Here is a 57671-nt window from a genome sequence, read left to right as displayed (position 1 = left end):
ACTATACTACCGCTAACGGCACGGCGATTAACTTAAATGGTACGGGAGCTACTAATCCGCGTAATGCTGCTAGAGGGATCAATAGTGCGACGGGAGAGCATGAATTTAGTAGTAATTATGGTGACTTTAAGGGAATCGATACTTGGACATATTTCCCCAGTCAAGCAATCCTTACTCCCTTGGTCATTACTACTAACACTCAAGCAAATGTTATAGGAACTAAATCTGTTCGCTTCCTCGCAGACAATGATACTAGTGGAACAGTGACTGTAGGCGATCGCATCGAATATACCATCACTTATTCCAACCTAAATCCAGGTAATAGCAATGCAATTAACTTTGTCATTAACGACTTATTACCCTCACAATTAACCTTTGTGAGTGCAGCAATTACTGCTGCAACTTCAGGGAATAACATTACACTCAATCCCAGTTACAACGGTGCTAGTGTTGTTGCTGTGACAAATTCTGGAATTCTCCGTGTAAATGATACGATTACCATTAAAATTACTGCCACAATTAATAATGCCAATGGCGGTAATCCAATTAGTAACCAAGCAAATGCTACTTTTAACACACCTGATAATCCTACAGGAACTGTTGGTACAGTGTTCACAGATGCAGACTCTGCTGGTGCTACCAATAATCCACCTACTCTTGGTAATTCGTTCTTACAAATTACTGATAATGGTGTAAATATCGGTAATAATCCTGCCAGTACGGCAGATGATGACCCCACTTTATTTACAGTATTAAATACTGTTAGTTCTAATCCTAAATTGCTGTTAATTAAACGCATTACCCGCCTCAATAACCAAGATTTCACTAATATTGTGGATGGTCGCAGTGACGTTGCTACTAATGCCAGTAACTATGTACCAGAACCTTATGCTACTGATGATAGCGATCCTAAATGGCCTGCTGGCTACTTGCGAGGATTAATTAATGCTGGCACTGTCAAACCGGGAGATGAATTGGAATACACTATATATTTCCTTTCCAATGGTCTTGGTAATGCAACTAATGTGAAATTCTGTGACTTAGTTCCGACTAATGTTAATTTTATTCCTACTGCTTTTAATGGTATGACTCCTAGTGATGGTGGCTTACCAGGAGCAGATCGAGGAATTGCCCTAGCTATTGGTTCTACTACACCTACCCTTTATCTCACTAATGTAGGAGATAGCGATCGCGGACATTTTTATACAGTTAATGAAGCAGGTACACCATCATACTGTGGTACTAACACCAATGGGGCAGTAGTGGTCAATATTACAGTCCCAAGTTTTCCCAATCTACCCGCAGCTACTGGATCTGGCACACCAGCGAATTCTTATGGTTTTGTTCGCTTCCGCGCTAAGGTGAAATAGTTTTAACCACGGTTAACTAGTGGAATTAAGGCCATTAGGAGAGTTTTGGCTGTACGGTAACAAAGCGATCGCAGTTTTGTAAAAATATCTTTTGAATAATCCGAAAAGCAATAACTTCAGTTTGGAGATTCAGCATATACCTACAAATAAGTCATGGTAAATATGAATCTAAAACTGAGATTTAAACCAGTTTCTCACAGTTGGGTTGCTCTACATCCAAAGCCTAAAGGGGTAATTCAATTTATTGCTGGGGCTTTCTTTGGTACATTTGGCCCTATGCTTTTTTATCGTTATCTGCTTCAATCTCTATTTGAGCAGGGATATACAATTATTCTTTTGCCATTTAATTTTACTTTTAACCATTATCTAGAAGCTGGTTTTCTCATGAGAGAACAGTATGAAATTCTGCCAGAGCTTGTGAAAATGGCAAGTGTTGCAGAATATGATTATGAAGCTTATCTAGATGATAAAAACTTTTCTTGGATTGGACATAGCCTTGGCTGTAAATATATCTCGCTGTTAGAAGGATTTACTGCTCTACCTCCAGAGCCTCAAGATAGAGAACAGTTTATTCGGAAGCTACTATTTAAAACTTCCGATGAGTTACAGATAGAAAGTGTGATTGCAGATATTAACATTCTCTTTGATGAACTAACGCGAAAAAGGGATGAAGTTGAAAAATTAATTTGTACTTATGTATGTCGAAAAATCAAAATTAATAGTGTTTTCATTAAAGGACAGGTTTCTATCCTCTTAGCACCTGCCATTGCTGACACAGGAAGCGCAATTCGTCCTCAATTTTTAGCGGATATCATCGACAATCTTGGTTGGGGTGTGAAACCAACTGTTGAAGAAACTCATTATTTAATCAAGGATAGTGGGCTATTTAATATCATGGGTTTAGTCTGTTTCAAATCAGACAATATTGCTAAATCAACCTGTGAATGGTTTACTAATATTCTGCAAAAGCCACCGCAAGATTTTCGCAACACTGTAGCAGGTGGACATTTAAGACCTTTAGGTATTCAGCTAACTAAATATGTCGTTAATCTTTTTGATAAACCGTTAATTGAATCAGTGCAAGAGCGAAACAAAGCATTTGAGCATAATGTAATTCAATTGCTTGAAGAACTGAAAGAAAAATCAAGATAATGGGCATTGGGCATTGGGCATGGGGCATTGGGCACAGAGAAAAAACTTACTGTAACTTCTCCTCTGCTCCCCTGCTCCCCTGCTCCCCTGCTCTCCTGCTCCCCACTCCCCACCCTTAACCCTTTTTCATGACAATCCCAACTCTTCTGGAAAACCGAGCATGATATTTAGGTTTTGGACTGCGGCTCCTGATGCGCCTTTACCCAGGTTGTCAAGACGAGCAACTAGCAACACTTCTTTGGTGGTGTCATTGGCAAATACAAAAACCTGAACAATATTAGTCCCGTTCAGTGCGTAGGCGTAGCCCGTCGTAGACATCGCATCTAGAAATGTTCCGTCTCTGAGCAGTGTAGAATCTTGGAATGGAGCAACCTGCACGAACTTTTCACTTTGGTAGTAGTCAGCGATCGCTTGATGAATAATCTTACCTGATGGTGGATTATCCAAAGTTCCCAGTGGTAAAGGTACTTGTACTAACATCCCCTGCTCAAAATCTCCCACGGCTGGTACGAACAGCGGTGGTGATGCTAACCCTGAATACTGATGCATTTCTTTGACGTGCTTATGCCCAAACTGCAAACCGTAGATTCCATAAGGATAGAGTGATTCTGCTCCGGCTTGCTGCTCGTGGAAGCTATGATACTGTTTAATCAGATTCTTTCCGCCACCAGAGTAACCTGACACTGCATTAACGGTGATGGGAAAGTTACTGTTCAGGAGTTCTTTAGCAATTAACGGACGGATACAAGCTAAAAATCCTGTGGGATAACAGCCCGGATTGCTGACAAACTGCGCGCTGGCGATTTTCTCTCGCTGTCCTGGATTTAGTTCAGGGAAACCATATACCCAGTCTTTAGCTGTGCGATGGGCACTACTAGCATCAAGGATCTTAACCCTATTATTACTGACTAAGCTAACAGCTTCACGAGCCGCATCATCAGGCAGGCAGAGAATGATAACATCAACAGCATTGATTAGTTTGGTTCGCTCATTTGCATCTTTACGTTTAGATGCTTCAATGCTAACTAACTCGATATCATCCCGTTGGTTCAGGCGTGAGTATATTTGTAAGCCTGTGGTTCCTGATTCCCCATCAATGAAAATCTTCGGTTTAGTAGTCATGCGCTTTTTATTATGTGAGAGTGATATTTTGACAAAGTAAGAGTTATTTTAACGATTGATTTTTGAATGAAATTAACCTGCTTTCACCATCCACACCAAAAAGCTCAGAATTGATTCGATGGGAGGAAGAGAATAATCCATTAAATCAATTGTGACTGTTTGACCCTCTAGTTTCAGAAATCGCCATTGGGTTCCACTGCTTACAGTACCGTAAACTGCTGTTAAGGGTTGTTCTCTTGCTTGGTTGAATCGCTGTGCAGCTACCATTTCTGCAATGCATTGTCCCAATCCAGATTTTAAATCTGATTTTTTCGCTTCAACAATGACAATTGCAGGTGCTTCTACCGTTAATTGTTCAGGTGAACGGCAAAGTAGGAAGTCACATACATCATTGAGTCCAATACTCGCATCAACGTTAAACTCTTCACCTGAAAATACGCTAATTGTCGAATTAAAGATGCGTCGCACTTCCAGCAAGATAGGATTAATTATCGCCTCTGAACGAGCTTTTTCTGTATCTACTGCGATCGCCCACGGTAGATCCTCTAAAATACCTTGCAGTCTCAAACTTGGAGTAATGGGTTCAATCGAGTCTGGAAAAAAGCGGACTCCTTCTACAGTATTTAGATGAAAATCTTGTTTCACTCGGTCAATGTTGAATTGACTGTAGGGCATGATAAATCAATACTCCATCCATTTGCTTGATTGTAATAGTATTTGTTGCTTCGCCTTCTCCCTTTTACGATCTTAATTTTCGCTTTAACTCGTTTTTGGCTCGGCTACTCCTCCCAAGCTAGAGTACGTTTCACTGCTTTTTGCCAAGTACCAAATTTGGATAAGGGGAAATCACTCTTCGGCTCAAACACACGCTCAATTTGCCGTTGTTCCACTAGTGTTTCATAGCTCTGCCAAAATCCTACAGCTAAACCTGCCGCAAATGCTGCACCCTGAACGGTCGTATCGCGCATTATTGGACGTTCAACTGGAATACCTAGCACATCAGCCTGGAACTGCATCAAAAAATTATTCTCGCAAGCACCACCATCTACGGTTAATTGCCCAACTGGAGTACTACTAGATGCATTTATCGCCTGCACCACCTCCAGAACTTGATAAGCGATCGCTTCCAACACGGCGCGAACTAGATGCTCTGGTTGTACACTGGCGGTAATGCCGAAAAAAGCTCCCCTGGCGCTCATATCCCAATAAGGTGCGCCTAGTCCACTAAATGCTGGCACAAAATAGACTCCGCCATTATCTTTTACCTGATTGGCCATCGCTTCAGTTTCAGCAGCAGTTTTAATCAACTTCAGGCGATCGCGCAACCATTGGATACAAGCACCACTAGTAAACATACTACCTTCTAGAGCATAGCCTACATTTAAAGTATCGCTGGTATTTGCTTGTGTCCATGCCACCGTAGAAATAAGTTGATGATGCGTAGGCGTAGCCCCTCGTAGAGAACGCACAATTTTTGATCCTGTGTGACCAACCAAAAAGCTACCAGTACCGTAAGTACATTTTACTAAACTGGGGCGATCGCAGCCATGACCAAATAGAGCCGCTTGCTGATCTCCCAAAATGGCCGCGATCGGAATTTCCGCACCCAACAAAGTCGCATCAGTGACTCCAAATACTCCTAAACTCGGCTGAATCTGGGGCAAAATATGCGCTGGAATTTGAAACAGATCCAGTAAAATCTCATCCCACTCACAGGTTTTGAGATTCATCAACATTGTACGACTGGCGTTGCTGTGGTCAGTGGCGTGGACTTTTCCACCTGTGAGGTTCCACAACACCCAGCTATCAATAGTACCTGCTAAGACATTGTTTATATCGATATCAGTAACATTATCTAATAGCCATCTGAGCTTGGTAGCAGAAAAGTAAGCATCAATGATTAATCCCGTGCGATCGTAAATTTCATCAGCGTAGCCTTGCTCTTGTAACTGGTGGCAAAGGGGAGCAGTGCGGCGATCTTGCCAGACGATCGCTTTATGGAGTGGTTTCCCAGTAGTTTTGTCCCAAATCAAACAGGTTTCGCGCTGTACAGTTAGTCCCAAGGCTGCGATCGCTGATGGTACAATCTGGGCATTTGCAATTGCGGTTTGCATTACCCAACAGGTATCTTCCCAGATTTGTTGAGGGTCATGTTCTAACCATCCTGGCTGAGGATAATACTGAGTTAATTCTTTATATGCCTGCCCAACAAGCTTGCCGTCTGCGTCAAATACAAAGGCGCGGTTGCCTGTCGTACCTAAATCCAGTGCTAAGATATAGCCCGATGATAGAGTTTTTTTGCCAAGTGTGTGCATAACCGCTTTTAATGTTGCGTAGGCGTAGCCCAACCTAGACATCGCGATTTTAGCAATACGCCTTCAATCACATATACATTATTTTGGGTACATTTTGAATTTCCTGTTTGGATAGCGTTACGTCTCTGTAAGTTTAAAAAACTACAGGTTTATGCCAATTTATACTTAGCACAATGGGTATTGATGTCCGTCTCAAATCCCAGACCTTCACAACATTACAAGACGCTGTGCATTTGAATTATGTCTAAGTAAGTATATTGGCACAGTAAATAATTATCAAAATGCTGCTTTCAAAGGAATATTACACACAAATTCATAGAAGTTTTAGAATTAAATTTATGTGGCAATATACAAAGTGTCACCTTATTCAAGTCTGATTATGATACTCATGTTTTATATTTTGCATATAAAAATTAATAATAAACCAATACGGTTCACCAAGATGTGAAAAATCATCATAAAAATACAAATCGCCATCTTCACAAAAGACTAATTATTAGACCTATTACAAAAATCCTTTAATCACCTCTCCTCTTATGAAGGAGAGGGGGCAAGATTTTAAGTTTCCCCCTAATATATCGGGGGATTAAGGGAGGTCTATTCGACTTATGCAAGAGGTCTATTGTAACGACGGCGATTAATCGCGTCTCTTGCCTTAACCAATAGTATTGATAGTAAACCTGGTGAATATAGATTTTATTACAATTAATTATCCTAACTCGCTCTAAAAACTATGGATTTAAAAGTTAAAACCATCAAAATATAACAAAGTCTCCCCATGTTAAAAGCTAACCAAAATCAAAATGCACTACTAGCTCTGTTGTTACTTGTGCCAGTTCCAAGCATTGGTATTGCAACTCAGCTATATATACTCCCTGGCTTCCAAGGACATTTAGTAGCTTTATTAGCTAAAATCTGGTTATTGCTAATACCCATTATTTGGTTGTTATTTGTTGATAAAGAGAATTTAAAATTTGAATATCCTAAAAGACGCGATTTATTCGCTGGAGTCGGATTAGGGCTATTAATGCTAGGCATCATTTTGATTGTTTATTGGCTGCTGGGCGCCAAATGGATAGATGTTGAATATGTTCGCGATCGCGCAACACAAGTTGGATTGAACAGTTTTGTAATTTACTTAGTAGGTGCAGTGTATTGGATATTTGTTAACTCTTTACTTGAGGAATTTGTCTGGCGTTGGTTTGTTTATCGTAAATGTGAAATTTTGGTATCAAGTCCTTTAGCTGTAGTACTGTCTGCACTATTTTTTACGATTCATCATGTTGTTGGTTTAGCAGCTTACTTTGACTGGCGTGCGACAACATTATGCTCATTGGGAGTGTTTATAGCAGGGGCGGTTTGGTCATGGTGCTACTTAAATTATTGCTCGATTTGGCCTGGATACATCAGCCATATTTTTGCAGATATAGCAATTTTCCTGATTGGCTGGCAACTGATCTTTACTTAAGAAAAATGTAATCAATCAACATCTCTCAAGATAATATGTTTTTTTAAGTCGAAACTGATTCTACCTTCTTCTTGTAATTTCCCCATCAATCGTGTAATTGTTACTCTAGTGGTACAGCAGGCGCTAGCAATATCTTCGTGAGTAAAGCGAACATTTAGGCGAGTTCCCTCTGGTATAGTTTCACCCACTTCTCGTTTCAAAAGTTGTAATAGATGCTGTAAGCGATCTTGTACTCGCCGTCTACCAGAAATAGCTAAAAAAGATTCTGTTTGCTGTAATCGCTGCTTAATTTTTGGTAGAAGTGTATGACTCAGTGTTGCAGAAGCTGATACTTCTGCTGCATAAACTGACACTAACTCAACATCAGCAAGCGCTGTTGCTTGGTAAATGTCTAAAGATGTCAAACTAGAACCAAAAACCATTCCTGGTGTTGCCAATCCAATCAGCACTTCTTCACCCGTTTCACAGTAGGTACTGAGTTTAACCAAACCCTGAGAAACATACCAAATTGCTAATGGGTTGAGGGGAATAGTTTCTCCTTTATCATATTTATGTAGGGGGCGATTGTTGAAAATGTCATTCTTGTCTTTAACTTTTACTGATTCTAATTGCTGACGCTGGGTTATATTACGCACCATCCAGCGCAGAGAAATTGCCTTACCCTGCTGATTGCGGACAACTGTTACTGTCAAAGCTGCATAAAATAACTCGCCATAACGTTGTTGCAAACGTACCAATAACTCTTGAACTTTGTCTGATTGCGATAGCTGTATCAGTTCGTTGCGAACTTGCTGACGTTCTTCTAGAAGGACAAAGTTAACTATTGGTTTTCCCAGTAAAAAATGCTTGGAAACATTCAACAACTTAGCTGCGGTGAGGTTAGCTTCTTGGATGATTCCTTCTGTATTAGTCACTAAATAGCCGTCTGGCGCTAACTCGAATAAATCTTGGTAGTAATGGCGCTCTGCTTCTAACCAATTCCGTGTTTTTATTAGTTCCTCGTTTTGCTGATAAAGTTCATCTGCCGCTAACTGTGCTACCTTTGAGGTATTATGGAGTTCCTTAAAAGCTTCCGGCAACAAATCAGGGGAAATCCAAGGTAATAAACTAGCAGTTTGGTATAAATCTGCTAAACGCTTGTGCAATATTTCTGTACGTTGGACAAATTTTTCTATGTTCACTTTAAATTCCCGCTATTTGCTTGCAAAAGTTAAGCAAAAAAACCTAGTAAGTAAATCTTTGAGAAAATTGCAGTATACTTAATTTTATTGAGTTATAAATTTAATAGGTTGTAAATTGCAATTTTCACGTAATTGAAGTAATAAAGTTAGATTTATTTTGGGTTTTTGACAATTTTTATCATATAGTCGCTACAAATGAGCCAGTTTTTAAATGACACATATACCATTCAACCTAAATGCTTAAAGTAAATTGAATCTAGCAAATTACAAAGCATCGACTTATATATTTATTTAGCCAAAATTTTACTGACTTTTGTTAAGTATTACTTCTACCATTGGTGGTAAAATTCTGTTACCTCAGCTAAATACGAGTACCAAATCTGCCATCTAAGATTATGCTAATTTTTGACTAAACTGATAAGTAAGTCAAAATAATGACTAGCAAAGAGCAGATACTACACTCGGAAAACCCTACATTTCAACTTTAATTTTTGACTATTATTGTTGAATCCGCTTTGTCATTCCCCCAATAAATGATTTAGTGGTAATAATAATTGTTTCCATTTATTACTAAGAGGATGTTTGGAAAGCTATGTTTGTTATCCAAAGTATCTAATATCACCCCTAACCCCCCGATGTATTGGGGGGGGAAATAGTCTCTTAAAGCCTCCTTTTATAAGGGGGGTTGGGGGGTAATGTCAAAATTTAATATGCTATACGACACTTTTCAAACATCCTCTAAGAATAACTGATAAGACTTTCCCCAACTTCCATCACAAGAATTAAGCAACTACTACCAAAGATATAGAATCTAAGTTAAGTTTGTGGGTGATTCTGAATACTTTGCCTATTAATAAAATTCATAACAAGATTCCCAACTTCTTTAAGAGGATGTTTTAAAAGTATTATTGCTAACACCAAAAGCTTAGAAATCTAAACCTTACTCCTTTGTAGGGGTTAGATTTCATGTCTACGCTAGGTACTTCTCCTTTAGCGAAGACCTTCCAATTTCTTTAAAAAGTTGGGAATCCAAGCCTTTCTATCTTCAAATTCATTATAAAACTATCTGACACGGGTAAGAGGATGTTTGAAAAGTATTTTTAGTAACTTATAGACCTCGGAAACCTAACCCCCCTAGCCCCCCTTCCCTACAAGGGAATGGGGGTTTTAAAGCCTCTCTCCGTTTCGGGGAGAGGAATGGAAGTGGGGTCTCTGGTATACTTTACGACTTTTCAAACAACCTCTAAAAGTAAAACTATTGAGAACAAGCAATGGTTGAACTTCTATATCTAGAATTGCAAAGATAAATATTAATAAGTTAAAAAAGTTTGTATAGCCAATCACATCTGAACTTAATAATTATCCGTCTCTTTAGTTAGAGGATAAATGAAGTAGTAAGCTGGTGTAATTTAACAATGCGTAACAGCTAATCAACGCGCAAGTTACAAGGAGTGATGAGTGAGGTGTCAATGCAATAAAATCTCATCACTCCTTTTTACTTACATCAGTTTATGAGCCAATAGGCTTGGGTTAGCCCCAAAAACCTTAAACTATGTAGTAGCGCTAGTAGGTTGGGTGGAGGCTTTGCCAAAGCCAACATTCTGATATATATTGGGTTGCGCTTTGCTCCACCCAACCTACCTTTAATGCACAATTTTTTTGCTTGCCACGCCACTACAATTTTTCTTAACTGAACGTATTGGTTTATGAGCTACTAACGAATACCATCATTATCAATGGCGCTGTAACTGTCGCTAGGGAAAAGCCCCAACCAAGGGTCAGAACTAGGAGTTAAAAATAGTTGTCCGTATACTTGTTCATTGAGCGCTTCCACACTCCTTGTTTGCTTACCCTGCATAAACCATTGATGAATTTGGCTGTGCAGCATATATTCATTTCTGACTGTATCTAAAGCCATTGTGGCTTCAAAATTTTTCACTATTATCGGCAAATTATCTGCTTGAGTGTTGGCAGATTGAGATTTTTTAGCTCTAATTAGAGAGATGCTGTTTCGATCTAGCTTGACATCGGCGGCATAGAGTTGAGCAATTTTGTCCCAAACTTTCTGGTCAGTAATTTCAGCTAAGGCGTTTTGATTCCGTTCAGCATCAGACTGGAGAGCAGTTAACATTGGCGTTTCAACTCTCATTTTAGAAACTGCTAGAGAGCTTGCTATTTCTGCTGTCGGTGGTTGAGTGGGATTGCTCGGAATTTCTACCAACTTAGGGGGAGACTGGATACCCAGGCGGGATAAATCTGCAACCCATTGGCCTTGGATAGAATTTAAGCGATCGCTGTGGTATTTTCTTAAATAAGACTCGCGATCGCTTGGTGTAAGTTTACTATAATTTTTTACTGCTAATTCAGCCTGCTCTAGCTGATGCAAAAATGCTTTGGGACTATACAACCCTGGAATAGCATCGATTGGACGACCTGATGCATCCAATACATAATGAATGCTATTGCCTGTAATCGTTCGCTCCAACTTGCGTCCGTCGCCAAAATCAATAGTTACTTTGGGTACAGGACGCACTGATTGCCAATGCAAAATGAAACGGTCTTGAAGCAGTTTAGAAATTTCCACATTCGGATACAATGCTACCCTGAAGAACCTACTATTAGCACAACTCAAATCTTGATCCAGCCTACCCAATAACCGCAGAGATAGAATAGGTTTACCACTGGTTCTAGCAGCAGCTTTGGCTTGTTCTATATCAGTGTACCAATACAAACGAGAGGCGTAACAGTCCCGTTGTTGACAAAGTTCATCTAAAGCTAGCCGAAGTGCAGGGGAAGGTAGAACTGCTCCTGAAGAAGCGGTATTTAACGTATTAGCATGGGATTTAAGAAATACTTCTAACCCTTTTGGGCCCTGTTTCCGAAGTACAGAAACTTCTTGAGATAGCTTGGAGGTTTCAGCTACAGGAGTTTGAGCATCAGCTATCTGCACAAAACCGAAGCTGACTAGGATGAGTGCGAAAGGATATTTGCAGGCTCTAAATTTCATATATTTTCAGATATTTTCAAGAAAAATAGGGGGTGTGAATGAGGAGCATCCGGTTTTGGCAACAACAAATAGAAACAATTTGGTTGACACTCTTAACATTCCACTGTAAGCCAGAAATTTTAATCCTAGCGTTTATAGCAGTTTTGTAGATTTATTTCATTAAAACTTCAACGAAATAATTACGAGTTTGTCTGTATTTTTACTCATTTTTCATATCTATTTGTTATTTGAGAATAAGTGAAATCAATAAATGCGATCGCCAAAATAACATTATGTGTACACAAGTCGAATTACCCCCCTTAATCCCCCCGATGTATTGGGGGAAAAGAAATCTATCTAGTTCCCTCACGCCACGTGCTTCAAGTCGGGCATTGCCCGCCCAACGCAGTGGCTCCCCTTTATAAGGGGAGGGTTAGGGTGGGGTAAAACCTTGGGTTTTTCAGCTATTTCAGACTTGTGTGTACACAGTATCCTTTTAGGCTACGCAGGGTACACAAGTACTAAAAATCTTATCGCTCAAAGCAACTTAACCGTTTTTATACGCAGATGAATATATTATCTGCGTATTTTTTATGAAAAAAAGATTCATCCCAATGTATATTTCCGCATTATTTTGGGAATCATAAATCGAGGAAGCATGATAAACCGCAAAATATCACTTCCTGAAATATCACGTAACATTGAGAGGATAATTATGTCTAAACGCAAGTTGCCCAAAGGCCGTAGTGTTAGTTCAGTTGCTATAGAACCAGAAGTTGCGATCGCAATTCTTGGGTTATTTTCTGCTGCGGCTGATGGTGAGGGTATTTCTTCCACAGAAGAATATGCTTTGAGTGAATTTCTCGGTCGGGTTGACTTATTTGAAGATTACTCTGAAGAAGACTTTGAAGAATTGACCGAAAAAGTCGTCAGTTTGATTGAAGAAGAAGAACCAGAAGATTTAATCGCCCAGTCTATCGAATCCTTACCCAATAGAAATTATCGCGAAGCTGCATACATCACAGCTATCTTAGTAGTAGGGATTGATGAAGAAGTACCCGAACACGAACAAGATTATATCTCTGAACTTCAAGAAGCTTTAAATATTTCAGACGAACGCGCACAAGAACTTATAGACGCAGTGTTTGGAGAGGAAGAAGAGGAAGAGGAGTAATATTTATTGACTTGCAACCTCAGTCATCTACTATCTTTAATTTGAGGTTGCTAATTTAGAATATGAAATAATTTTGTTTGGGTTAAGTTGTTCAGATTCCCGGCTTCATGAAGAAGTTGGGAATTTTGCATTGTATCAAAAAAAACATTTGTCAGATAAAAGTAAAATATCCTTGAGCGATCGCCATTCAACTTTCACATCACGTTATCATCGGATCTTGGGGAATTTCTGTGCATAATTTCGATAGCATCTATGACTGCCTCTCACTCCGAAACTCCATCTACCAAGCCCGATGCAAGTACTTTTATTTCTGACCATCTACAGGTGGATCGCAGTAAGCTAAGTCAAATGTACTTGCATTATGTCGAGACGAAGGATAAATATCCTCACGCGGTATTGCTGTATCGGGTAGGAGATTTCTTTGAATGCTATTTCCAAGATGCAGTAAAAATAGCGCAAGAATTAGAATTAGTTCTCACTAGTAAGCAAGCTGGGGAACAGGGACGGGTGGCGATGTCTGGTGTTCCGCATCACGCTTGGGAACGCTACGCGACAATGCTGGTAGAAAAAGGCTACGCAGTAGTAATTTGCGACCAAGTTGAAGATGCTTCTGAAGCTGCTGGGAGATTGGTGCGGCGGGAAGTAACGCGCATTCTTACCCCCGGTACTTTGCTAGAAGAAGGAATGCTCAAATCCAGTCGCAATAATTATCTTGCAGCAGTAGTAATTGCCGCAAATCATTGGGGTTTAGCTTATGCAGATATCTCTACAGGGGAATTTCTCACGACTCAAGGTAGCGATTTAGAACATTTGACCCAAGAATTAATGCGCTTGCAACCTTCAGAGGTGTTAGTTCCGACAAATGCGCCCGATTTGGGTAGTTTGCTGCGTCCGGGAGAAACTTCGCCACATCTTCCTGAGTGTTTGCCACCATCATTTTGTTATAGTTTGCGATCGCAACTTCCCTTTTCCCAAGGTGAAGCTAGACCGAGATTATTGCAGAAATTTAAGGTGCGATCGCTCGAAGGACTCGGCTGCGATCGTCTTCCTCTCGCCGTCCGTGCGGCTGGTGGTCTTCTGGAATACCTGGAAGATACTCAAAAAGAAAACCCTGTCACTCTTCAAAGACTCCGCAGCTACACTGTCACCGACTACCTAATTGTTGACAATCAAACCCGCCGTAACCTAGAAATTACCCAAACCGTTCGAGATGGCACTTTTCACGGTTCCCTACTTTGGGCGTTAGATAAAACTAGTACAGCAATGGGTGGGCGTGCTTTGCGGCGGTGGTTGTTGCAACCCCTACTCGATATTAAAGGCATTCGGGCACGACAAGATACCATCCAAGAATTGATGGAAAATACGCCCCTACGTCAAGATTTGCGGCATTTATTACGGCAAATTTACGATCTAGAACGCCTCACCGGAAGGGCGGGTTCTGGTACAGCCAATGCTAGAGATTTAGTAGCTTTGGCAGATTCCCTCTCACGCTTGCCGGAATTATCCAACTTAGTAGTTGAGACGCGTTCTCCATTTCTCAAAGCTTTGCAGAAAGTCCCAAGTGTGTTGGAAGAATTAGCACAAAAGTTACACGCACATCTTGTAGAATCGCCACCTATACTAATTAAAGAAGGTGGATTAATTCGCCCCAGTGTAAATCCCTTGTTGGATGAAAGAAAAGCGACTGTAGAAGCAGACCAGCAATGGATTGCCAACTTGGAAGTTGATGAGAGAGCTAAGACAGGAATTTCCACCCTCAAGGTAGGATTTAACAAAACCTTTGGTTATTACATCAGTATTTCTCGCACCAAAGCCGACCAAGTACCCGCTAATTATATCCGCAAGCAAACTCTGACCAATGAGGAACGTTACATCACCCCAGATTTAAAGGAACGAGAAGCCCGAATTTTGACGGCGCGGGATGATTTAAATCAGTTGGAATATGAGATTTTTACAGCATTGCGGGAAGAAGTAGCACAAGAGGCGGAAATAATTCGCAATCTGTCTCGTGCAGTGGCGGCGGCGGATGTGTTGTGTGGTTTGGCTGAATTGGCGGTACATCAAGGTTACTGTCGTCCCGAAATATTGCCAGGGAGGGAGATAAATATTGTTGATGGTCGTCATCCGGTAGTGGAACAATCTTTACCTGCGGGGTTCTTTGTGCCAAATTCAACGCAATTGGGTCAAGAGTCATTAGTCATTAGTCATTTGTCATTAGCAGATGACCAAGAACAAATGACAAATGACATAGACGCGCTAGCGGCTTCCCGCAGGGTAGGACAAAAGACAAATGACAGTCCCGATTTAATTATTCTTACCGGGCCAAACGCCAGTGGCAAAAGTTGTTATTTGCGTCAGGTGGGATTGATTCAGTTAATGGCACAAATTGGTAGTTTTGTACCCGCGAGGTTTGCCAGATTGGGAATATGCGATCGCATTTTTACCCGTGTCGGTGCAGTAGATGATTTAGCAACTGGTCAATCTACCTTCATGGTGGAGATGAATGAAACTGCAAATATTCTCAACCATGCTACATCTAGATCGCTGGTACTGTTAGATGAAATTGGTCGCGGGACAGCAACATTTGATGGTCTTTCCATAGCTTGGGCGGTGGCAGAATATATAGCAGTGGATATTCGATCGCGCACAATTTTTGCCACCCATTACCACGAATTAAATGAACTGGCTAGTATTATCCCCAATGTGGCTAACTATCAAGTGACAGTGAAAGAATTACCCGACCAAATTATCTTTTTGCACCAAGTTCAACCAGGAGGTGCTGATAAATCTTATGGAATTGAAGCGGGGAGATTGGCAGGTTTACCAGCCGTAGTTATTCAACGGGCAAAACAAGTCATGGGGCAAATTGAAAAACACAGTAAGATTGCAATGGGGCTGCAAAATCTTGATGGATAAGCAAGTTTGTAGTAAGGACTTTAGTCCTTATTTTCTAAACACTAAAGTGCTTACTACAAATCGAAGTGTTAATTACTGCCGAAAAATTTCTACTTTTTGTAACACCACTTCTTGATTTGGACGATCTCTAGTTGTAGGCACATTAGCAATCTTGCTGACTATATCTAGACCTTGGACAACTTCACCAAAAACACTGTGATTGTTGTCAAGGTGAGGTGTTGGTGCTTCTGTAATGAACCATTGCGAACCATTAGTACCGCGTCCGGCATTAGCCATCGACAAGATACCTGCACGAGTGTGTCTCAATTCAGGATGAAACTCATCTTCAAATTGATATCCTGGGCCACCAGTACCCCATCGGCTGGCTGTATCTAGATAACGACTCAGAGGATCGCCACACTGAATCATAAAATCAGGGATGACCCGGTGAAAGCGAACTCCATCGTAAGCTGGAGTTCCCTTACCAGATGCATTAGTTTTAGGGTCTTTCCAGTCGATTGTTCCAGTTGCTAGACCGACAAAATTTTTGACAGTGTTGGGGGTTCGCTCTTCTTCCAAACGAACTACAATTTCACCCAAGGAAGTAATTAAACGAGCGTGCAGTGTTCCATCACCGGGAATATTAATTTCTGGAAAGTTCATTAGATATCCTATTTTAACCAGTGCCAGTATTTGAACTATACAAGTTTATCAGCATTCAAGTTACCGCCTTTAGACATGAAAAAAAACCTGAATTCAGGAAGCAGGAGGTCGAAGGCAGGAAACAGGAGGCAGGAGGAACCCACCCTTATAGTGGGATTGAAGCAAGGACACTTTATACTTTTCTGCGAGACGCTGCGCGAACGCGCTGCACGTCTCAGTATAATTCTTTCTTTAAACGTGGCTCTAAACCCAGAACTAAAGTTTTAATTGATACTCCTAACCTTCTGCCCCCCGCCTCCTAACTCCTGCCTTTTAGTAAGGAAACTTGAGCCAACAAATATTTTACTCAGGTAAATTTATCGCTGGATTCCGGCTAAAGAATCCTCTAGGGACTAGCTTAAAGCCAACTTCGTGAACAGGCATCACCGGCCAATCTTCCGATCGCGGAATATGAGTTACGCCCATTGTGTACCACAGTACGATATCTTCACCCAGCAAAGACTCATTGTCTGCAATATATTTCGGTAAACCCTGTTCGGGCTGAGTTTGGTTGGGATAATCGCCGCCAGCATAAAGTTCAGTAGGTTTATATTTTGTTACCCAGAGGTGATGAGTCGCAAATTCTGCCCTTTCCCGGATTTTTGAGCCTTCTACAGGGAAAAATATCGAGTTTCCACCAGGCATCAGCATATATCCAGGTGCAGCACCGAGAGCATTCTTTTTGTCTGCACTAACAATCATCCATTCTCGACTGCTTTTCATATCCAAATCGCGCACAGCAGCCGTTTCTTTGACTAGTGGGATTTCTGCAAGTGCGATCGCATTTCCTAAAGGATTTTTCTCATCCATCGGCAAAGCTTTCACATTCATTTCCATCACAGAGTTAGCCTGACCATCGACATCGAAATCTAGGCGATAATTGAAAAAGTGCTGATGATTTACTCCAAAGATATTCTGAGCAATTAATCGACCATAGGAATCATCATCAGATTGCTTTTGGGCAGCCGTTCCCTGCGCCAATACAATACCCGTTAATTCATTTTGGACTTCCAAAGTCCCATCTTGGTGAAAGATCCAATTGATGCTGTAATCATAGTTGTCAATGGCTACCGTCATCTTCATAACTAATTCTCGACTGCGACGGACATCATTACGCTGAGTATTATATTCATAGTGTTTCCACAGCATTCCGCGATCGCGTTCGTAGATACCGATAACCCCTGGTATTTGATAAGGTTCTCCCTGCTCATTAGCAAATACAGCATTTAACAACAAGCCATTTTCAGGAATTTCTTTACCTAATTCCATTGTATTTGCTAGTAAACCTAAGTTGTATTCTCCAAGATCAAAGGCATTTCTGAACGACCAAGTAGGCTGAGGATCGCCATAAGGTACTACCATTTCTGAGAGGCTAGCGCGGTATAAAACTGGTCGAATATTTTCCCCATCTTTGTGCGTCACTTGGTAAAGCATTAATCCATTACGAGGATGCATTGAATAGCGAAACTTCCAACCTTGCCAACTAATTTCATTGTCTTCGATCTGGAAACTTCTACCATTCGGTTGGAGTATTTTTAATGCTTTAAGTGGTGACAGTAATTTCCCCAAAGATTTGACATCATAATTCCAGTTTTCTTGAGAGAAAGGTACGTTTCCTCTATCAACAAAACTAGCAATTTTCCCCGTATTCAAATTGACTGTTGCTAAAACTCCTTCAATCGGACTACCATAATAGTTCCAACCTTTACCTTTGTAGTAAGATAAACCGCGACAAAGACGATTACCTGTTGCTTCTTCCTGTTGGCTAAGAATTCCTGGTGCCCACCAACTGATTTTAACTCTATCGAAATCGGTAATTCCCCGCTTTTGCATCGCTTTTTGCCATCGGGGATCGGCTTTAACTACCTGAGTTGCTAGTTCATATTCTGAATTAGCGATCGCAGGTTGAACGGACGGTATTTCTTTCCAAGAACTTAAGGTTTTGCTTCTCAGATCGACAATCCCTTCAAAGGTTTTGTTTTCTGAACGTTCATAGATTACCAAAAAAGCTTTTCGCCCAAAGACTTTACCAGGTGTAAAATTTAGAACTTCTTCTTTATCTGGTTCTTGTAAAGCAATAAGAGGAAAAGCTGCCATTTCGCTCAAATTTTTTTCTCTTTGGATGACAGAAACAGCTGTGCTAATTTCTACCTCAGTTAGTGAAGTGAGAGGATGGGAAATCGAAGGCTGTTGAGCCGTTAATGTTTCCATTAATCCGATTGAGAAAGAAATGACAACAATGATGGCAATAGCTAGCCATAAAAAACGCTTTAGCCGCTTAATCATCTTTTACATTTTTACAAAAGACTTATAGTTATCTATTTCCAAACCTAAGATTGAAAACCGATAAATTAAGAGGCTAAAGCGAAATTAATTATAATAAAATAACTCCACTCTGCAAGTGGGGCTACAGTGTACACACAAATCGAATTACCCCCCTTAATCCCCCCTTATAAAGGGGGGAAACAAGAAAGAAATCTAGTTCCCTCACGCCACGTGCTTCAAGTCGGGCATTGCCCGCCCAACGCAGTGGCTCCCCTTTATAAGGGGAGGGTTAGGGTGGGGTAAAACCTTGGTTACTCAGCTATTTCAGACTTATGTGTACACCGTAGGCTTGTGGGGAGGGGAGCTAAAGCACAGCTTTGGCAGGGTGGGGTTTTGGGTATTATGCTTAATTACCTGGACATTATCTTACGCCGAAACTAAACGGCGTAAAGATTCAGCACGACGTTTAGCAATAGAGTTATTTGGAGCTAATTTGAGTGCTTCTTCGTAAGCTTGTAACGCCTGAGTAGTTAATTTTTTCTTCTCATAAGCGTGACCGAGATTATTGAATCCTGTTACGTAGTCTGGTTTAGACTTGAGAGCTTCTTTGTACTGACGAATTGCTAAGTCATATTGCTCTTGGGTAAAATAAACATAGCCCAGCCCGTTGTAGATGGGGGCGATATTTTCTTCTCCGTCTTCTTCAGCTGCTTTGAGAGCTTTTTGAAATAGCGCGATCGCTGGAGAATACATTTTTTTTTCTGAATAAATACTGGCTAACTCATAATATTCTTGAGTCGTACCCTTTTCTTTCTCTAACTTCTTTCGCAACCTGGCAAAAGAGCCTTCAACCTTGCGAGTTTTGAAAATCTGGCGAAAAACACTCACGGCTGCAATTGTGAGTATAACTACCATAATTGAGAGATAAACAACGGCTAGACTGTTATCCATTACTGCAAATACAAATATTATAAAGTTTGTTATTTGTCATTTGTCATTTGTCATTTGTCTTTTGTCCTTTGTTATTCACTAATGACCAATGACCAATGACTAATGACCAATTTACGGTAAACCCCAATATTGAGAGCGTTGCTGGAGCCAACCTTTTTCTAAATAACGAGCGATCGCTTGATTCACATTTCGTCTAAACTCATCGTACTGCAATCCCTTGGGCATTACTACACATAAGGGTTCAGTTGATAACTTAGTTGGCAGTAACCGATATTGAGGATATTGCTGCACCCAACCGCTTAGAACACTAGCATCTGCGGCAAAGGCTATTGCGGCATTATTTTCTATTTCCTCTCGCGCTTCTTTATAGGAATCCACTCCTACTAACTCGGCGTTTGGTAGATAGTACCGCACTTTAGCAATGGTACTGGAGTTATTGAGTACGGCAATTTTTTGTTTTGCTAAATCGCTCAACTGCTGCACAGATGCATCTTTTGTAATTAATAGAGTGCCATCCAAATAGTAGGGAACACTGAAACTAACTATGCGGGCACGTGACTCGGTTGCTGTGACTCTAGCGATCGCAAAATCAACTTTCTTGTCTAAGACTATAGAAAGGCGATCGCGATTCGCTACAGGTTGAAATTTTACAGCTTCGGCTTTACCAACCAAGTCAACTGCCAAACGCTTGGCCAAGTCAATTTCTAAACCTTGCAAATTCCCGTTGTCATCTTTAAATCCCAAGGGACGCAAGTTATCTTTCACGGCAACATTTAAATAGCCCCGCTGCTGAATTTCTGACATTTCCGCAGCAGATGCAGTTAATCCCGTCCCTACTAAAGAAAAGCAAAAAATCCAAAATATAGTGGCGGATAATACCAGATGTAACCGAGTAATTGTTTGCCGTCTGTTACATCTGTTATACATCCCTCACCACCTTTATCCTTTAGCTTGAAGTGCCAATTCAGCAACTTTGCCGAAACTAGCTGGATCGAGGACTGCCAATTGCGCCAACATCTTGCGATTTAGTTGGATATCAGCTTTTTTCAAGTTACCAATAAACTGGCTGTAACTCAAGCCGTGTTGCCTGGAAGCAGCATTGATGCGGGTGATCCAAAGGCGACGAAAATCGCGCTTTTTCTTTTTGCGATCGCGGTAGGCACTCCGTAGCGCCTTCATCACTTGTTGGTTGGCAGTTCTAAACAGAGTTGAATGGGAACCGCGAAAACCTTTAGCTAGTTTGAGAATTTTATTGCGGCGTTTGCGAGCTACATTACCGCGTTTTACCCGAGTCATAATTTATTTCCTAAAATACTTACAAGTATGGGAGCATCAAGCGCACGTTAAGTTCATCGCGTTCATGTACAAGCGCACTCTGACGCATACTACGCTTTTTATCAGAAGATTTGTGTTCTAAAAGGTGGCTTTTGAACGCTTTACGACGGACGATTTTGCCGGTACCGGTGGCACGGAATCGCTTTGCCGCAGCTTTACGAGTCTTTAGTTTAGGCATGGTCTAGCTTTGATTCGACACGATCCATTATTATATACTATTAAAATTGCTATAACTGCAATTAAATAAAGGATTTAGCCAACAGCGATCGCTGTAGACAAACTTAGCTTCACTTATGGATGAGGTCAATATAGTTGAATATGACCCACGTTGGGCGACTTTGTTTACAGAAGAAGCCGAGCGGATTTGGCAGGCACTAGGCAATGACTTAGTTGTAGAAATTGAACATATTGGTAGTACCGCAGTACCAGGAATGGCAGCCAAACCAGTTATTGACATTATGGTGGGAGTGCGTTCCTTGGTAAATGCAAAATCTGCTATTTTGGCTTTAGAATCCTTGGGATACGTTTATTGGCGTGAAAACCCGCGTCCTGGACAGATGTTTTTTGTTAAAGGAATGCCACCATACGGAAAGCAACGTACTCATCATGTTCACATAGTCGAGATTGACAGCGAATTTTGGGAGCGCAAGCTATTTTGCGACTATTTGAGAAAGCATCCTGAAGAGGCGAAACGCTACGAAGTTCTAAAACGCGACTTGGCGGCAAGTTTTCGGAGCGATCGCGAAGCTTATACGAATGGTAAAAATGACTATATCCGTGCTGTGATGGTCAAAGCACGGAATGAGGATATGGGAAAAAACCAAAGCCATTGATTATTTAACTTTTTTCAGTGGCGTTGGCTTTGGGATCTAAAATTATTTGCGAAGTGGATTTATTCACATGGTAAATCCAAGATTGCTCTTTAACCTTGACAATCACTTCCCAACCTTCTACGGGGTCGTACTGCTGGGTGCAGACTTCACCAAAGTTGAATTGACAGAGATTTCCAAAGGTTTTTGGTGTAGTTTGAGTAATTTTTAAATCAGTAATTTCCACCCCAGAACGGTTTGAGGCATCGCTCAAAATTGCATCTGCGATCGCCTTCGGCAATGTTTGTGAAGTACTCACTTTCGGATCTAAAATTCTTTGCTTTCCAGATTTATCTACATGGTAAGTCCACGAATCTTGGCGGACTTTGACAACTACTTCCCAGCCTTCAATGGGGTTGTATTCCCTAGTACAAACTTCTCCAAATTTGAACTCACAGGGATTACCAAAGGTTTTCGATGTGACTTGGGTAATCTCTAATTCCCGTTTACGTACACCGGAACGGAAGGATGCATCTTTTAAAATTTTATTAGCGATCGTTTTCGGCAACTCGTTTGCTTGGGATTGGGATACTTGAGTGTTGTCTTGGTAAGGAATAGCACCAGCATAATTGTTTTCAATGAGTCCAAATCCACAAGATAGCAAGCTTGTCAACACCAGCGTCAAGAAAATTCCTCTGGGTGACTGGAAGGTACTTTTAATTACGGCAGATGCTTGGATGATGGATTTCATATATTATGTATTGATTGTTAAAAATTGAACAGATAATATTGCAATTGCAATCATAGTTTGTTTGACGTTGCACTCTTAATTCAGTTTCTTTACAAGGAGTGGGGGAGCAGGGGAGAAGTTACAGTAAGTTTTTCTCCTCTGCCCCTCTGCCCCCTTGCTCCTCTGCTTCTTGTGCCCAATGCCCAATGCCCCATGCCCCACCCCTTATACTTATTTGCTCATTACCGCTAAATTCATCACACATTCAGGAAATTGGCGTTTTAATGCTGGAAACACCGGACAAGGCGCTTGTTCTTGTAAATTGTCTGGTTTACTCCAAGTAAAAGGGGCTTTCTGCGCCGCAGACATCCATAGCAGAAGCTTTGCTCGTGTCATGGCAACATAGAGTAAACGATACTCTTCAGATGTTTTCAAATTCTTTGCCACCTCCCATGCTTGACTAACATCCGGTATGATAGATTCTTCGTGGAGAGTAGCGCGAATTTGGGCGCGAGCTACTTCTGATAAGGTAAAATCGCCTAAAAATTGGCTTTGGGGAGGAACCCAAAATCTGCCAGGAATCAAGTTTTCGTGGAGAAAGGGAAGAAATACATAGTCCCAATCTAGCCCTTTAGCTTTGTGCATAGTGATAATTGTCAGTTGACCGCGACGGGTATAACGTTCTTCCGAATCCTCGGTTTCCACTGGTTCAAACCGTTCGGAACTAACAATTTCACTTAAAGCTGACAGCATTCCTCCCATCGAACTATTGCCAGCTATCTGCTGGTTTACCCGTTCTGCAAGTTTATCAGCAGTTGCCAATTCTGCTTGGTCATAATTTAAAGTCAGGGCGAGAAAGGAAATTAGCTGGTAAAGAGGCAATTCTAAACGAGCGCGGAGTAAGCTGCGACACATGCGAGCAGCTTTTTGTACTGTTTCTGGCTGGGGTGGTGCTAGGGGGCCAGGATACAAAAACTCTTCTGGCAGACTAGCAAGGGCGTTGAGGTCTTGGGTAGGAATTAATTGGCGCTGTACTAATGCTTCTAGGGCAGCTTTGAGGTAATCGGGGGAGTGGGGGCGATCGCAAAATTGCAATAATGCCAAAATCTCTTGGGGGACATGGGAACGGCGATCGCGTTCTCCCACATCGTAAAGTGTAATTTTATGCTCTTTGCACAAAGGTGTCAAAGCTTCTGCTAACCATCGTCCTTGACGATTTTCTCGGACTAAAATCGCAGCACTATTTTTTGTTGGATCTTCACCAAATAACTCAATTACTCTTTGAGATAACAATTCAACGGTGTGATGAATATCGCGCGGGGTATAAAGTTCTAATCCTCGTCCTACGGGTGCGGGGTTAGCGTTAGCTTGCGGATCGCCAGCTTCCACGGGGCTAATTGTCTGTAAGCGAAATGGTACTTGTCGGTTGTCAGGAATTTGTTGTTTGTTGTTAGTTTTGGTTGTTGCTAACCACTGATTATTGATCCATTTGAGAGCAAAGTTAGCGGCTTCAATGATAATTCTAGTACTGCGACCAGCTCGATCCATCGTTGCCAATCGTTCGATGCGATCGCACTCTTCGCAAAATTGTCGGAAATAAATCGGATCGGCTGGAGTAAAGGTAGAGTTAATCGCCTGGTTAGGGTCGCCAACTCTGACTAAATTGAGTGGGGAGTACGTAGAGACGCGATTCATCGCGTCTGTATTCATCCCCTCATATTCTCGATTACTCGCCAAAATTTCTAACAACTGCGTCTGTAGAGGGCTAGAATCTTGGGCTTCGTCTTCAAAGACGGCGAATATTTGGTTTTGCTCGATGTGACGGGCACTGTCGTTTTCTAAAACGCGCAGTGCGGCTAAAATCATATCGTCGTAATCGATAAAATCACGCGATCGCATCAAGTTTTGATATTGCTCGTACAATCCCGCCGCTACACTCAAAATTGCATATTCATCTGTGGTTTGCTTACTCCACTCCCGCAACAATTCTGGCGATATCCCAGAACTTTTTGCTTCATGAATGACTGTATTAGCCAATTCTGGTAATACTTCTGTTCGCAGCACCGATTGACGACGCAACCTTTCTGTCTCTTCTCCATCAAATTGATGACCTTCCAATAACCGCAAATATACATCTGGATTATTTATAATCCATTGTTCTACAGCAGTTCTGATAAAGCGGTGACTTTGGGTTGGTGTAATTAATATGACATTTTCTAACTGCAAACCCGACAAATCAGAGTGGCGGTTGGCAATGTTCAACGCTAGACCGTGTAGGGTATAGACAAAAAATCCTGTCTGAGGTAGAGATAAATCATCTCTTAAAAATTTACGAATCTTCGCTTTAATATTGGCAGCAGCAGAGCGAGTAAAAGTAACGACTACCAACTGACGGCGGGAAGATGAACGCTCATATTGACGGGCGATCGCGATCGCCGCCGCCGCCGCCATTCCGGTAGATTTGCCTGCACCAGGAACGGCTGAAATCGCCAAAGGCCCAGATTGCCAATCAGCCATTTGCTGCTGTCCAGGGCGGAGACTGTTGCGGATTCTGAGAATCTTTTCTTCCAAAGAAGGAATGAGCGATCGCTCAGACAATTCTGAGTCGAGTAATTCTTGAATAATAGGAGCAGTAAATTTAGAGTCGGACATCTTAAATTATATATTTTAAATAGATATTGAATTTAATTCCCAAACCGCAGATATGAATAATCTTCGGTGATTCTTAATCCCAAATTACTAACAAAATACTCCACCGTTCTTGTTTTAACTGTTCTAGTAAACGATCTGGATCAAATGCGTGTATATATACTTAAATATTATGTCAACCCCCTGACTAAACATATAACACTTAGTTAATTTGTTTAGTTAGGGGATTGTTAAGAAAGTTAAACTAGTTCTTTGAGTTTACCGTTCTTCCAGAGTTGATTCACTAAAGATAGCTACGTACAACCATCCTGCTAAAATAGCTCCCAAGATAGGAGCTATCCAGAACAGCCAGATTTGCGAAAAGAGTTCTACACCTGCAAATAGAGCAACTCCAGTACTACGGGCAGGATTAACCGAAGTATTGGTTACAGGAATACTAATCAGGTGAATTAAAGTGAGTCCAAAACCAATTGCCAGTGGTGCAAATCCTTTAGGAGCACGGCTATCAGTCACACCCAGAATAATCAGCAGAAACATGAAAGTCATCACAACTTCAGTAATCAGGCAAGCAAACAGCGTGTAACCACCTGGAGAATGAGTACCATAGCCGTTGGTAGCCAGTGGGTTGAAGCCAGTCAGCGTAAATCCAGTTTTGCCGCTAGCAATCAGGTAAATAATCCCCCCAGCAACAATTGCGCCGATCACTTGAGAGAGGATGTAAGGTAGTAAGTCAGACCCCGGAAAGCGCTTACCTGCCCATAGTCCAAACGAAACAGCTGGGTTGAAATGACCACCAGAAATATGACCAAAAGCATAAGCCCCTGTGAGGACAGTAAGCCCAAATGCCAGGGATACACCTACTAATCCAATACCCAATGGAAAAGAAGTATTCTCGCTGATTTTTGCAGCATCTTCTGTGTAGGCGGCGGCTAGAACAGCACTACCACAGCCACCTAAAACAAGCCAGAATGTGCCGATAAATTCGGCCAAACAACGTTTCGTAAGAGACATTTTCAGAAAACTCCTTGTTCAGCTACAAACGAGTAATAGCTATGTTGAATAATGCTTGAGTCATTCCTGTCAACAGGAAATCCATTCCGTTTGTTTGGTTATGAAACTAAATCGAAAAAATAGTAATTTTTTTTCCTCAATAATTGTGGTCATAAAATATGAAGATACTGGAAAAGCTAAAATCCCAAAATAATGCTTAATAAATTAAGCATTTTGCTCTCATAATATAAAACTCATATTTGATTTTTTAAATATCCGTAGGGGAGCCAGTGCGTTGCGGTGAATCCAGCGCTGTAGGCGGGTTTCCCGCCGTCTTACTTTTCACGTTATGTGGAAAAGCCACGAAAAACCTAACCCCCTAACCCCCTTCCCGACACGGGAAGGGGGAAAATTCAAAGTCTCTCTCCTTTTAGGAGAGAGATTTAGAGAGAGGTTTTCCAGATACCGTGAAAAGTCAGTTCCCGCCGTAGGCGACTAGTGTTAGCGTAGCGGTAGCGACTGTGCGTAGCGTTACCAGAAGGGAGGTTCCCGACGCTCGTAAGCGTTGCGTTACGTTATGCGATAACACAATGCCAGTCCGCTCAAGTCGAGCCAGCCGCTTGCGGGGGTTTCCCCCGTTGTGCGGACTGGCGTAGGAAACCCGCCCACAGAAATGGCTACCCTACATTACTTAAATTTTTTCAAAAATCAAATCGTATTGGTATATATCTGTTGAGATTCTTGATCCAGTGCGTTCTATTAAAAGTTATTACGAAATTCAAATAATTTTTGTGCTTTATACACTTTCAGCTTAAAAAATTTGGGTTTTTCCTGTTACAGTCGTTACTTTGTGACTGTTCAGGGGATGTCATCATCACTCAAGATATAGAATTACACAAGTCAGCGAAAAATCAAGGGTTTAGGCAAAGCATTGCCAAGCCAGTGCCAAGTTCATGTTAAGAGAGTTAAAGCAGATGGGGCATTGACTAAACAAAAAATTGAACCAATGCCGCCATTTGCTATCCGCTGTTTGGACAGTCAAAACAAGTTCACATCACGCAGTTAGTTCTGTCTAAAATTAAATTTATTCGTCAATCTGCCAGGAATCCTTAGTTAATTCTTCATCCAGAATTTTCTTAGGACGCACAATGATAATAATTTGTCCTAGTAGAGGAATTTCTGGCTCATTTTCAAACCACTGAAAATCTAATTCACCACCATTTTCAACGACAAAGTAGCTAGAGACATCCCATTCTCGTTGGGCACGATCTATCACAACTAAGACTGGCCCTGTTTGGCTTTGGGTTTGGATGGGGAAGCGATCGCTATTCGCTAAAATCACCACTGGATCTTCTGCCGCCAATAGTACTTGCCAACCTGGTAAGGGAACCCAAGCTTGCTCTCCAGAAAACTTTACCATCCGAAAAGGTTCAATTTCTGTCAGTATGGGCACAGCTTGCAAATCTTGGCGTGATAATGGCAACTCTCCTACTACAGGCAAGATTCGGGGTAACTGTTCTTCAAATTCCAGGCGGTAAAACGGTAAAATTGGCGCTGGACGCTGGGGAACGGTAGTAAAATCAGTCAGTAGTTGTTCGATTTTTTGCCTTGCACCTGGCGTGTGAGCAAAACGCAAACCTTTGGCAATTAGGCGCGATCGCTGTTGTAAATCTGCATTTTGGCGTGCCAGTTTCCAAACTTGGTGAGCAACCGCATCTCCAGGATGAGCAGAAAACCCTTCTGGCAAAGTGCGGAAATAGGAGAACTCTTTAATTGCTTTTGCTATATCCCGTGCCTCATCAGCATCAACATTATGGACAAAGATCAGTTCGGCAGCAGCGGCGCGTTCTTCTTGAGTAAGTAAACGTAACTCGTATAAAACATCGCTGCCACGTGTAGTATAGTGCGATCGCGTTTCTTGCGATACTCCAAACTTTTCCAAAGAATTGTAAACTTGAGAACCAACAACCACCTGGTTTTGTTGAATCGGCTCAAATCCAGTCGCCTCAAAAATTTCTTGGGGGTTGTAACCGATTTTTAGCAACGAGGCGATCGCGGCTCCCCATTCCACCCAGTTGCCTTGTTTTTGCCTCAGCTTTCGGAGTAACTCTTGTGCTACATCGTTTGTAGCATTATCTTCGGGATTCTGAGTGTTGGGTGGTAAATCAGTCATAATCGGAGTGCAAGCTTCAACTTGAGAGGTTAATTAACACCTCATGAGCAAGTATTATTCTAATCTATACCCAGACCTACACCTCATCCACGATCGAAACTGCCATAGTTTTGCTGATTTAGTTAGTTTTTCTAGTGGAACATTTTTTCAGATATTTGGGCAGATAAATTTCCTCTGTAGCGTTCACTATTAGCGTTCTCAAATATGCAAAATAACTCCGTATAAACCCTTGGCGATTTTCGGCTATTCTCAACTAAACTTGGTATGGAATATAACAAGAGAGTGAATATTTAAAGGAAAATCTTATGGATAAACCCAATCTCGAAATTGATAAAGTCCAATCTCAAGTTATGACTCTCGAACGACCAAAAAAGCTGAAAATACTGGTAGTTGACGATGAGCCAGATAATCTCGATTTACTTTATCGCACATTTCGACGTGACTTTAATGTTCTGAAAGCTGATAGTGGGGTGAACGCTCTACAAGTTTTGGCAGCAGAAGGGGAGGTAGCAGTGATTATCTCCGATCAACGGATGCCAGAAATGAAAGGGACTGAATTTCTCAGCAAAACTGTACCTCAGTTTCCCGATACAGTAAGAATAATTCTCACTGGATTTACTGATATAGAAGACTTGGTAGAAGCAATTAATGCCGGACAAGTTTACAAATATATCACCAAGCCTTGGGACCCAGGGGAACTGAAGGCAGTGGTGCAAAGAGCAGCCGAAACCTACGACTTGCTCAAGCAACGTACAGAAGAATTACGCCGCGCTCATGCTCAAATGGCGTTGCTGAGTGTTTTGGTACAGGTAACTCAAGCCGCTTCTAGCTTAGAAGAAACTCTCGCTCCCATTGCTAGGGCTGTGAGTGAAACTTTTGGGGCAGACGGCTGTATTTTACAACTTACAGATGGAAATACTCTAATTGCAACTCAAGGAACTTACAGCGATACAGGTACAATAGAAAATTGGCTATCTCTTGACCCACTAACCAGGGAAGCGATCGCCACGGGACAAATGCAAGTTTCCTTAAATGTACTTAAAGACACTAAATTAGTTGATGCGATTCACTACCAAAAGACGGGTGTGCAAGCACATTTAGTGATTCCAATTAGCTACCGCAATCAACTTTTGGGTGTATTGTCGCTCCAGTGGAAACAACCTTGCACTTTGCGGGAAGATGAATTGGTGCTAATTAATTTATCAGCACAACTGGTGGCGATCGCTCTGACTAGTAGTCACTCTCATTAAGGTATTGTGTAGTTGTCATTAGTCATTTGTCCTTTATCCTTGGCAAATGACGAATGACTAACGATCAATGACTTATTGACCAATGACTAACGAAATTCAGTCCATTTTTAACCGTATTGCTCCAGTTTATGACCAGTTGAACGATTGGTTGAGTCTGGGACAGCATCGAATCTGGAAGGAAATGGCAGTAAAATGGAGTGCAGCTAAACCAGGAGATACTGCATTAGATTTGTGTTGTGGTAGTGGTGATTTAGCTTTACGTTTGGCACGGCGTATCGGAGCAACAGGACAGGTGTATGGAGTGGATTTTTCCCCAAACCTGCTAGAAAAGGCTAAAGAACGCTCACATTCGCAGTACCCGCAACCTGCTATCAGATGGGTAGAAGCTGATGTCCTCAATTTACCCTTTGACGATAACCAATTTGATGCTGCAACAATGGGCTATGGTTTAAGAAATGTTAAAGATATTCCCCGCAGTCTCCAAGAGTTATACCGGGTTTTAAAGCCAGGAGCTAAAGCCGCAATTTTAGACTTTCATCGACCGAGTAATCCTCAGCTACGCGCCTTTCAACAGTGGTATCTAGACGGTTTTGTGGTACCAGTTGCCAATTATTTAGGCTTAAAAGAAGAATATGCTTACATCAGTCCCAGCTTAGATCGCTTTCCCATCGGTAAAGAGCAAATAGAGTTAGCTCATCAAGTTGGTTTTGCAGTTGCCACACACTACCCCATTGCGAACGGTATGATGGGAGTGCTAGTGCTTAGTAAGTTAGGAGTTATTAGTTAAAAGTTATGAATTATGAGTAGTGATAAATTCTCATTTAAAATTTATCATTCTTAACTCTTAACTCTTAACTCCTAACTCCTAACTCTAAGCTCTAACCTCCTAACTTTTTTAATTCTTCCCTTGGACTGGTCTCATCTTTGGCTTTATGTGTCTCCCCCGGTACTGGGTGGAATTATTGGCTATTTCACAAATGATATAGCCATCAAAATGTTGTTCCGTCCTTATCAAGCAATTTATATTGCTGGACGAAGAGTACCCTTCACCCCTGGATTGATTCCCCGCAACCAGGAACGTCTGGCTTTGAACATTTCTAAGACAATCATGGGGTCACTTTTGACACCGCAAGAATTGCAAAATTTGGCGCGGCGTTTGTTGCAAACAGAACGCGTGCAATCAGCAATTCTTTGGTTGTTGCGGTTAGCAATTGAACAAATCAAAACAGATAAAAACGAGAAAAGTGCCAAAATTGTAGCGGGAATTTTGCGGGATTTACTAGGAGAATCTTTGCCACGATTGCTTAAGGTTTTAGCGCGGCGTGAAGATTTTTTAGAAGCGCAGATCAATCAAATTTTTGACCAGATATTGCTGGAATTTCAACTTAGTGAAGAACAAGCTACACGGCTTGCTGATTGGTTGTTGCAAGTAGTTTTACCGCCGGATCTTTTACGCCAAACGATAGTTGATTTTTTGACAGATCGCACGATTCAAATTATCGATGAAGGCTTCCGCGAAAAAACCAGTGGAACTTATTGGGTAGTAGCAAATTTGTTTGGCTTACGTAATACTCTTACACGGCTACGAACTTTTTGTTTGGATGAAAAAGAGGTTGCTAATACTCGCTTGCAGGAATTGACTCAAGATTTGCAAATGCGCGATCGCATTCGGAAATTACTGCAAAATTTATCATTACAAAATTTGCCAATGGGTACGGTTCGTCAACTCCGAAAAACCACCCGCGAAAGTGTCCGCCATTACCTGCAAAATAGTGGCAGCGATTTTTTACAAGGATTAACTGATTCTGTTGATTGGGAAAATATTGCTGTAGTCTTGCTGAATCGTGTTAGTACTTCACCAGTTGTCAGTACTTCTTTAGAAGTCATGAGTCAAGAATTGGCTCTAATTTTAGAGAAGTATTTGGAAAAAGATTTAGAAGCAATTGTGGCGCAAGCAATTCCGATTTTGTCAATAGATCAAGTGATAGTCGATCGTGTCAAATCAACTTCACCTGCTGATTTAGAAGCTGCAATTGAGGGAATTGTCAAAAATGAATTGCAGGCGATTGTAACTTTAGGTGGTGTTTTAGGTTTTGTTGTAGGGTTATTCCAAACAGCGTTTTTAGTTTTAAGTCAATATTAATTTGTCTGTAAATTTGTATTACATTAGAGTTGCAAGTTCTGCCGATTTTGAAATGAGTGAAATTGAGCGATCGCTTAACTCAAAATCTGCGTCAAATCTAGTATAAACCCAGGTAATACATCCTCTCCTGATAAGCTAGTAGGCGATTGTAAAACCTCTACATCCTGTCCTGGACGGTAAATTTCTACCTGTTGGTTTTGCGGATCGATCAGCCATCCTAAACGCACACCGTTGTCAATGTATTCCTGCATTTTTTCTTGCACTGTCTTTAAGCTGTCTGAAGCAGAGCGTAATTCTACCGCCAAATCTGGAGCGAGTGGTAGGAATTTGTCGGGGTCTGGATTCAGGGCTTCTAATCGCTCTCGGCTGACCCAAGATGCATCTGGAGAGCGATTTGCACCATTGGGGAGTTTAAAACCCGTTGAAGAGTCAAAAGTTAAACCTGTGCCATCAGCGTCAGCCCAAAACTCTAACCGAGCTGTTAGTTTTGAATTACGATTTCCACTTTCCCATCCAGTTGGTGGCATGATAATTAATTCTCCCTCTGCGGTGCGCTCAAGTCGCAAATCTCGATTATTCTGACACAGTTGGAAGAACTGCTCATCTGTTAGTTCAATGGTGGGGCTAAGGTTCAGAATCAGGGCAGTCATAATTGCCTCTTAATCTTGCTAACTGTAGCCTAGCACTTGGTTAACATACTAGGTTGACCATCTAATAATTACCATCCTTACTAGAGAGCTATTTTCAGTCATATAGAAATTTGTTTTACTGTTATCTGTCTGATAACAGCAGATGAGAGTTGATGTTTTTCTCTCAGCTTCTACTAGCAGGACGCTGTATTCAATCACACCCTTTTGTTGTTCTATTGACTTAGCGCATTTAGTTTAAATTTCAGAACCTGCCCTCGCCCACAAGTAAAATAGAGAAAGCGTTATAGCTCTCGTTCAATGCTTATGGCATCATTTTGTTATGTCATTCCTTTTCTAGTATTAAATTTTACATAAAGTTAAAAATTATCTTAGTTAAAGGCTTATATTGTAAATCTGATTAATATTAGAGAGTATATGAAATGAAAAAAAGACAAAAAATCACTAAGTTTAACGGAATATCAAAGTGGTTATCTAACTCAGTTAGTGAATCCGAAGATAAGCAGTACACACATCGTCTGCTCAGAGAAGATAAAAGCCAACGAGATATAATTCTCAATGAATTAACATTAATCGTTCAAAAATCCCATGAAGATGCTCGATATCGTCTTCGTAAATTAGCAGGAAATTCTCTTACTCCATTTGAAGATTCTTCAGAAACCGATCCAAGCATTGGTTATCCTGATCGTCTTAATATTATATCCCGCCAGGGTTATTTTGGAGAGATATTTTCAGGAATTATTGCTGAAAATTTTGCTCTTTTTGGACAGGATGATTGGGAAGTTCCTGCTTTTCTTTTTCGATTTCATCTAGTTGAGTTTCAGCAATTAGAATTTATAAATCAAACTGAAGAGATTGCAAAAAAGCGACCTGGACGTACAGGTGATGATTGTCTCGCTTTTCTACGTAACAGCGAAGGAGTAATTATTGCTTCTCTAGTTTGTGAAGCGAAATGCACAACTAATCATTACACAGAAATGATAGCTGAAGCGCATAAAAAAGCAAGTGAACCACATATAAAACCTGTTGATACCCCACAAATAATTGATATTTTGCAGGATTACGATGATCCTTTTTTATTTGCATGGGTTAACTCTCTAAGAGTTTTGTGGCTAGAACCAGTTGATAAAAATTATGAACGCTGTGATTTAATTAGTTATATTTGTGGTAAACATCCTGTCATAAATCCAACGTGGATATCTCCCGACAAACCACACGAAGAATATACAGCAGGAAGAAGACTTGAAGCAGTTGAAATTCATCTTCATGAAGTTGAAAATCTTGTTACAACTGTCTATAGTCAGCCAGCAATTGCAACACTTTCGAGAGATATTCCTACCCAAACAGTTCAACAACCAGATGATGTAGAGGTTGCAAAAGAAAACTCTGATGTCATAGTAAAAGGAGAAGTTCTGCAAAATCAGATGACTCAACCAAGTAATGAAGTCATTGCTTTAGCAACAGAACTACAAAATAGTCTGGCGGGTAGCAGGCTAACTCCAGCAATTGCCAAACTTTATAGCCAACATACCAGACTTCGTGCAGGAGGAAAGGGATTAGGACTTACGCATCGTACATAAGTACTAAACACAATTTGGGTATTTTAGCCATGTTTTGGCATCCAGCGATCGCAAATGTCGGAATAAATCAGGGTTATCTGAAGCCTCTGAAAAGACTAAATACCGTAATACACGTTTTGGTTGATTTGTATAGTGCGTAAGTTCTAGGGATTAGTTGGGTGGCGAGAAGATGAAGCAGGTGAACGATTAAATGATGCTATGCGCCTTATTGAGGCTGCATTTATCCAGCGGGAAGTTGGAGATACTAACTGGCGTAATGGAATGCTACGAGCTGGTGAGTTATTTGAATGGCTATCTCATCCCCAACTAAACCCGAATTTTTTACCAATTCGTTTACTTGCAGCAGCTGTGTATGAACTTGCTGGTTATCCTGCTAGGGCTGCGGGTTTACTCAATGAAGATATAAGTGAAGGAGTAGAGTCAGAAATTCTACGTTCTTTGCTAAAAGCTGATTTTCCCAGTTTATTGCAACGGCTGACAGAATATTGGGCAACTGCAACATCATCAACTTTCCAAACTGAAACAAGTCTTCTTTGGGATGATACTGATACAGATGCTGACAGATTTAACAAGTTGATTGTTAAAGAAACTGCTAGTTCTTTAGGAATTTTATGTGCAAAAATGCGGTGGGGAAATGAACCAAGATTAGAAAGAGCGATTGAAAAGCTTTCTGATATTGCTAAGGTACTTCTTCATGGACATGACACTTATTCTTGGCTTTTAGGAAAATTATGCGCTGAAGTTACGTCTGTATATGTACAAACTTCTCTACGACATCATCTAGAATTGCTTTCTCAGATGATTACTCCAAATGGTAGAAATTTCTTAGAACGTTATTTACGTCAAAGTTATCAAAAGTGTAAAGCTTTAGCATGGCGTTCTCAAATTTGTGGAATTGAACGACTAGTAACAGCAGAATCATTTGCACTATGTACCCCTACAGGTTCAGGAAAAACAACGATAGCTGAAATTGCAATTTTGCAAAGTTTGTTTTTTGAAACAACAAACTCTAACAGCTTAAGTAACTCTGCTCCTTTAGTAATTTACTTAGTGCCAAGCAGAGCGCTTGCCACAGAAGTTGAATCAAGTTTGTCTCGTGTTTTAAAGCGCTCCACTAATAACAATGTCATAGTTACAGGTTTATATGGAGGTACTGACTGGGGTCCAACAGATGTATGGCTGACATCAGAACAGCCAACAGTTTTAATTTGCACTTATGAAAAAGCAGAAGCTTTGATGAAATTTCTAGGGACTCTATTTATCCGTAGAGTGTCGCTTATTGTACTTGATGAAGCCCATACAGTTCAATTTGATGGTAATAAAAATTCTTTGCAGAAAGCTGAAAATAGAGCCTTACGCTTGGAATCTTTAGGTGCAAGACTGTTTACCTATGTAGAACAAAATCACAGCCGAATTGTTGCGCTATCCGCTGTTGCTTCAGAAACAGAAGTAGCATTAGCAAGTTGGATAGAGAATCAAACCAATGCTAGCCCAGCAAAGACATATTACAGAAGTACACGCCAATTAATAGGCCGGCTTGAATGTAGCGAAGCAATGTGGAAAGCACGATTTTCATTTCCATTTGGGCAAATTCCATGCCTAGACATCGGTGCGAACCATGACCAAAACCCATTAGTGCTAAATGATGTTTCTTATCTTCTTCAGGAGGGGGTGCAAAGCGATCGGGGTCGAAGCGATCGGGTTCGGTGTACAGTTCTGGTAAACGGTGAGTCAGCATCGGTGAGATGGTCACAAACCAACCAGCAGGGATGCAATAACCTGCATACTCAATATCTTTAAGGACGCCACGATTATAGGCATACACTGGCGGATACAGCCTTTCTGCTTCTTTGAGGACGTTGGTTAAATCTGGAAGTTGTTTGAGATGGGACAGGTTAAGGGGATTATTTCCCACAACTGCTAATTGTTCTTTACGCAGTCGCTCTCGCCATTCTGGATGATTACCTAATTCAAAAATTACCCAACTCAGCAAAGAGGCTGTCGTCTCATGTCCAGCAAATAGTAATAATAGTGCCTCGTTGATTATCTGTGCTTCGCTCAACTTATTGCCGTCTTCATCAACAGCTGCTAGCAGCAATCCTAAAACATCTTTTGATTCTTCTAAGTTACCTTGCTCGATACGCTGTGCGATTTCTTGACGCAAGAAAGCTACTAACTTACCCCTAGCATTTTGACCGCGACCATATAAAGTAAAAGGGACATTCAATTTGAATATCGCCATACTGCTCTCTAGCAGTTGTGTAAACCACTGACTAGTTTGCTCAACTTCGCTCTTGTTCTGACTTCCCAAAAACAGGCGAGTCGCAACCATTAGGGTAAGCTGACGGAAACTAGAATTTAAGGAAATCGTTCCCCGTCCCCAATCTTTGAGGAAGTCTTGCACGATGTTTTGGATGGTGTCGAAATATGTAGCGATCGCTTTGCCGTGAAATGCTGGATACATTAAGCGACGAGTTAGGCGATGTTCTTCCCCATCTTGTAATAAAATATTGTTGCCAAATGTTGATTCTAAGAAATACCACCCGATCCGCGACGACATATTTTCCGCCTGTTCCACCAGCACCAGGCGATTAGCATCAGGGCCAATTAAATAAGCACGTTTACGCCCCATAACGCTCGTTTTAAAAACTGAACCATGCTGCTGGAATCTTCGCCATAGATACAGTTCTAAATCCCGAAATATTTCTAAAGTCTCCCCCAAGATGGGCAAGCCATAACTACCAGGCATTTCCTCGGCTGATTTTAGCTGCCGCATATTTGAGTACCTCCAGCAGTAATTAGCTACAGTTTAATTGTAAAGCGCAGTTAGGCTTTGCAAATCCAAATTACCAATTTTGGTAGAGTTTTTCTGCGTAGAACATAATCTCTTCATTTGGCAATCTGATTTTTGGTTTTTGTCGAGGATACAAACTTTCGACAGCACTTGTATCCTGTTCAATAACTGTGGTTGCTGCTTGTAAAACTGAATGTTTAAACAGAAATTTCATCACAGGATTGACGATTTTGGCATACATCAAAATAAACGTTTTGGTGATATTTTCTGTTTCTGGGTAGAGAATATGAATTTGAGCAATATCACCAATAGGGGTTTTAGCCAACAAAGCTGTAGTTGAAGGAAAAGCGTATTCGAGTGTGTTAGCAAGCGTTTTCGGGAAGATTCCCAAAATAGGATTTTTGATAATTTCTCCTAGCGTGTTGTTGGCTCTTGTCAGTTCTTGTTTGACTGTGGAATAGTATCCTTTGTCTTCAAAATTACTTACATTACAAGATGTAATTTTAAATAGTTCTTTATGAGTACCATTCTGGTGGTTATAGTCATAGTTAACCATCAGGTTACTCAAAAAATTACCTTGAATACTTTTGTCCCCAGTTACTCCGATAAAGTCGTATTCATCTACAATTTTTTGATGCAAATCTGGTATGGGCAATCTTGGCTCAAATCCGGCATAAGTCCAGATGCAATCATTGCTAATAATTAACTCTAATGGTTTGCTAATTGGCTGAGTGTCTTTTTTATCTCCTTGCTGTAGTCTACCTTGTCCATCAAATTCTAGTGCATGAAAAGGGCAAGTAATAGTATCTCTCTCTTGACAAACCCAGCCGTCTGATAATGGTGCTTGCATGTGTGGACAGATGTTATCAAGGGCAAACACTTCGCCTTTTTGGTTTTGCCAAATAACATAGTCCAATCCATTTAATGTGATTTTATTGGGTTTATTCACTCCCAATATAGATTTGTGCGCGATTAACCAAGGCGCACCAGGTAAAATTGGTTCCATTTTTTCTCCAAAATTTTAAAAATTGTTTGAAAAATCGCTAGATGCGTTAGCAAAAGGTAACGGAATCTTGAAACTCAAAAGTTGTAGATAAGCTGGTGTCGCCTGTTCTACATCACTCTTTTGAATGTAAATTGGGATAACTAAAGTCTTGTCTACAATGGACGAACTAATACTACCGAGCATTTGATCGACTAACTTCGGCTACTCCATAGACAAGTTATACAATTAACTAATTTTTTAGTTAGTGAGTATTAATTTAATAAATTTCATCTTATATGTCAACTACTAACCAAGTTTTTAGTTAATATATTTTCGTTATGATGATGGAGCAATGTGGGTCGTTCAACGCAGTCAAAATTCTCATCTAAAAAGCCGCGTCAGGTGCGCGATGCAGAAGCGACGAAAAAGCAGATTCTCGATGCGGCGGAAGCGGAGTTTGCCAGAAATGGACTTCAAGGGGCGCGGACAGGAGCGATCGCTAGAGGTGCAGGTGTCACCACAGCGATGATTTACTACTATTTCCAGAGCAAGGAAGGACTATATCAAGCTGTTCTGCAACGTCCGGCGGTAGAGATGCACGAAGGGTTTGGGCAGCTAAATCTGGATCGGTTACCACCAGAGGAAGCCTTGAAACTGCTAGTTAAAGAAGCGATCGCCTACGAAGCTGCTCACCCGCATAGGGGGATGCTTTGGTTCCAAGAAGCAAACCAAAATCAGGGGAAGTATTTTAAAGAGGGGAATTGGCAAGAAAATTTTAGCTATCTGATCAAGATTTTAGAGCGGGGAATGGCGGAAGGTTGTTTCCGTCAACTCGATCCATTTTTCACCACCCTGCATATTATTGGGGTTTGTAATATGTACTTCAACGCTTACGAAAACATCAAGCATACTAGACCCGATTTGCAATTACTGAGTCCAGAAATGATTGAGCAGCATACTCAAGCAGCAGTTAATTTTATCTTGGCTGGTGTGCGATGTACTGGGGAATAGGGATTAAATATTGGGGAAACTTGAATTTCACTTGATAAACCCAAAGGCTTAGGTTATATCTGATAAAATTTAAGATATTAAATGCCAACAGTTTTAAGAAAAAGCGGTTTTGAGGTTCGCATCTACTTTAACGATCATATTCCTGCTCATGTCCATGTTTTTAAAGGGGGCGGAGAGGCAAAAATCAATATAGGAGATGAAAACCTAGCTCCAGAGTGGGTTTGGGTATCCCCAGGAATGAGTGATAAAGATGCGGTGAAAGCCTTACAGTTGGTTGCAGATCACCAATTGGAACTACTAAAAAAGTGGCGAGAATATCATGGTTAAGAAGATTGCGGCTACAGAAGTATTAGAAGAAAAGCTAGCTAATGCCAGAGCAAACTCAGATGCGATCGCTACATCTGAACCACGGGCTACTCGTGCTTTTTATGATCCTTATTTAGGAATGATTATAGTTTTCTTGTCCAACAAATGTATGTTTGGGTTCCCTTCAGACGTAGGACAAGGCCTAGCAGGCGCTTCAGTCAAGGACTTAGCAGAAGTAGAGGTAACACCTTCTGGTGAGGGATTACACTGGAAAACCTTAGATGTAGATTTGAGTATTCCTGCTTTGATGAATGGAATATTTGGAACTAAAAAATGGATGGCTGAACTTGCTAGAAAGGATGGAAGTTCTACTTCTGCTGCAAAATCTGAGGCATCTCGACTAAATGGTACAAAGGGTGATCGCCCAGGAAAAGAAAGTGAGCGGCGATAATATATCACCGAAATGAAGTTGAAGGACTTTACTCACCGCTCTAACAACGTGCTATTAGACTGGGCTTGCATCACAGCCGTTTTAATACCATTAATGTCTCGTTCACTTAATTGAGTAAAGTTTTTGATTCTTGATTTTTTCTTTCATCTGCTCAAACAACGTATTAATGTCGCTAATTGGTTTGAAGTCTAAACGAATGTATTCCAGAAGAGCTTCGCCAACAACTTGAACTCGAAGAACATTATTATCCCACTCTGCATAAGTTCCCCATACTGCAAGAGGTACGGCAAGTGGAGCCAGTACAATTGCTGCGGCTGACCAAGCAATTTCAACACCTGCCGATCGGGTGATTGCCTCATTAAATACGGTAGAGATATTATTACTTGCTTGCAGTGTTTGCTCTTCATTCATTCCCATCACCTTGCAGATTGCATGATTCATCTTGGCTAGAAGGTATGGAGTGGCCGTCACAGAGGAAAATGGAAGTATTGAACCCCAGGCACATAAATCTGCATAGGTACTAATGATTCTGCGTGCAGCAGTTTCACGAATTTCGTAAAGCCGGGAGTTAATCTTACTGCTCATTTTTTCAGCAGGATTGATAATGTTAACAACCAAACCTAAATCGCCTGCCATGTCGTACATTTGCTCGATCAGCTTTGGATTATCTTGACGAACGAATGTGTCGAGTTGTGGATCATAAGTCCGGGCTGAACCGAATATAATGTCTCTTTCCGGGTCTTCAACATACCGAGACATCTTCTGAATCACGAGTTGCCGAACTTTCTCGCGATCTTTGGTAGGCATATTTCTCTCCACAGAGTCTCATTTGTTAAAGAAAACAATTGTTGGAGCCTGGAAGAAACTTGCCACATTGTCAAACATCTCTAGTTCAGGTTTAAATGGCTCAGAATCAACAACAAAAATTCGTCCATGACTGCGTTTAATCTCTTGCAAGGCTTGATTGTTGTCAGAGCTTGAATACATAAAACCTGGGCTGTCAATGATCCTCCACTTACCGTAGTCGATAATTCCATCAGCCTTCACTTCTGCTCCCATGCCTACATCCATGTTGTAAACATCAGCACCAAGAATGGAGTTTGCTACGGACGATTTACCCGCATTAGTCTTACCAAATAATACGATTTTGATCTTTCCATCTTTGAGAGTTTCAAATAGATCGATGAGTGCTTTGTACTCAGCCTTGATAACCTGTAGTTCTTCTGGCTTAAGCTTATTCTCCAAATCTTTTGTAATCGTTCTCAAAGCATCTCTCAATTGCTCTTGAATCTCAAGAAGTTCCTGAATATTAGCTTCTTGCGGATGAGCCTTTTCTGATGGAGAAATAATTTTTTTGCTACTATTTAGCATAAGGTTTACTCTATTGCGGTTAAATTGCAGCGATCCAGCGTTAAGTGACAAACGACAATTCAAGAATTTACTCAATGATGTATAACCCTTGCCACCGTCTATGAGAACTCATAGCCTGTATCTGCTATTTATATTGCCCAAATCTACTCTTATATCTCTCTTTTGCAATGAACTGCGATTCTTATTTTCACTTTGATCGCACCTCCAAAAAACCTCTTAACAAGATTATCAACAGATATGCGTAGGCGTAGCCCATCTTAGATATCGCATTACGAATTCCGCGCAGCGCTACTAGTCTTCAACTTAGGATAAGCAATGCGTTTGTGATGAAATTGCTGCCAAACATCCACAAATATCTGGGCAATTTGTGACATCTCTTCCCGTTTTAGTCCTGAATCTACGAGTTGATTGTCTTGCCACTTGGCACGCAGGATATTATTGAGCATTGCTAAAGCTTGTTCTGTGGAGACATCTTTAACCGATCGCTTTTCTCCCCCAGATTTAGCCGATGCTTGCAGCGATCGCAGCGCTGCTTCGCAAGAATCTGCTAACATGACAATTCCGGTTTCCCGTGATTGGGGAATTGGGCCATCGTAACGAAAGTCTGCGTCGTCTACAGTTAAACTTGGATCTGACTGAGCCATTTGCTGGGCTTGGTGATGGAAATAAGCAATCAGCATCGTTCCCTGATGCTCTGGAATAAAAGCTTGAATCGCCGTAGGTAAAAGGTGTTTACGCGCCATTACCAACCCTTCACTTACGTGCTTTTTGATAATTTCTGCACTCTTCCAAGGATCTTTAATCTCTGTATCGTGTTTATTCGGCCCCCCCATTTGATTTTCAATAAAGCCAAGAGGGTCGTGCATTTTGCCAATATCGTGATATAGTGTCCCAGCCCTGACTAGTTCAACATTGCATCCTAATTCTTTTGCAGCAGCTTCAGCAAGGGTAGCTACAAGCAGCGTATGTTGAAAAGTTCCCGGAGTTTCAGTCGCGAGTCGTTTTAATAAAGGGCGGTTAGGGTTCGCCAGTTCTGCTAGGCGAATTGGGGTAACTAAATCAAAAACTTTTTCTAGATAAGGACTCAAACCCAAGGCGATAACACTCCAGCCTAAGCCGGATAAAGCAAATAATCCCGCTTCTTGGAAGACAATATACCAGGTTGAACCAAATATTTGACCAATTAAGATTTTAACAAACAGGTAAATGCCACCTTGAGTTAAGGCGATCGCAACGCCTAATAATGCCAATTCTTCACGCGATCGCAATCGTTGGGCAATATAACTACCTAATATTCCTCCTCCGACACCAGCTAAAAGCGCAGCCTTGCTCATATCCAAACTAATGCCTAATATCGGCCACAGCAGGCCGACAACTGTCAACGCCAAGGTGGGGCCGTAAAAGCTTCCTAACAATAAACCAAGGGCGCTCCAGGTGGTATAGGGCAATCCGATGACGATTACTCCTGGCACACTCAGAGTTAGCAGTAATACTAACAGGCGATCGCGTTGTCGCAATTCGTAATCAATATGGCGTTCTACCCAGACAAAAATACCAATAGCGATCGCAATAATGCCTCCTAACTTCACCAACTCCTGCCACTTTACCTCCCGGCGAATCAGGCGATAATGCTCCAGCACCTCAAAGTCCCATGCAGTAATCTGCGCTCCTCTTTTGACAATCACCTCACCATGCCGTACCTTCACCATCACAGGTGGCACAACAGCCGCAGCCTTTTGAGCGTTTTGTCTAGTTTGTTCTTCATCTTTTTGCAGATTCGGCTTGAGTACAGCTAACAACAGATTCTTTGCCAAAGTTTCAGCAGATTCTGGTACAAAGGTCTGTAATTGTAAACTCACCGCATCCTGTAAGATATTTTTTGGTAGTCCCTGTGGAATCCCTTGGGTGAGAATCCGTTCTGTACTCTGATGGATTCCCCATTGTGTTTTTTCCCATTCCACATCTGACAAATCTAAAAGTAGAGATTCCTCGTATACTGCTTCTGCACCAACAGTCTCTAACTGTAGAAGTTTGGCAGTGGCTTGGGTATATCTTTGGCGTGTTTGAGAAATTTTGCCAATTAGTAAAGACAAGTTTTTCTCAGAAGTTGTGAGACGGTAAGATTCTAGTTCTGCTACTCCTTGAGTAAAATCAGTGTTTTGAGAAAAATCTACTGGCTCTGTCTTCTTTGAACTCTGGGAATCAGATTTGGATGTGATGCTCCCCTGGCGTTTCTGATTGGATGAAGCGGTAGTTTGTCCGATTCCCTTCTTCTGCTGATTGTTACTATTTTCTACAGCCGATAGCAGTGCTTGCCATTCCAAGTCAGGACAAGAGCGGAGGTAACGTTGGCTAGAAATGGATAAAACTACAGGATCGAAAAAAGGAAAAGCTCCAGCAACAGCGCGAATTTCGTTGCCATCATCTAGAAGTTGTTGCAAATTTTCGTTAATTTTTTCGTTGATTCGCGCATCAAGCATCAACACCTGTAAGGAGCTTGTGCTGACGGCTTTGCGCTCGGCTTCAGTTTTTTTCCGATCTTCGATGCTAGCTGTGTAAGGCGCTGTAATCGTTTGGGGCGCGGGATGTCCTACTTGGAGTTGAGTCTGATTGTATAATTTATGACCAATAATCCCTGTAAGGGACACTACAGCGATCGCCAAAATCACCGAGTAACGCTGTTTATATGCCCAATCTAAACCGACTGTACAAATACTACTCTTAATCTTGACAGATTTTGCCTTTGACCTTAGCGCTCTTTCTTGTTTTCGGCGTTCGCTTTTCTCATTGGTTTTTGATAAAAATAGGAATACATTCTTGAGCATAGTCCTTAGAAGTTCCCTTCTATGGGTTTTACCTTTGGGACTTCTTATTAACTTTCCTTTACGGCGTAGTGTTTTGTACTGTCGCCGCCAGTGAGTCAATTGCTGGTTCAAGAACTGCAAAAATTGATGCATTTTCATTATCTCTACCTGCAATTGCCGACTTTGATAGCTCAAAAAAGACAATCATCAGGAAAGTTCGATCTGCGGCTGCAACTTGGTAGCGGGGGCTTTTTTATTGCTGATTTACCACAATAGCTAGCTACAAAATCAGTCCGAGGGTTTACTGAAAAATTCTAGTATATGAGATTAATACACGGTGGCGGAAGTTTACCTACTTTTAACCCCTTATCTGGTTAATTTAAGATTAACGCGACCGAATAACGCGAGGAGCTGCGTAAACTGAAAGCAAAGCCACCTCACATCCCTCCTCTGTTAACTCTTTTGGGTTTAAGGTAAGATTATACACTCCTGACCACACCCCCACAAATGCATCGGTCAATTCTAACACTTGGGAAAAGCTAGTTAATCCCCATACTGGAGAATTCCTCTGCAAGAGCAATTGCCAATTTACGGGAATTCCACCTATCCCGTTATATGCTCCCGACAAAGCACCAGTAATTGCACCTGTAGCCTGTGAATTTAGAAGCGTAGCACCTTGCAGTTGATAATTGTGATTGTGAGTAGCCTGTAAAACTGTTAGGCGAAAGTCTTCTAAGGTACTCAAAAAGCAGTAAAATGCCATAGCAATACTGTTACTGAGTTTTTCTTCCTTAGCAAACTCGGCTTGGGCTGTTGATAATCCAGCCCCTTGCTCTAATAAAGTCTGGACTCTTAATAATTTTTTTGGTATTGATGTCGGTGTTTCTCCGATAAAAGAAATTGTTTGTGGGATAAGAGTTAGAGGGTCAAGTTTTTCAGTTAGGGCAAGAGCGATCGCATATCCTACTGCTAGTGTTCCATCCCTGATTACTGGATCATCCTCCCAGATTTTCAGCACACGCAGCAAGTTTTGTCGGAGCTTAATCGGATTTTCGTGAAAAAAAAGTGCTACTGGTAATGTGGCAATAATTATTTTTATCGAGATGTCATCAGTTGGGACTAAATGAGGAGATTCTTCTTGCTGACGCTCTATCCAATCATCTAAATCTAATCTACCCAAGGCAATCAAACTCTGGATACCCAGAATTGCTACTCTGCCTAAATCTGGGTAACTCTCAAACTGTACTTTACCACTAGGAGCTAAACTTCTTCCCAGGAATGCCCCAAGTAAAGTTCCTTTAAACCGACTTATAGGAGAGTAACGCATAAATTATGTAGTTAAAAGTGAGGAGTTAATGAAATATTACTAATTCCTAACTTTACTACCAACTCCTAACTCCTAACTCCTAACTCCTAACTCTTAAATGTTCTATCAAAGCTTGTAAGCCCAATAAGTAACTTTGAACGCCAAAACCACTTATTTGCCCGATCGCAACTGGGGCGATATAAGAATGATGGCGAAATTCTTCCCGGCGGTAAATATTACTCAGATGTACTTCCACTGTGGGCAAGTTAACAGCAGCGATCGCATCTCGCAAGGCCACACTTGTATGGGTGTATGCTCCTGCATTAATCAGAATTCCCTGATGTTGCCCTAACGCGCCATGAATACTATCTACCAAAATTCCTTCATGATTTGACTGCAAAGGAAAAACTTTCGCCTGTAATTTGAATGCTTCTTCTTCTAACAGGCGGTTAATTTCATCTAGTGTCAGCGAACCATAAATTCCTGGTTCTCGCTGTCCTAGCAAATTTAAGTTTGGCCCGTGCAGTGCCAGAATACTTAAGGGTTGTAACGCCGACTTTACCACTGTGGGGTTAGTGGCGACGGCGCGAGCGATCGTTCACAGGAATCGGAATCAGTTCCGGTTCCGGTTCAGCCTCTGGCCCTAATAGGCTTTCAATTAACCTACGAGCTAATTCCTTAAGCTTTTCCAGCACCTTTTCTATATAGTCCATGAACCGATCGCTCCTGAGATACTACCTCAATTTTTGATTAACAGGTACGCAGAAAAAAACATACTTTCGCACCTCTGGCTTCCAATCGGGCTGATACACAATCTTGCATTTGGGCCCGCATTTGGGACATAAGCCACTTCTAAAATTTAGCGTTGTGTTTTCCCTTACTTTTTAGAGTATCACACTTGAACCTAATGAACTGTATCCTATCAAGGATGGATATCAAGGGTCAAGAGTTAAAAATCGGACTTTAGATAGACTATTGAGTAGGAATTTTAGATTTTAGATTTTGGATTAAGAGAATTTTGAGATTCATGCCTTGCCCGTTATGGGCGAAATAAATCTCAAAGACACGCCTTTGTCGCTAACGCTACGCTAGCGTAAATCTAAAATCCAAAATTGTTTGACTTACCACTAGTTTTCTGTACCCTTTTTCTTTGCAGCGGTTGTTGATGATTTCGCAGTTGACTTAGATTTGGAAGTCGTTGATTTACTCGTTTTGCGAGTCGATTTTCCGGTCGATGTCTTAGCTGCCAACAAGTTCAGCGCCGCCGCCAGGGTTACATCTTCTACCGTTTGACCTTCTGGGATACTGACATTAGTTTTGCCATGCTTGATGTAAGGGCCATAGGGACCATCGTAGATGTTAATTGTTTCTCCATCTTCTGGATGCGTACCTAATTCGCGTAAGGCTGCCTTTGACTTGCTGTTGGTGGAACTGCGCCCCTTTTTGGGTTCGGATAATAGTTCCAATGCACGTTCTAGGTTAATTGTCAATACGTTATCAGCAGCTTTCAGAGAGCGGTAGTCTTTCCCCTCCTTACCCTGGTCATGAACCACATAAGGGCCAAAGCGTCCCAAACTTGCTTGAATTTTGCCGCCAGTAACTGGATGAACTCCTAATGTCCGAGGTAGTGCCAATAGACCAACAGCCATTTCCAGGGTAACGGTTTCTGGGGTAACACCTTTGGGTAGGGAGGCTTGTTTCGGTTTGGGGTTTTCGTCGGTTTTGTCACCCAATTGCACATAAGGCCCGTAAGCACCAATTTTCACATAAATCGGTTCGCCAGTTTCGGGATGGCGACCTACCTGGTCAGGGCCTGTGATTTTTTGCCGCAGCAATACTTCTACCTGTTTGGGGTCGAGGTCGGCTGGTGTCAAGTCTTTGGGAATTGAGGCGGTGATCACCCCCTCACCGTTTTCGACTTCAATGTAGGGGCCATATTTTCCAATGCGGACTTTGGCATCTAAATTTTCAAGTTCTACAGTCCTAGCTTTGGTGGCATCAATCTGACTTTCCTGCTCTTTTACCAGCGTTTCCAGTCCTTTGTCTCCCAGATAGAATTGCTGCAAGTAGGGTAGCCATTTCGCTTCACCTGTGGCAATGTCATCTAGGGTTTGCTCCATCTTCGAGGTAAAACTGGGATCGACAACGTCCGGGAAATGTTTTTCCAGCAAGTCGGTGACGGCAAAAGCGGTGAAGGTAGGAATAAGAGCGTTACTCACTAAATGGGCATAACCTTTGTCGATGATGGTGCCAATGATGCTGGCGTAGGTACTGGGACGACCGATACCTTCGCTTTCTAAGGTTTTCACTAAAGTTGCTTCGGTGTATCTAGCTGGCGGTTGGGTTTCGTGTCCAACTGCTTCCAGTTCTGTACAATCGGGGCGATCGCCCACTTTCAGATTTGGTAAAATTACTTCCTGGTCTTCCAGTGCTGCTTCTGGGTCGTCTGAACCTTCGACGTAGGCACGTAAGTATCCGGGAAATTCAATCCGTTTGCCAGAAGAACGGAATCCAGCATCCTCGACTTGCAATTGCACGGTAATTTGAGTTTGCCGGGAATCAGCCATTTGACAAGCAACAGTCCGCTTCCAAATCAAATCGTAAACGGCAAGTTCCCGACCGCCCAAACCAGTTTCTTGGGGGGTGCGGAAGGTGCTACCCGCTGGACGAATTGCTTCGTGCGCCTCTTGTGCGCCTTTGGATTTGGTGGTGTATTGCCGGGGTTGGGGACTGAGGTATTGTTGACCGTAGAGCTTTTCTACACAACTGCGAGCAGCTGCGATCGCTTGATCTGACAAATGCACCGAATCTGTCCGCATATAGGTAATATACCCTTGCTCGTACAAATTCTGGGCAACCCGCATCGTGTCACGGGCTGAGAGACGCAGTTTCCGGTTAGATTCTTGTTGCAGTGTCGAGGTGGTGAACGGTGGCGACGGTTTGCGCGTCACTGGGCGTTCTTCGATGTCGTTAACATTCCAGGTTTTCCCAGCTAGGCGTTCCTTGAGGGCTACCGCTTGTTCTTCGTTGAGTAACAAGACATTACGACCTGCGGTAATTTGTCCGGTTGTGGCATCAAAATCGCTGCCGTTAGCAATTTTGGTTCCTCCCAGTGTTACCAACTGGGCAGCAAAGGGGGTTTTTTCCTTTGACAAACTAGCTTTCAAATCCCAGTATGTACCCTCATGGAAAGCGCGGCGTTGGCGTTCCCTAGTAACTAAAAGCCTCACAGCTACAGATTGTACCCGCCCAGCAGATAATCCCCAGGCGATTTTTTTCCATAGCAGAGGAGAAAGGGTATAGCCCACCAGTCGATCTAAAATCCGCCGGGTTTCTTGAGCGCGAACCAACTGCTCATCGATATTGCGGCAATCTTTCAGAGCTTTTTTGATCGCCTCTTGGGTAATTTCGTGAAACACCATCCGCTTAGTCGGAACTTTCGGCTTCAGTAGTTGGTATAAATGCCAACTAATGCTTTCACCTTCCCGGTCTTCGTCTGTTGCCAGAATCAGTTCATCTACATCCTTAAGGGCATCTTTGAGCTGGGTAACAATTTTCTTTTTGTCTTTCGGGACAACATATACCGGTTCAAAGTCGGCGTCCACATTTACCCCTAGCTGTGCCCATGATTCCCCTTTGACGGCAGCGGGAATTTCACTAGCCGACTGGGGTAGGTCACGCACATGACCCATAGATGCCTCCACCCGATAGCCTGCTGGCAGGTAGTTGCGAATGGTACGAGCTTTGGTTGGAGATTCGACGATGACGAGAGTTGACATGGAAATTTCAATAAAAAGAAGAGCTACTAAGCTAAACAGTCAAATTGAGGTAACTTTTACAAATTGTCAAGATAAATGGTCACGCTTAGGGCGGTGATTTAATCCTCACATAAACTGCCTGCTTGGGAGAAAATCCGCTGAACTTAATGCCCAGTCTGTCCCAGAGGATAAATGAGGATACGCTGGGTGTGAATTTCCAGCTATTTCAATCTTTAACTTATCTAACGCATAATTGGCGACTACAGTTTTCAAAATATTCTTTAATTGGGAAATTGGGCATCGGGCATGGGGCATTGGGCATGGAAGATGAGAAAGCAAGGAACAGGGAGACAGGGAGACAAGGTGACTTGAGTGAGTACTTATAACAAGTCTTTCTCCTTATCCTTCCTCTTCACAATGCCCAATGACCCATGCCCCATGCCCAATGCCCCACTTTAATAAAGCTTGTGCCAAAATTAAACCAAACTTGAGAGGAAAAGCGAAGTAGCATTTATACCTATATCAGGAAAGCAAAACTATGCAACCAATTCGTCAGGGTGATGTTATCTTACTACCTGTGCAGCAGGTTGAAGGACAAAAAATACCTCACTTAACTTTGGCAGAAGGCGAAGTTACGGGGCATAAGCATCGCATTACTGAGGGAAACGCCGAATTATACGAGAAAGATAGCACACTTTATTTACGTGTGTTTTCAGAGTCGGCATTGCTTGCCCATGAGGAGCATAAAGCTATTTCTATTCCCCAAGGTGATTGGATAGTGAAAATTCAACGGGAATACGAGCCTGAAGGTTGGCGATATGTCGCTGATTGAAAAGTTAACGCCTGAGCAAGAGGCTTTGATTCCAGTTTATCGGGAGAAGTGGAGAGCGATCGCGCTTTCAACTGAGCGGATTGATCGTGAAAAAGCGGCGCAAGCGGTCAAAGCTACTTATGTTTTGATTGGTATGGAAGAACCTGAGATAGTTTTTTATGATAGCCCGAATGCTGCTTTGATAACTACTTTAAGCAAATTATCACAAGAACTTGGTAGCAGTTGGGTTGGCAGTAGTTGGGATGGTTCGGATGTGTGGGGGGAATTATGTATTTATGAACTACCGCCTGCAAACGTATGTAACGACCTAGAAGATGAATTATATAAACAAATTGATGACGAACTTTATTCTCTACTGTGGTTTGAATTAAAAACGAAACTAGAGAATAGTTTGAATAATTGTAACCATTGCTGGGAATTGTGGAGCGAATTAGACAGAGAACTGGAAAGTCAACTACAACTTGAAGTGGAAAATGCCAAGGATGACTGCATTCACTATGAAATATTAGCTTGCGGTGCAAGTTTAAATGATTTTTGTATTTCGGTTTTGGATTGTGTATACGATCCAGTGAAATGGAATTCGTTTGAGTCAGTAGTCAAAGAGTGCGGCTGGATTTTCGCAGGTAAATATATTTGTATAGTATGCGATCGCCCCCTTCACCTACGCTTCGACAATCAAAATCGCCTCCACGCTGAAGGCGAACCCGCCATTGAATTTACCGATGGATATAGCTTGTACTGCTATCACGGCGTAACCTTGCCTGAAAAATACGGTAAAATCCACCCTCAGCAATGGCAAGCTGAATGGCTTTTATCAGAGAAAAATGCCGAACTACGGCGAGTATTAATTGAGGGTATCGGTTACGCTAGAATTTGCCAAGAACTCCAAGCTATTGAATTAGACAACTGGCAAGAATATACACTATTAAGAATTGATAAAAATGTGGATATCGAGCCGATTTATTTATTAAAAATGACTTGCCCTAGCACAGGGTTTATTCACGCCTTGCGAGTTCCACCTAATATGAACTCAGCGCGTGAAGCGATTTGTTGGGTAAATTGGGGCGTAGATCCAGAAGAATTTGGTGTGCAAACATAATTACTGAAAGGACTTCCCCATTTAGAAATTGTTCAAATAAGTAATAACAATCCATTCATGCTAGATGTCACATTAGCAGAAAGGACATACTATAAATTCTTAAATGCAATAACTTGAGAGTTAATTATTTATTTTTGAGTAGTACAGTGAAGATACTACCATTTGGATAATTATCTTCAATAGTAATTGAACCGGAATGGGCTTCGATCGCCATTTTGCAGAAAGCCAATCCTAAACCAATTTGCGAAATTTCTGGTATCGGAGTTCCAATTTCATACTTCTCGAAAATGATTTGTCGTAACTCCAGACTTACTCCCGAACCAGAATCAGCGACTTGCACTTTTACACCGCCTGCTGCTAAATACTCTCCCCGTAGGGTAACTTGAGACTTGGACGGGGATAACTTAATGGCATTGGAGTTAAGTACATCTAAATCACTTACCAATATAACCACAACAAAATAGCCAAGTTATTCTTCAGTGGTTTTAAGTGCGCTTTTTTAACACCAGATTTGCACAACATGACCCTGCAACTGTTGTCCTAACCAAGGTGTATTTTGTGAAAGTGTATAAAGACTTTTACGTTCGACTTTCCAGGTTTGCTGGGGATCGAATAAAGTAAGTTCCGCTGGTTGATGAGGTACGATCGCACTTACTTTTTCTCCCAAACACTCTGCTGGATTGGTACTCAATGCCCGCCATAATTCTAAAGCTGTAAATTCCTCAGTTTCAACGAGATATTGCCATAAAAGAGGTAGTGCTAATTCTAAACCAATTGCTCCTGGAGGCGCTTCGGCAAAGGCTTGGACTTTTTCTTCGTAGCTGTAGGGTGTGTGATCGATCGCGATCGCATCGATTACACCCGCACGTACCCCTGTACGTAACGCCGCCATATCACTGGGATTACCTAAAGGCGGATCTAAATGCAAGCTGCTGTGATAACTCTTAACTGCTTTTGTATCAAGTAAAAGGTGCATCCAGGTGGTGCTGGCGGTGATGGGTAAACCAGCCGCTTTAGCTGAAGCAATTAATTCCACGCTGCGAGCTGTGGAAACACGCATGATATGAACTGGTGTGCCGATGGTTGCAACCAATTCAAGCATAGCTGCGATCGCAGTTGTTTCAGCGCTGGTGGGTATTGGGGGTAAACCAAAACGGAGAGCATTTGTCCCTTCTCTCATTACACCATTGGCTGTTAACTGGCGATCGCTAGGCCAAAATGCTACTGGTTTGCCCAAAGGCTGGAGATACTCTAACACTCGCCGCACCAGCGCCAAATTTTCTAAGGGCTTACCATCAGTAAAACCAACAACTCCAGCAGACGCTAAATCTGCCAATTCCGTCATCTGCTTCCCAGCAACATCTACGGTGATAGCACCCCAGATATGAAGCAGGGGAGACAAACTCTTCTCTGCCCCTCTGCCCCTCTGCCCCTCTGTCCCTCTGTCCCTCTGCCCCTCTGCTCTCTTGTGCTGCAATGCCACAAGTGCAGGGTTATCAATAACTGGGGATGTATCGGGTAAAATACTAACTCTAGTAAAGCCGCCAGCAGCAGCAGCTTGTAAGAAAGACAAGAGGGTTTCCCGTTCTTCAAAACCAGGTTCACCAGAGTGGCTGTACAAATCGACTAACCCAGGGCCGAGAACTAATCCCTGACAATCTTTGATTTGAGTATCGGAACTGATGTCAGAAATGTGCGAAGCCACTTCTCGGATATAACCATCAGCAATCAGTACATCAAAGAGTTCGTCAATTTCAGAAACAGGGTCAATTACTCGTACTTTTTGCAGCAGTTCAATCATAAAAGTTTTAGTTATGAGTTAGGAGTTAAGTAGGTAGTCATAATTAAACATAAAGTAAAATCCTAGTTCGTAGTGAGCGATTCATCGCTCAAAGAAAGGATTATAGGACTAAAGTCCTTACTACAAACTTTAATTTATTTACGTCTAGCTACTTATGAGTTATTTGTTTTTTAGTCATTGCTTCTAACTTTATTGCTCACTCCTCACTCCTCACTCTTCACTCCTTCTAACTTTTCACTCAGCACGGGCTAAACGCCCCGCTTTCCGCTAACAGCACTCACAACGCTCCCGCTGCTGTTTTATCTAGTACGCCTCCACCAAAGTGATAAGTGATATTCATCGCTTGCAGTACTGGTAAACCATCGATTCCAGCAGGGTAGTCGATAACACTGACTGCACCATTACCCTGACGAAAACTCCAGAAGTTTTCCAGCGATAAACCCAGAACGTGACAAAGCAAAGTTTTGTTAGTAGCGTCATGAGCCACTACTAATACAGTTTTGAATTGATTATTTGATGCTGCTTGCAGAATTGATTGCCAAGCTGCAACGCTGCGCTCCCACACCTGTTGCAAATTCTCCCCTTCAGGCATTTGCACTTGCGTTGGTATCAGCCGCCATCGCTGCAATTCTCCCGGAAACTCTTGCTCTATCTCTGTTTCTAATTTTCCTTCCCAGAGACCATGACTGATTTCTCTTAAACCATCTTGCAATTCTAACTTTACATTCGGATGCCGTTTTAAGATAATCTCTGCTGTTTCTTTAGGGCGCAGCATTGTGCTACTTACAGCATTATCAATTGCTACTTCTTGGAGAAATTCGCTTGCTTTTTGTGACTGTTGTCTACCGTTATCGTTAAGGGGGACATCAATTTGTCCTTGAAACCTGGTTTGGCGATTCCAGTCGGTTTCACCGTGACGCACTAGTAACAATCGTACTCCTTGATGATCCGGTCGCAATGAAGGTAGAGTTTCTCCGGTGTGTTGCGTCTGATTTAAGGATTCTAGCTGGACTGGTTCGCCCAATGCTCCAGCAAAATTTAATACGGTGATACCACAGTTAGATTGCTGTATTGAGTGGTAGCGACTGGGAGGGATTCCTAACGCTGTGCTAATCAAAGCGCGATTGATTCCGTTATGTCCGACGATGAGAATGGTTTCGCCTTGATGTTGAGACAAAATTTCTTGCCAAAACTGCCGTGCTTGTTCGTATAAAGCAAGAACGGGAAAATGTTCTCTTGTTCCTTCTGCATCATTAAGCAGCATTCGCAGTTCGTCGGGGTGTTGATGCCAAGTGCGGTAGTCTTCAGCAAATTTCTGCTTGACTTGGGCAGTCAGCAATCCTTCCCATAAAGGTAGGTCGATTTCTAGTAGCAAATCAGAAACTTGAACTACAGCAGATTTTTGAGCATGAGTAGCTAACTCATTATGGATAATATCTGCTGTGTGTTTCGCTCGTTGTAAAGGACTACTGTAAATCGTATTAAATAAGATATTGCTGAGGGCTTTGCCTACTAGACTTGCATCGTTACGACCTTTTTCGGTTAATGTTGACGCATCAGTGCGTCCTTGGATGCGCCGCTCGGTGTTATAACCGCTTTGACCGTGGCGCACAATGATGACCTTTAAAGTTTTATTTTTCAAAAGCTTCAGCCTTATTTTTACAAAAAATACTCAATTAATGCTCAAATTAATTAATTAAGTGCATAGTTACACATTAAAAGTATAGATTTATACTCATTTTTAATGCTCAATATATGCTCAGATTTATCTTACTTCCTAATTACTCCAAGTAATACTCTGAGTTAAAATGACTCCTTACAGTACAAGCATTCTAGCCATCTTTGTCATCAGGGCATTCATTCTTATCTGTTAATAGTTCCATCCTTTGACTGTAGATGGTAGACTGGAGGCAATTCTAGACATGAATAGGGATATCGTGAGAGTCATTATCACTCACTATTGATAATAGATTGGGTGCGATCGCCGGAAATACGATCGAAGATGTAATCCATGAAGTCTTGTATCCAGCATTGCCAGTCGGGCGGATACCGTAACGTCGGCATGAGAAACGGTCAAAATACTTTTGAATATCAATAGCCTGCAAACAGCAGATATCCCTTGTAAATTATGACTAGTATTTCTGCATCACCAATCAAGCTGCATCGTCATCGAGAGCAATTTCCCGCTTTAGGGAATAAGGCTTATTTTAACTATGGAGGACAAGGGCCCATGCCCCAAAGGGCAATGGATGCGATCGCCCAAACTCAAGCTTACGTTCAGCAAATAGGCCCCTTTGGCAATGAGGCGTTTAGCTGGATAGCACCTCAAACTCAAGCTGCTAGAGTTGCGATCGCTTCGGAGTTAAATGCACCATCTGAAACAATTACTCTCACTCAAAATGTCACTGTTGGCTGTAATATCGCCATGTGGGGCATTGAATGGCGGGCTGGCGACCATCTGCTACTCTCAGACTGCGAACACCCAGGCGTAATTGCTACAGCACGAGAAATCTCGCGGAGATTCTCTGTAGAAGTTACCACTTGTCCCCTAAAAGCGACTTTAAATGAGGGCGACCCTGTAACCATCATTGCCCAGCACTTGCGCCCCAATACCCGCCTAGTAATATTGAGTCATGTTTTCTGGAATACCGGTCAAGTTTTACCTCTGGACAAAATTGCCGAAGTATGCAGAAATAATCATTCTGCACTATTAATAGATGCTGCCCAATCTGCTGGTTTATTGCCTTTAAACTTGACTGAATTGGGAGTAGATTTTTATGCTTTCACTGGTCATAAATGGTTATGTGGCCCTGCGGGTGCTGGCGGCTTGTATGTTCGCCCAGAAGCACGAGAAAGCCTAAAACCTACGTTTATTGGCTTGAATGGTGTTGTTGTAGATAGTCAATCTCAACCTGTAGATTGGCTTCCAGATGGGCGACGATACGAAGTATCTACATTAGCTTATCCGTTGTATCTTGGTTTAAAGGAAGCGATCGCAATTCATCAGCAATGGGGAACGTCACAGGAACGTTATGAGCAAATTTGTCATAACAGTGAGTACCTCTGGCGACAATTGACGGCGTTACCTGATATTAAATGTTTGCGAACTTCCCCACCTGAAAGTGGTATAGTCTCCTTTCAACTTGCAAATAATCAGCCTCAAGCTCATTTGAAGTTGGTGCAATTTTTGGACTCACAAAAAATATTAACTCGGACAATTGCCGATCCTAGCTGTATACGTGCTAGCGTCCATTACTTTACTTTAGAATCGGAAATCGACCAATTGATTGAGGCGATTCAAAATTTTTGCAAAATTAATTAAAAGTTATCAGTTGTAAGTTAGCGTGTATAAATTATGATTTTAACTCCTAACTCCTAACTCCTAACTTAAAAATGGAACGCCCAATCTTATACTTAGCCATAACTAACCACGGCTTTGGTCATGCTACCCGCACGGCTTCTGTAGCTGCAACAATTCAAAAGTTATGCCCAGAAGTTCTGCTAATTGTGGTGAGTACTGCCCCACGCTGGCTGTTAGAGTGCTATATAGAAGGCGATTTTATTTATCGTCCTCGTGCATTTGATTTGGGTGTGGTGCAAACAGATAGTTTGACAATGGATAAAGTAGCGACTTTAGAAAAGTTGCTCGATATTCAGAAGCATCAAAATTCGCTGATTGCCTCAGAAGTGAATTTTATCCGCCAAAATCGCGTCGATCTTATTTTGGCAGATATTCCCTTCCTCGCTCCTGGGTTTGCCAAAGCTGCAAATATTCCCTGCTGGATGATGAGTAACTTTGGTTGGGACTTTATCTACCGAGATTGGGGAGGCGAATTTACCGCAGTTGCAGATTGGATTAGTGATTGGTATTCAAAGTGCGATCGCCTGTTTCGTCTTCCTTTCCACGAACCAATGCCAGCTTTTAATAATATCACAGATGTCGGCTTAACAGGCGGTTCCCCCCGTTACTCTCCTGATGATTTACGTTCTTTTTGGGGAATAACTGCACCAGTCGAAAAAACCATTTTGTTGACCTTTGGCGGGTTGGGTTTACAGCAAATTCCTTATGATAACTTACAGCGATTTCCAGATTGGCAATTTATCGTATTCGATCGATCTGCCCCTGATTTACCTAATTTATTGAAAATTAATGACCGCAAATACCGCCCTGTAGATTTTATGCCTATTTGTGGCCGAGTCGTCTCTAAACCTGGTTATAGTACTTTTTCGGAAGCCGCAATACTAGGAGTACCAATTGTCACTATACCGCGTGAAGACTTTGCCGAAGCAACTTTTATAGTAGAAGGCATAGCTAATTATAATCACCATCAAATTATCACCCCATCTGAGTTTTTTCAAGGAACTTGGAATTTTCTCCATGAGTTACCCCAACCTTCAAGGCAATCTCAACCAATTGCTAAGGATGGTAATGAAACTATAGCTCAAGCTGTTATCAATTATTGCCAGATTAAAAGATAGTAGATAATATTCCTCAGAATAGATGAGATTGGCTAATTACTAACAAAACTTATCCCCAGGGCAAACGCATCTTCTTTACTAATAAAAACTAAAAAAGATTTCAAAAGAATATAAATAATCCTAAAAGTTGCTATAATCTATATTTAAATGCATTCGCCCTGGCTTTTACCCAAATTACCTACTTCTCAATTCTTGACTTCAATTACTAAAACTACTGCTATATCTACTTTATACATTTTCACTCTTTTATTAAAAAAGATATGACTAATGCGTAGCCATTCGTCATTATTTAGGTGAGTTTGCTCTGAGCGCTGAACAAATTTCACAAATTCCTGTGTTTGCAGGTTTTGGACAAAACAATTATTTGTTAACGTTTCTGGTAAATATGAAACTTTGACAGTAAAAAGTTTTTCATAAGTTTTTTATTCCCTTCTATGCCAATCTGTTCAAATCCAGACTGCTCCATCAATTCTTTTGTTTTATTGCTATCAAGAATTAACAAATCAGCAGTTGTATCGCTGATTATTTCACCATTGTTTTCTCCGATCCAGAGATACTGCTTCTTAACGCCTGTATCTGTTTTTGAAACTTTGACCTGATGGATTATATCTCCTGGTAATTTCTCTACCCTATCTATATGCATACCTTGAGCGCTCAGAACCAATAGACCATTCATTTTGAGATGTTCAGCGACACGCCTTAATGCTATTACATTATTTTCAATCCTATTAATACTATAGGAATCCTATTTGATTTTTGAAAAAGATTACGAGATAATACGGATGAG

48 protein-coding genes and 1 pseudogene (1 of these 49 running past the window's edge) are annotated in these 57671 nt (G+C 41.6%); 19 read left to right on the top strand and 30 right to left on the bottom strand.

The genetic code is table 11. The features are described 5' to 3' along the window. Both RM049_RS14595 and RM049_RS14590 read left to right on the top strand, forming a co-directional pair. A protein-coding gene (locus RM049_RS14595; RefSeq protein WP_322704663.1) for a hypothetical protein crosses the window boundary here: on the top strand, positions 1-1370 show its 3' portion. Its footprint begins 1498 nt before the window's first position; the window shows 1370 of its 2868 coding nt (coding positions 1499-2868); its start codon lies beyond the left edge, outside the window; its stop codon occupies positions 1368-1370. Between the two features lie 162 nt (positions 1371-1532). After that, the gene (locus RM049_RS14590; RefSeq protein ID WP_416212638.1) at positions 1533-2522 is read left to right on the top strand and encodes a DUF1350 family protein; all 990 of its coding nucleotides are present in this window, start codon (positions 1533-1535) and stop codon (positions 2520-2522) included. Between the two features lie 126 nt (positions 2523-2648). On the opposite strand, the gene argC is transcribed toward RM049_RS14590, so the two are convergent. From argC to glpK, 3 genes are all read right to left on the bottom strand, one after another. Next, entirely contained in the window at positions 2649-3644 is a 996-nt protein-coding gene (gene argC, locus RM049_RS14585; RefSeq protein ID WP_322704661.1) for an N-acetyl-gamma-glutamyl-phosphate reductase, read from the bottom strand. A 72-nt stretch (positions 3645-3716) separates the two neighbouring features. Continuing rightward, complete coding sequence (locus RM049_RS14580; protein ID WP_322704660.1) at positions 3717-4319, bottom strand: hypothetical protein; 603 nt, start codon at positions 4317-4319, stop codon at positions 3717-3719. A gap of 104 nt (positions 4320-4423) precedes the next feature. Next, positions 4424-5959: a glycerol kinase GlpK gene (glpK, locus tag RM049_RS14575; RefSeq protein WP_322704714.1), complete on the bottom strand. Its 1536-nt coding sequence runs from the start codon at positions 5957-5959 to the stop codon at positions 4424-4426. A gap of 778 nt (positions 5960-6737) precedes the next feature. Between glpK and RM049_RS14570 the strand changes: the two genes are divergently transcribed. Continuing rightward, on the top strand, positions 6738-7427 hold the full coding sequence (locus RM049_RS14570) for a CPBP family intramembrane glutamic endopeptidase (RefSeq protein WP_322704659.1): 690 nt from the start codon (positions 6738-6740) through the stop codon (positions 7425-7427). Positions 7428-7438: 11 nt separating this feature from the next. On the opposite strand, the gene RM049_RS14565 is transcribed toward RM049_RS14570, so the two are convergent. Next, positions 7439-8608 carry a PAS domain S-box protein gene (locus RM049_RS14565; protein WP_322704658.1) on the bottom strand — a complete coding sequence of 390 codons (1170 nt, stop codon included), beginning with the start codon at positions 8606-8608 and terminating at the stop codon, positions 7439-7441. A 1714-nt stretch (positions 8609-10322) separates the two neighbouring features. Further along, positions 10323-11615 (bottom strand): hypothetical protein, encoded by a 1293-nt coding sequence (locus RM049_RS14560; RefSeq protein WP_322704657.1) that lies wholly within the window; start codon positions 11613-11615, stop codon positions 10323-10325. 694 nt (positions 11616-12309) lie between these two features. On the opposite strand from RM049_RS14560, the gene RM049_RS14555 reads away from it, so the two are divergent. Both RM049_RS14555 and mutS read left to right on the top strand, forming a co-directional pair. After that, a complete protein-coding gene (locus tag RM049_RS14555; protein WP_322672875.1) occupies positions 12310-12768 on the top strand; it encodes a tellurite resistance TerB family protein in 459 nt (152 codons plus the stop codon). A 252-nt stretch (positions 12769-13020) separates the two neighbouring features. Continuing rightward, a complete protein-coding gene (gene mutS, locus RM049_RS14550; protein WP_322704656.1) occupies positions 13021-15684 on the top strand; it encodes a DNA mismatch repair protein MutS in 2664 nt (887 codons plus the stop codon). 72 nt (positions 15685-15756) lie between these two features. Here mutS and RM049_RS14545 read toward each other — a convergent pair whose 3' ends face one another. The 6 genes from RM049_RS14545 to rpmI form a co-directional block, all read right to left on the bottom strand. Then, positions 15757-16326 carry a peptidylprolyl isomerase gene (locus RM049_RS14545; protein WP_322672876.1) on the bottom strand — a complete coding sequence of 190 codons (570 nt, stop codon included), beginning with the start codon at positions 16324-16326 and terminating at the stop codon, positions 15757-15759. Positions 16327-16668: 342 nt separating this feature from the next. Next, positions 16669-18651, bottom strand: coding sequence for a primary-amine oxidase (locus RM049_RS14540; protein ID WP_322704655.1), 1983 nt, complete (start codon positions 18649-18651; stop codon positions 16669-16671). Positions 18652-19056: 405 nt separating this feature from the next. Beyond that, positions 19057-19581, bottom strand: a complete 525-nt coding sequence (locus tag RM049_RS14535) for a tetratricopeptide repeat protein (RefSeq protein WP_322704654.1) — start codon at positions 19579-19581, stop codon at positions 19057-19059. A 111-nt stretch (positions 19582-19692) separates the two neighbouring features. Next, complete coding sequence (locus RM049_RS14530) at positions 19693-20508, bottom strand: transporter substrate-binding domain-containing protein (protein ID WP_322704653.1); 816 nt, start codon at positions 20506-20508, stop codon at positions 19693-19695. A 12-nt stretch (positions 20509-20520) separates the two neighbouring features. Continuing rightward, the gene (gene rplT, locus RM049_RS14525; protein WP_322672880.1) at positions 20521-20877 is read right to left on the bottom strand and encodes a 50S ribosomal protein L20; all 357 of its coding nucleotides are present in this window, start codon (positions 20875-20877) and stop codon (positions 20521-20523) included. Between the two features lie 19 nt (positions 20878-20896). Next, positions 20897-21094: a 50S ribosomal protein L35 gene (rpmI, locus tag RM049_RS14520; RefSeq protein ID WP_109007939.1), complete on the bottom strand. Its 198-nt coding sequence runs from the start codon at positions 21092-21094 to the stop codon at positions 20897-20899. Between the two features lie 115 nt (positions 21095-21209). On the opposite strand from rpmI, the gene RM049_RS14515 reads away from it, so the two are divergent. Next, positions 21210-21749 (top strand): GrpB family protein, encoded by a 540-nt coding sequence (locus RM049_RS14515; RefSeq protein WP_322704652.1) that lies wholly within the window; start codon positions 21210-21212, stop codon positions 21747-21749. Between the two features lie 4 nt (positions 21750-21753). Here the strand turns inward: RM049_RS14515 and RM049_RS14510 are convergent, their stop codons facing one another. The 4 genes from RM049_RS14510 to RM049_RS14495 all read right to left on the bottom strand — a co-directional run bounded on the left by RM049_RS14510 (position 21754) and on the right by RM049_RS14495 (position 28267). Next, on the bottom strand, positions 21754-22476 hold the full coding sequence (locus tag RM049_RS14510) for a hypothetical protein (RefSeq protein WP_322704651.1): 723 nt from the start codon (positions 22474-22476) through the stop codon (positions 21754-21756). A 210-nt stretch (positions 22477-22686) separates the two neighbouring features. After that, complete coding sequence (locus tag RM049_RS14505; RefSeq protein ID WP_322704650.1) at positions 22687-25107, bottom strand: ATP-dependent helicase; 2421 nt, start codon at positions 25105-25107, stop codon at positions 22687-22689. Positions 25108-25362: 255 nt separating this feature from the next. Then, positions 25363-26115, bottom strand: a complete 753-nt coding sequence (gene aqpZ / locus RM049_RS14500) for an aquaporin Z (RefSeq protein WP_322704649.1) — start codon at positions 26113-26115, stop codon at positions 25363-25365. A gap of 1063 nt (positions 26116-27178) precedes the next feature. After that, a complete protein-coding gene (locus RM049_RS14495; RefSeq protein WP_322672885.1) occupies positions 27179-28267 on the bottom strand; it encodes a RuBisCO accumulation factor 1 in 1089 nt (362 codons plus the stop codon). A 305-nt stretch (positions 28268-28572) separates the two neighbouring features. Here RM049_RS14495 and RM049_RS14490 point away from each other — a divergent pair, with 305 nt between their 5' ends. From RM049_RS14490 to RM049_RS14480, 3 genes are all read left to right on the top strand, one after another. Further along, positions 28573-29517, top strand: a complete 945-nt coding sequence (locus RM049_RS14490; protein WP_322704648.1) for a response regulator — start codon at positions 28573-28575, stop codon at positions 29515-29517. A gap of 82 nt (positions 29518-29599) precedes the next feature. Further along, positions 29600-30304 (top strand): bifunctional demethylmenaquinone methyltransferase/2-methoxy-6-polyprenyl-1,4-benzoquinol methylase UbiE, encoded by a 705-nt coding sequence (ubiE, locus tag RM049_RS14485; protein ID WP_322704647.1) that lies wholly within the window; start codon positions 29600-29602, stop codon positions 30302-30304. Between the two features lie 120 nt (positions 30305-30424). Beyond that, a complete protein-coding gene (locus tag RM049_RS14480) occupies positions 30425-31660 on the top strand; it encodes a DUF445 domain-containing protein (RefSeq protein WP_322704646.1) in 1236 nt (411 codons plus the stop codon). A gap of 74 nt (positions 31661-31734) precedes the next feature. Here the strand turns inward: RM049_RS14480 and RM049_RS14475 are convergent, their stop codons facing one another. Then, complete coding sequence (locus RM049_RS14475; RefSeq protein WP_322704645.1) at positions 31735-32310, bottom strand: Uma2 family endonuclease; 576 nt, start codon at positions 32308-32310, stop codon at positions 31735-31737. Between the two features lie 419 nt (positions 32311-32729). Here RM049_RS14475 and RM049_RS14470 point away from each other — a divergent pair, with 419 nt between their 5' ends. Together RM049_RS14470 and RM049_RS14465 are read left to right on the top strand one after the other, a co-directional pair. Then, positions 32730-33887, top strand: a complete 1158-nt coding sequence (locus RM049_RS14470; protein ID WP_322704644.1) for a hypothetical protein — start codon at positions 32730-32732, stop codon at positions 33885-33887. 198 nt (positions 33888-34085) lie between these two features. Next, positions 34086-35315 (top strand): annotated as a pseudogene (locus RM049_RS14465) (DEAD/DEAH box helicase); the annotation flags it as partial. A gap of 58 nt (positions 35316-35373) precedes the next feature. Here RM049_RS14465 and RM049_RS14460 read toward each other — a convergent pair. Together RM049_RS14460 and RM049_RS14455 are read right to left on the bottom strand one after the other, a co-directional pair. Further along, positions 35374-36663, bottom strand: a complete 1290-nt coding sequence (locus RM049_RS14460) for a cytochrome P450 (RefSeq protein WP_322704643.1) — start codon at positions 36661-36663, stop codon at positions 35374-35376. A gap of 70 nt (positions 36664-36733) precedes the next feature. Next, a complete protein-coding gene (locus tag RM049_RS14455; protein WP_322704642.1) occupies positions 36734-37687 on the bottom strand; it encodes a Rieske 2Fe-2S domain-containing protein in 954 nt (317 codons plus the stop codon). A gap of 333 nt (positions 37688-38020) precedes the next feature. Here RM049_RS14455 and RM049_RS14450 point away from each other — a divergent pair, with 333 nt between their 5' ends. The 3 genes from RM049_RS14450 (at position 38021) to RM049_RS14440 (ending at position 39434) form a co-directional block, all read left to right on the top strand. Further along, positions 38021-38677, top strand: a complete 657-nt coding sequence (locus RM049_RS14450; protein ID WP_322704641.1) for a TetR/AcrR family transcriptional regulator — start codon at positions 38021-38023, stop codon at positions 38675-38677. 81 nt (positions 38678-38758) lie between these two features. Continuing rightward, positions 38759-39004 carry a DUF4160 domain-containing protein gene (locus tag RM049_RS14445; protein ID WP_322704640.1) on the top strand — a complete coding sequence of 82 codons (246 nt, stop codon included), beginning with the start codon at positions 38759-38761 and terminating at the stop codon, positions 39002-39004. Continuing rightward, complete coding sequence (locus RM049_RS14440; protein ID WP_322704639.1) at positions 38997-39434, top strand: DUF2442 domain-containing protein; 438 nt, start codon at positions 38997-38999, stop codon at positions 39432-39434. The genes RM049_RS14445 and RM049_RS14440 overlap by 8 nt, the downstream gene beginning before the upstream one ends. A gap of 102 nt (positions 39435-39536) precedes the next feature. On the opposite strand, the gene RM049_RS14435 is transcribed toward RM049_RS14440, so the two are convergent. The 3 genes from RM049_RS14435 to RM049_RS14425 form a co-directional block, all read right to left on the bottom strand. After that, on the bottom strand, positions 39537-40241 hold the full coding sequence (locus RM049_RS14435; protein ID WP_322704638.1) for a hypothetical protein: 705 nt from the start codon (positions 40239-40241) through the stop codon (positions 39537-39539). Between the two features lie 18 nt (positions 40242-40259). After that, positions 40260-40805 carry a GTPase domain-containing protein gene (locus RM049_RS14430; protein ID WP_322704637.1) on the bottom strand — a complete coding sequence of 182 codons (546 nt, stop codon included), beginning with the start codon at positions 40803-40805 and terminating at the stop codon, positions 40260-40262. 269 nt (positions 40806-41074) lie between these two features. Further along, positions 41075-43768: an HD family phosphohydrolase gene (locus RM049_RS14425; RefSeq protein ID WP_322704636.1), complete on the bottom strand. Its 2694-nt coding sequence runs from the start codon at positions 43766-43768 to the stop codon at positions 41075-41077. Between RM049_RS14425 and RM049_RS14420 the strand changes: the two genes are divergently transcribed. Further along, positions 43721-43885 carry a hypothetical protein gene (locus RM049_RS14420; protein WP_322672928.1) on the top strand — a complete coding sequence of 55 codons (165 nt, stop codon included), beginning with the start codon at positions 43721-43723 and terminating at the stop codon, positions 43883-43885. The two genes, RM049_RS14425 and RM049_RS14420, sit on opposite strands and share 48 nt — an antisense overlap. A 109-nt stretch (positions 43886-43994) precedes the next feature. Here RM049_RS14420 and RM049_RS14415 read toward each other — a convergent pair whose 3' ends face one another. The 4 genes from RM049_RS14415 to topA all read right to left on the bottom strand — a co-directional run bounded on the left by RM049_RS14415 (position 43995) and on the right by topA (position 48694). Continuing rightward, positions 43995-44936, bottom strand: a complete 942-nt coding sequence (locus RM049_RS14415) for an ADP-ribosylglycohydrolase family protein (protein WP_322704635.1) — start codon at positions 44934-44936, stop codon at positions 43995-43997. A gap of 79 nt (positions 44937-45015) precedes the next feature. Beyond that, the gene (gene aroQ, locus RM049_RS14410) at positions 45016-45480 is read right to left on the bottom strand and encodes a type II 3-dehydroquinate dehydratase (protein WP_322704634.1); all 465 of its coding nucleotides are present in this window, start codon (positions 45478-45480) and stop codon (positions 45016-45018) included. 7 nt (positions 45481-45487) lie between these two features. After that, a complete protein-coding gene (locus RM049_RS14405; RefSeq protein ID WP_012410890.1) occupies positions 45488-45628 on the bottom strand; it encodes a hypothetical protein in 141 nt (46 codons plus the stop codon). 414 nt (positions 45629-46042) lie between these two features. Next, positions 46043-48694, bottom strand: a complete 2652-nt coding sequence (topA, locus tag RM049_RS14400; protein WP_322704633.1) for a type I DNA topoisomerase — start codon at positions 48692-48694, stop codon at positions 46043-46045. A gap of 517 nt (positions 48695-49211) precedes the next feature. Between topA and RM049_RS14395 the strand changes: the two genes are divergently transcribed. Next, the gene (locus RM049_RS14395) at positions 49212-49505 is read left to right on the top strand and encodes a hypothetical protein (RefSeq protein WP_322672895.1); all 294 of its coding nucleotides are present in this window, start codon (positions 49212-49214) and stop codon (positions 49503-49505) included. Then, positions 49492-50604 carry a DUF6745 domain-containing protein gene (locus tag RM049_RS14390; RefSeq protein ID WP_322704632.1) on the top strand — a complete coding sequence of 371 codons (1113 nt, stop codon included), beginning with the start codon at positions 49492-49494 and terminating at the stop codon, positions 50602-50604. Before RM049_RS14395 ends, RM049_RS14390 begins: the two co-directional genes overlap by 14 nt. A gap of 124 nt (positions 50605-50728) precedes the next feature. Here RM049_RS14390 and RM049_RS14385 read toward each other — a convergent pair whose 3' ends face one another. The 4 genes from RM049_RS14385 to RM049_RS14370 form a co-directional block, all read right to left on the bottom strand. Continuing rightward, positions 50729-51058 carry a sensor histidine kinase gene (locus tag RM049_RS14385; protein ID WP_322704631.1) on the bottom strand — a complete coding sequence of 110 codons (330 nt, stop codon included), beginning with the start codon at positions 51056-51058 and terminating at the stop codon, positions 50729-50731. Positions 51059-51103: 45 nt separating this feature from the next. Then, positions 51104-52405 (bottom strand): dihydroorotase, encoded by a 1302-nt coding sequence (locus RM049_RS14380; protein ID WP_322704630.1) that lies wholly within the window; start codon positions 52403-52405, stop codon positions 51104-51106. A gap of 277 nt (positions 52406-52682) precedes the next feature. Further along, positions 52683-54047 carry a histidine phosphatase family protein gene (locus RM049_RS14375; RefSeq protein WP_322704629.1) on the bottom strand — a complete coding sequence of 455 codons (1365 nt, stop codon included), beginning with the start codon at positions 54045-54047 and terminating at the stop codon, positions 52683-52685. Positions 54048-54321: 274 nt separating this feature from the next. Continuing rightward, positions 54322-54510 carry a hypothetical protein gene (locus RM049_RS14370; protein ID WP_322672903.1) on the bottom strand — a complete coding sequence of 63 codons (189 nt, stop codon included), beginning with the start codon at positions 54508-54510 and terminating at the stop codon, positions 54322-54324. A gap of 23 nt (positions 54511-54533) precedes the next feature. On the opposite strand from RM049_RS14370, the gene RM049_RS14365 reads away from it, so the two are divergent. Together RM049_RS14365 and RM049_RS14360 are read left to right on the top strand one after the other, a co-directional pair. Further along, the gene (locus RM049_RS14365; protein ID WP_322704628.1) at positions 54534-55727 is read left to right on the top strand and encodes an aminotransferase class V-fold PLP-dependent enzyme; all 1194 of its coding nucleotides are present in this window, start codon (positions 54534-54536) and stop codon (positions 55725-55727) included. 71 nt (positions 55728-55798) lie between these two features. Next, positions 55799-56884, top strand: a complete 1086-nt coding sequence (locus tag RM049_RS14360; RefSeq protein ID WP_322704627.1) for a glycosyl transferase — start codon at positions 55799-55801, stop codon at positions 56882-56884. Between the two features lie 367 nt (positions 56885-57251). Here the strand turns inward: RM049_RS14360 and RM049_RS14355 are convergent, their stop codons facing one another. Then, positions 57252-57560, bottom strand: a complete 309-nt coding sequence (locus tag RM049_RS14355) for a hypothetical protein (protein ID WP_322704626.1) — start codon at positions 57558-57560, stop codon at positions 57252-57254. Positions 57561-57671 lie beyond the last annotated feature (111 nt).

Origin of the sequence: Nostoc sp. DedQUE04 (assembly GCF_034530995.1) — a bacterium.
Lineage (GTDB): Bacteria > Cyanobacteriota > Cyanobacteriia > Cyanobacteriales > Nostocaceae > Nostoc.
The sequence above is the reverse complement of the archived record's forward strand: the minus strand, read 5'-3'. Positions and strand labels throughout refer to the sequence as shown.

Coding starts and splice junctions, on each gene's coding strand:
- RM049_RS14590 (WP_416212638.1), top strand. CDS start 1,533: ATGAATCTAAAACTGAGATTTAAACCAGTTTCTCACAGTTGGGTTGCT.
- argC (WP_322704661.1), bottom strand. CDS start 3,644: ATGACTACTAAACCGAAGATTTTCATTGATGGGGAATCAGGAACCACA.
- RM049_RS14580 (WP_322704660.1), bottom strand. CDS start 4,319: ATGCCCTACAGTCAATTCAACATTGACCGAGTGAAACAAGATTTTCAT.
- glpK (WP_322704714.1), bottom strand. CDS start 5,959: ATGCACACACTTGGCAAAAAAACTCTATCATCGGGCTATATCTTAGCA.
- RM049_RS14570 (WP_322704659.1), top strand. CDS start 6,738: ATGTTAAAAGCTAACCAAAATCAAAATGCACTACTAGCTCTGTTGTTA.
- RM049_RS14560 (WP_322704657.1), bottom strand. CDS start 11,615: ATGAAATTTAGAGCCTGCAAATATCCTTTCGCACTCATCCTAGTCAGC.
- RM049_RS14555 (WP_322672875.1), top strand. CDS start 12,310: ATGTCTAAACGCAAGTTGCCCAAAGGCCGTAGTGTTAGTTCAGTTGCT.
- mutS (WP_322704656.1), top strand. CDS start 13,021: ATGACTGCCTCTCACTCCGAAACTCCATCTACCAAGCCCGATGCAAGT.
- RM049_RS14545 (WP_322672876.1), bottom strand. CDS start 16,326: ATGAACTTTCCAGAAATTAATATTCCCGGTGATGGAACACTGCACGCT.
- RM049_RS14540 (WP_322704655.1), bottom strand. CDS start 18,651: ATGATTAAGCGGCTAAAGCGTTTTTTATGGCTAGCTATTGCCATCATT.
- RM049_RS14535 (WP_322704654.1), bottom strand. CDS start 19,581: ATGGATAACAGTCTAGCCGTTGTTTATCTCTCAATTATGGTAGTTATA.
- RM049_RS14530 (WP_322704653.1), bottom strand. CDS start 20,508: ATGTATAACAGATGTAACAGACGGCAAACAATTACTCGGTTACATCTG.
- rplT (WP_322672880.1), bottom strand. CDS start 20,877: ATGACTCGGGTAAAACGCGGTAATGTAGCTCGCAAACGCCGCAATAAA.
- rpmI (WP_109007939.1), bottom strand. CDS start 21,094: ATGCCTAAACTAAAGACTCGTAAAGCTGCGGCAAAGCGATTCCGTGCC.
- RM049_RS14515 (WP_322704652.1), top strand. CDS start 21,210: ATGGATGAGGTCAATATAGTTGAATATGACCCACGTTGGGCGACTTTG.
- RM049_RS14510 (WP_322704651.1), bottom strand. CDS start 22,476: ATGAAATCCATCATCCAAGCATCTGCCGTAATTAAAAGTACCTTCCAG.
- RM049_RS14505 (WP_322704650.1), bottom strand. CDS start 25,107: ATGTCCGACTCTAAATTTACTGCTCCTATTATTCAAGAATTACTCGAC.
- aqpZ (WP_322704649.1), bottom strand. CDS start 26,115: ATGTCTCTTACGAAACGTTGTTTGGCCGAATTTATCGGCACATTCTGG.
- RM049_RS14495 (WP_322672885.1), bottom strand. CDS start 28,267: ATGACTGATTTACCACCCAACACTCAGAATCCCGAAGATAATGCTACA.
- RM049_RS14490 (WP_322704648.1), top strand. CDS start 28,573: ATGGATAAACCCAATCTCGAAATTGATAAAGTCCAATCTCAAGTTATG.
- ubiE (WP_322704647.1), top strand. CDS start 29,600: ATGACTAACGAAATTCAGTCCATTTTTAACCGTATTGCTCCAGTTTAT.
- RM049_RS14475 (WP_322704645.1), bottom strand. CDS start 32,310: ATGACTGCCCTGATTCTGAACCTTAGCCCCACCATTGAACTAACAGAT.
- RM049_RS14470 (WP_322704644.1), top strand. CDS start 32,730: ATGAAAAAAAGACAAAAAATCACTAAGTTTAACGGAATATCAAAGTGG.
- RM049_RS14460 (WP_322704643.1), bottom strand. CDS start 36,663: ATGCGGCAGCTAAAATCAGCCGAGGAAATGCCTGGTAGTTATGGCTTG.
- RM049_RS14455 (WP_322704642.1), bottom strand. CDS start 37,687: ATGGAACCAATTTTACCTGGTGCGCCTTGGTTAATCGCGCACAAATCT.
- RM049_RS14445 (WP_322704640.1), top strand. CDS start 38,759: ATGCCAACAGTTTTAAGAAAAAGCGGTTTTGAGGTTCGCATCTACTTT.
- RM049_RS14440 (WP_322704639.1), top strand. CDS start 38,997: ATGGTTAAGAAGATTGCGGCTACAGAAGTATTAGAAGAAAAGCTAGCT.
- RM049_RS14435 (WP_322704638.1), bottom strand. CDS start 40,241: ATGCCTACCAAAGATCGCGAGAAAGTTCGGCAACTCGTGATTCAGAAG.
- RM049_RS14430 (WP_322704637.1), bottom strand. CDS start 40,805: ATGCTAAATAGTAGCAAAAAAATTATTTCTCCATCAGAAAAGGCTCAT.
- RM049_RS14425 (WP_322704636.1), bottom strand. CDS start 43,768: ATGAAAATGCATCAATTTTTGCAGTTCTTGAACCAGCAATTGACTCAC.
- RM049_RS14415 (WP_322704635.1), bottom strand. CDS start 44,936: ATGCGTTACTCTCCTATAAGTCGGTTTAAAGGAACTTTACTTGGGGCA.
- RM049_RS14405 (WP_012410890.1), bottom strand. CDS start 45,628: ATGGACTATATAGAAAAGGTGCTGGAAAAGCTTAAGGAATTAGCTCGT.
- topA (WP_322704633.1), bottom strand. CDS start 48,694: ATGTCAACTCTCGTCATCGTCGAATCTCCAACCAAAGCTCGTACCATT.
- RM049_RS14395 (WP_322672895.1), top strand. CDS start 49,212: ATGCAACCAATTCGTCAGGGTGATGTTATCTTACTACCTGTGCAGCAG.
- RM049_RS14390 (WP_322704632.1), top strand. CDS start 49,492: ATGTCGCTGATTGAAAAGTTAACGCCTGAGCAAGAGGCTTTGATTCCA.
- RM049_RS14380 (WP_322704630.1), bottom strand. CDS start 52,405: ATGATTGAACTGCTGCAAAAAGTACGAGTAATTGACCCTGTTTCTGAA.
- RM049_RS14365 (WP_322704628.1), top strand. CDS start 54,534: ATGACTAGTATTTCTGCATCACCAATCAAGCTGCATCGTCATCGAGAG.
- RM049_RS14360 (WP_322704627.1), top strand. CDS start 55,799: ATGGAACGCCCAATCTTATACTTAGCCATAACTAACCACGGCTTTGGT.
- RM049_RS14355 (WP_322704626.1), bottom strand. CDS start 57,560: ATGAATGGTCTATTGGTTCTGAGCGCTCAAGGTATGCATATAGATAGG.